Below are 53,761 nucleotides of genomic sequence, written 5' to 3' on the forward strand. Positions count from 1 at the left end.
CGCTCTCGAATTCAAGTCCCCGTTCCCTCTCGCGCCGGGGAGGCCGTAAGGCCTGAGCTCCGGCACGCGCCGGGGCGGCTTGCGCTCTCCGACACCATCGCCATCGTCGATATCGGTTCGAACTCGGTCCGTCTCGTCGTCTACGAGATGCTGGCGCGGGCGCCATCGCAGGTCTTCAACGAGAAGGAGATGGCCGGTCTCGGCCGGCAGGTCGCCACGACCGGCCGGTTGGCGGAGGACGCGATCGAGAAGGCGATCCAGGCCCTCGTGCGCTTCCGGATCCTCTGCGAGGCGATGCATGTCGGCGAGCTCCGCGTCATCGCGACCGCCGCCGCGCGCTATGCCGAGAACGGTCCGGAGTTCATCGCCCGCGCCGAGGAGGCGATCGGTCAGCCGATCGAGCTGATCTCGGGCGGCCGTGAGGCGATTCTCTCGGGCCTCGGCGTGATCTCTGGTTTTGATGCCCCCGATGGGGTCGTGGGCGATCTCGGCGGTGGCAGCCTGGAGCTGATCTCCGTCAAGAAGGGAGCCGTCGGGAAGGGTGCCAGCGTCCCGCTCGGCGGCCTGGCTCTGCTTGATCGCTCGAAGGGCTCGATCCGATCAGCCGAGAAGATCGTGAAGGACGAACTCGACAAGCTGCCGCAGCTCGCCGCCATGAAGGGGCGCGATTTCTTCGCCGTCGGCGGCACCTGGCGCGCTTTGGCGACCTTGCACCAGCGCCGTGTGAACTACCCGCTAAACGTGATGCATGGCTACGCGATCCCGCCCAAGGACGCGGCCGACTTCGTCAAGCTGGTCGAGCGGGCCGATGCCTCGGTGCTCGACGCCATCGATTCGGTCTCCTCGGCGCGCCGGCCGCTGCTCGCCTATGGCGCGCTGGTGCTCGACGAACTGATCAAGCGCGGCAAGCCCCGCAGCATCGTCATTTCGGCGCAGGGCGTGCGCGAGGGGCTGCTGCACGAGCAGCTCTCGCCGCAGGAACAGACCTCCGATCCGCTGCTGCAGGCCGCGCGCGACTACAATCTGCTGCGTGCGCGCGATCCGCGCCACGCAGCAGATCTCATCGCTTGGGTGGGCGGAATTCTCGAAACGGCGGGGCTCGCGCAGGACGAGCCCTCCGGGCGCCTGATCGAGACCGTCTGCCTGCTTTCCGATATCGGCTGGCGCGCCCATCCCGATTATCGCGGCGAGCAGAGCATGAACGTCATTGCCCATGCCTATTTCACCGGCATCGACCATGTCGGCCGGGCCTTCCTGGCGATGGCGATCTTCCATCGCTATGCCGGGCTGAAGGCCAGCTCTCCGGCGGCGGAAGGCCTGAAGACGCTGCTTCAGCCGCCGCTTCTCGCGCGTGCGACGCTGATCGCCGCGATCTTCCGCGTCGCCTATCTCTTGTCGGCGGGGATGGCCGGCATCCTGCCGCGAATTCCGGCGACCTGCGTCGATAACCGCCTGCTTCTGCGCTTCCCGGGCGATCTCGCCTCCTTGTCCAGCGAGCGCGTCGAGGGCCGCCTCAAGCAGCTCGCCAAGCTGCTCGGGCGCGATTTCGAGATCGGCCGGCTCTGAGGCGCCGTCGCGGCGGCTTCAAAACGCATCTTTGTCATTCCGGGGCGCGCCACAGGCGCCAACCCGGAACCCAGGACTGGGTGAGATATAGGTGTTCGGTTGTGAGCCGCGTCCAGGTTCCGGGTTCTTCGCTACGCGAAGCCCCGGAATGACAAGCAGTGCGCCGGTTTACCCAACCGCGCGTAGTCGCGCGAAGCCCGCGTCGAGATCGACCTTCAGGTCGTCGATGTCTTCGAGGCCGATATGGATGCGGATCGTCGGCCCCTTGAAATCGGGCTTGGTCGCGGTCCGATAGTCCTTGCAGTCGAAGGGCAGGACGAGGCTCTCATAGCCGCCCCAGGAGGCGCCGATGCCGAACAGGGTCAGCCCGTCGAGCATCGCACCGACCGCCTTCATCGAGACGGGCTTCAGCTCGATGGTGAAGAGCGATGAGGCGCCGGTGAAGTCGCGCTTCCAGATCTCGTGCCCCGGCGCACCCGGTAGGGCAGGGTGGAGGACGCGGGCGACCTCGGGGCGCTCGCTCAGCCATTCGGCCATGGCGATGCCGGCCGGCATCTGCTCTTTCAGGCGTACGGCCATGGTCCGCATGCCGCGCAGCGTCAGGAACGCGTCTTCCGGCGCGACGATCAGCCCGAGCTGATTCCAGGCTGCGCGCAGCTTCTTGAACAGGTCCGGCGTCCGCGCCGAGACGGTGCCGATCAGCACGTCGGAATGCGCCGCGTAATATTTGGTGCCGGCCTGCACCGAGTAGTCGACACCGAATTTATGGGCATCGAAGAAGAGCGGCGTCGCCCAGGTATTGTCCATCGCGACCAGGATGTCGCGTGCCTGCGCTGCCGCGACGATGGCCGGGATGTCCTGCATCTCGAAGGTCTGGGAGCCCGGCGCCTCGGTCCAGACGGCCTTGGTGTTCGACTTGAAGAGCTTGGCGATGTCGCCGCCGATCAGCGGGTCGTAATAGCTGACCTCGACGCCCATGCGCTTGAGGAACGTGTCGCAGAAGATGCGTGTCGGACGGTAGACGCTGTCCGTGACCAGCACATGGTCTCCGGCAGAGAGCATGGTCAGGAAGGCGAGCGTGCAGGCCATCAGCCCTGAGGGTGTGACGACCACGCCGGACCCGCCCTCGATCGTGTTGGCCGCGGCCATGAACGCGTCGAGCGTCGGGTTGCCGTCCGTGCCGTAGGTGTAGCGCGCCTTGCGGACCAGGAAGTCCTCGGTGTTCGGGTAGACGACCGTCGAGCCTCGTACGATAGGCGGATTGACAAAGCCGTAGCTATCGCCCGGGTCGCGTCCGGCCAGCACGAGGCGTGTCCGCTCGCCAAGGCGCGCAAATTCAGGAGAAGACAGCTTTTTCATGGAAACAGCGGGTCTCGAAGGCAGGAAAATGCAGTCGGGCTTGACCACACCCCCCAAACTCGCATGTGATGTATGCGGCGAACAAGGGGCGCCGGGGGCGGATGGCGGTTGCTTGACGCTCATGGGTCGCTCTGGCAATCGACTCGGCAACGGGGGCGTCGCGCAATCGCAAGATGAATCGAGCAGCGAAAATGCTGCCGGCGGCGAGACCAGGATGGCGTTCGGCGCGAGCCGGAAACGTGGCTTCAATGGGAGATTACCGATGAAAAAGTTTCTAGCAGCCGCCCTCGCGGCAGGAATCGGCTTGGCGATTTCCGCGACCGCGGCTTCGGCCCAGGCGACGCTCGCGCAGGTCAAGCAGCGCGGTATCCTGAATTGCGGCTCGAACACGGGCCTCGCGGGCTTCGGCGTTCCCGATGCGCAGGGCACTTGGAAGGGGCTCGACGTCGATCTCTGCCGCGCCATCGCGGCGACGATCTTCAACGACCCTAACAAGGTGAAGTTCATCCCGCTTTCGGCCAAGGACCGCTTCACCGCTCTCCAGTCGGGCGAGATTGACGTGCTCGTGCGCAACTCGACCTGGACGATGACGCGCGATGCCTCGCTCGGCCTGCTCTTCACCGGCGTCAACTACTATGACGGCCAGGGCTTCATGGTCCGCAAGAAGCTCGGCGTGAACTCGGCTCTGCAGCTCTCGGGCGCTTCGGTCTGCACCCAGCAGGGCACCACCACCGAGCTCAACCTCGCCGACTATTTCCGCGCCAACAACCTGAAATACGAGGTCGTGGCCTTCGCGAGCTCTGACGAGACGGTCAAGGCCTATGACGCTGGCCGCTGCGACGCCTTCACCACCGACGCCTCGGGCCTCTATGCCGAGCGCCTGAAGCTCACCAATCCGGACGACCACATCGTCCTGCCGGAGATCATCTCCAAGGAGCCGCTCGGCCCGTCCGTCCGCAATAACGACCCGCAGTGGTTCAACCTGGTGAAGTGGGTCCACTTCGCCATGCTGAACGCCGAAGAGCTCGGCGTCACCCAGGCGAATGTCGACCAGCAGCTCAAGGCCGACAATCCGGAGATCAAGCGCCTGCTCGGCACCGAGGGCAAGTTCGGCGAGCAGGTCGGCCTGACGCCGGATTGGGTCGTGCGCATCGTCAAGCACGTCGGCAATTACGGCGAATCGTTCGAGCGCAACGTCGGCCAGGGTTCGCTGCTCAAGATCGCCCGCGGTCAGAACGCGCTCTGGACCAAGGGCGGCCTGCAATACGCTCCGCCGGTTCGCTGATGCATTCGCGGGGCGCCGGGTAGACCGGCGCCCCGTTTTGTCTTGCGGCCTGCGAGCGGCCGCCTCCGCGCCGTGAGCCGCTCTCGAAGCGTTTCGCGGCGTTCCTGTCTCGGCCGTGACAGGGGGCGAATCTGCAGTTTGCCAGGCACTGCCTCGCGTTGACGGGATTGTTCGTTGACGAGGCGATGTCGGGCGCGCACAGATTCCAAAACCGCGCGTGACGGAACGAAGCGCGGTTGGTCCGGGATTTGCTGTTCGGGTTTTTGCTTCAGCAGGGCTTGCCGTGTCGGCATTTGCTGCTCAAGATTTATTCAATCGGGGAGAGCGGGACGAACCCGCTCCGAACAGGGGAACGGCATGAAGACAGAAGGCATCACTGTCGCCGCAGCGGCAGCTATCGGCGTCGGCATCGCGTCGGGCGCGTGAAAGACGGCGGGGCTCGCAGGGCGCGCCCTTCCAGCAAGCAGCTCACAGAATAAGCGGCACGGGCAACAAGACGACCTCGGCGCAACCGCATAGCCGCAGGATCGCCGGCCGCCACAAGCGAAGCAAAAGGGGCGTGACAAGTGTCGAGCATTCCCGACCAAACGGTATCACCCGGCAAGGCGTCGTTGTTCTACGACCCCAGGATCCGCGGCTACGTCTATCAGATCGTGCTGGTAGGACTTGTCGGCTTCCTCATCTGGTCCGCCGCATCCAACGCCATCGAGAACCTGCGTGCTCAGAAGATCGCCTCGGGCTTCGGCTTCTGGCACAACGCCGCCGGCTTCGACATCAACCAGAAGCTGATCCCGTTCTCGGCCCAGGGCGGCTCGACCTATGGTCAGGCCTTCCTCGTCGGCCTGCTCAACACGCTGCTCGTTGCCGCCCTCGGCATCGTCTTCGCCACCATCATCGGTTTCGCCGTCGGCGTTGCGCGGCTCTCGAACAATTGGGTCATCGCGAAGCTGGCGATGATCTATGTCGAGGTCATCCGCAACATCCCGCTGCTGCTCCAGCTCTTCTTCTGGTACAATGCGGTGCTGAAGCCCCTGCCGGATGCCCGCAACTCGATCGCGCTGCCGGGCAGCATCTATCTCAACAATCGCGGCATCATCCTGCCCAGCCCGCAATTTGCGCCGGCCTTCGAGGCTGTCGTCATTGCCTTCATTGTCGCCGTCGTCGCGGCCATCGCGTTCTTCATCTGGGCGCGCGGGCAGCAGGCCAAAACCGGCAAGCAGTATCACAACGGCTGGGTCGCGCTGGGCCTGGTCATCGGCGTGCCTCTCCTGGTTTTCTTCGCGGTCGGACGACCGCTGTCGTTCGATCTTCCACAGCAGGGTCGGTTCAACCTCACCGGCGGCATGCAGATCTTCCCGGAATTCGTTGCGCTGCTGATCGGCCTGTCGACCTATACCGGCGGCTTCATCGCCGAGGTCGTACGCGCCGGCATCCTGGCGGTTTCGAAGGGGCAGTCCGAGGCGGCGCACGCGCTGGGCTTGAGGAACGGGCCGACGCTGAAGCTCGTCGTCATCCCGCAGGCGATGCGCGTCATCATCCCGCCGCTGACCTCGCAATACCTCAACCTGACCAAGAACTCGTCGCTGGCCGTGGCGATCGGCTATCCCGATCTCGTGCAGGTCTTCACCGGGACGGTGCTGAACCAGACCGGCCAGGCCGTCGAGGTCGTCGCGATCACCATGGCGGTCTATCTGACGATCTCGCTGGTGACGTCGTTCTTCATGAACCTCTACAACAAGCGCATGGCGCTGGTTGAACGGTGAGGGCGGATCGATGACCGACGCAACGCTCGAGAACGCCCCTTACGCCTTCGTCCGCAAGGAGACGCTGCAGCAGGAGCCCGCGCCCCTCTCCGTGGCCGGCCCCTGGGCCTGGATCAGGACCAACCTGTTTTCCAGCCCGCTCAATACGATCCTGACCCTGATCTGCGTTTATCTCGTGTTTGACGCGGTGCCGGGCCTGATCCGCTTCTACTTCCTCGACGCGGTCTGGACGGGGGAGCATCGTGATGCCTGCCTCGCCGACAAGGTCGGCCGGCCGGTCGGCGCCTGCTGGGCCTATATCGCCGACCGTTTCCAGTACTTCATCTACGGGTCCTATCCGGTGATGGAGCGCTGGCGGGTCAACATCGTCTTCGCGATGTTCGCGCTTGGCGTGGTCTGGCTGCTCTGGACCAAGGCGCCGCTGAAGAAGATCGGCGTCTTCTTCTTCTTCGTCATCCTGCCGGCGAGCGCCTTCATCCTGCTGCTGGGCGGGGACCGGGCAGAGAGCTTCCTGCGCTTTCTGATCCTGCTCAGCTTCGCGTTGGCGGTGCTTTATCTGGTCCTGTCCTTCGTGCCGTCGCTGGCCAAGTTCTGGCTTGGCGAGGCGCGGCTGGCTGTCGAACAGGAGATGCCGGCCTGGCAGCGCTTCTACCGGCCAAAGCGCCTGATCCTGATCGCGCTGGTCGTCTTCGGCCTGCTGGCCGTGCTGGCCGACAAGGTCGGGTTGCCGCGCGTCGATACGGGGCTCTGGGGCGGCATGACGGTGACCTTCCTGATCTCCGCGGTCGGTATCGTCTTCTCCCTGCCGCTCGGCGTGCTGCTGGCGCTGGGGCGCCGCTCGCGCCTGCCAGCCATCCAGCTGCTCTCGGTGATCTTCATCGAGTTCGTCCGTGGCGTTCCGCTCATCACCGTGCTGTTCATGGCCAACACCATGCTGCCGCTCTTCGTGCCGCAGGAATGGTCGCCGGACCGGCTGCTTCGGCCGCTGATCGGTGTCGCGCTCTTCGCCGCCGCCTACATGGCGGAGGTGGTGCGCGGCGGCCTGCAGGCGATCCCCAAGGGCCAGTATGAGGGCGCCATGTCGCTCGGCCTCGGCTACTGGCAGATGATGCGGTTGATCATCCTTCCGCAGGCGCTGCGGATCGTGATCCCTGGCATCGTCAACACCTTCATCGGGCTGTTCAAGGATACGACGCTGGTCACCATCGTCGGCATCTTCGATTTCCTGCGTACGATCGAGGCGACGCTCGTCGACCCGACCTGGGCTACGCCGACCACGCGGACGACCGCTTACGCTTTCGCCGCGCTCTTCTATTTCCTTTGCTGCTGGGGAATGTCGCGCTACTCGGTAGCTGTCGAAAAGCGCCTAGCCGCCGGCCAAAAACGTTGAGAGGGATGACGACCATGGCAATGGCAGAAACCAAGATGACCGACACCCGGCCCGCTGCGCTGAAGCAGACGTCTCTCAACACCGCGACCGCGGTCGAGATGATCGGCGTGAACAAGTGGTACGGCGAGTTCCACGTTCTGCGCGATATCAACCTCAAGGTTCAGCGCGGTGAGAAGCTCGTGATCTGCGGCCCGTCGGGTTCGGGCAAGTCGACGATGATCCGCTGCATCAACCGGCTTGAAGAGCATCAGAAGGGCCAGATCATCGTCGACGGCACGGAGCTCACCAACGACCTCAAGAAGATCGACGAGATTCGCCGTGACGTCGGTATGGTGTTCCAGCACTTCAACCTGTTCCCGCATCTGACGATTCTGGAGAACCTGACGCTGGCGCCGATCTGGGTGCGGAAGATGCCCAAGAAGGACGCCGAGGAGATCGCGATGCACTATCTCAAGCGCGTCAAGATCCCCGAGCAGGCGGCGAAATATCCGGGCCAGCTGTCCGGTGGCCAGCAGCAGCGAGTGGCGATCGCCCGCTCGCTGTGCATGAGCCCGAAGATCATGCTGTTCGACGAGCCGACCTCGGCGCTCGACCCCGAGATGGTCAAGGAGGTGCTCGACACCATGGTCTCGCTGGCGGAGGAGGGCATGACCATGCTCTGCGTCACGCACGAAATGGGCTTCGCCCGCCAGGTCGCCGACCGCGTCATCTTCATGGATGCCGGCCAGATCGTCGAGATGAACACCCCGAACGAGTTCTTCAAGAACCCGCAGCATGAGCGCACCAAGCTCTTCCTCAGCCAGATCCTGCACTGAGGAAGAACAGCTTAGCGAGCGATGGAAGCGCGCCGGCCTTGCCGGCGCGCTTTTTCGTTTGGCAAGCAGTTCCTAGGGTGCGCGAAGCATCTTCGACTGCAGCTGAAGCTTTCTACGGAACGAGTCTCCGTCCGGTGCGTTGATGGCGCAAACGGAGGATACGCGATGAAACGTTTTGTCCCAATCATTGCTGTTGCTCTTCTCGCGAGCAGCGGCGCCTATGCTCAGTCGATCAACATCGGTCCAGGTGGCGTTAGCGTCGACCCCCGTACCCCCCATGAACGGGCAATCGATCGCGAGATGCGTCAGGACCGTTATGATCGCACGCCTGAACGCGAGTGGCGCCGCGCCAACTACTATCGCGGCGACGATTGCCGCACCGTCACGACCGAGCGTGAGACGCCGCGCGGCGTCGTGAGGCGCACGACCCGCATTTGCGATTGACCGATTTGAAGGGGAGCGGGCGAGAAGCCCGCTGAAGGCCAGGCCCCGTGGCGAATTTCGCCGCGGGGCTTGGCTTGTCCGGCTGTCGGCCTCGTCCGACGGGATGGCTTACTTCGCGTCGCGCGCCTTCACGGCCTGATCCGAGAAATCCGAAAACAGGCCATCGATGCCGAGCGCGAAGAATGCCTTGTACTCGGCCGCGGCGTCGCCCTTGAAGTCCGAGGTCAGCCGCTTGGGCTCGCTGCGGAAGGTCCAGGTGTGGACCAGAAGGCCGGCGGCATGGGCGTCCTTGACCACGTTCGTCGGCGCGATCAGCGTGCGGTCCTGCTCGTCGATCTTGCCGTCACCGTTGAGATCCTTCGGCTTGCCGTCCTCGCCAATGGTCTGCTTGCCAGCAAGGATATAGGGCTTCCAGGGGCCGACGCCGTCGGCGTAGGTCGCGATCTCCTTGAGCCCTTCAGCGGAGAGCATGTCCTGGAAAGTCCGCTTGTCGCCGAGCACCGCGAAGTCATAGGGGCGGTCGAACGGCGCCACGAGAGTCACCTTGCCGTCCTTGTCGACATCGTCGCCGTCGACGAGCTGCACGAGGCGCAGCTGCGTCTTCTTGCGCAGGTATTTCAGATTCCCGGTCTCGAAGCTCTGGATGAACACCGGCGAGGTCTTCTCGGTCCAGCCGGCCGCCTTGAGCATGTCGAGCAGTTTGTCCTCGAAGGCGAGGCCCAGCGAGGCGTGATAGGTCGGGTGCTTGGTCTCGGGATAGATGCCGATGGTGCGGCCGGTCCGGGCGCTTTCCGACTTGGCGAGGTCGATCACCTCCTGAAACGCCGGAATCTGGTACTTGCCGTTTTGCGACTGGTCGCGATCGGCGAAGGCCTGCTTGGCACGCAGGGTCTTGATCTCGGCCAGGGTGAAGTCGTTGGCGAACCAGTCGGTGGTGTCGATGCCGTCGACCTTGCGCGTCGTCTTGCGATTGGCGAATTCCGGTCGGTCGGCGACGTCGGTGGTGCCGCTTAGCATCGGCTCGTGCCGCACGACCAGGACGCCGTCCTTAGTTGAAACCAGGTCGGGCTCGATGAAATCCGCGCCCATCTCGATGGCGAGCTTGTAGCCCTCGATCGTGTGCTCGGGCATGTAGCCGCTGGCGCCGCGATGGGCGATGATCAGGGGCTTGCGGCTGTTGGAAGCGGATGCCTCCTGGGCGGGCGCCGCAAGCGGCTGCATGGCCAGTGCGGCGAGGAGCGATGTCGAGAGAAGCAGCGTTTTTTTCATGGTTTGACCCGGCTCGCGGAAATGCGCGCGAAGTTAGGTCGAGTGATGTGACAGCCCCATGAAAAGATTGCTTCGTTTTGCCGTCAGCTCAGGCGCCATGCGGCGGGCGACAAAAAAGCCCGCGCCGGCAATACCGGGCGCGGGCTCGTTCGTATCGATGTCGGATCAGCGGCGGTTCTCGAGGGAGGTCTTCGCATCGAGGCGCTTGGAGGCCGGCGGCGTGAAGTCCTGCTGCGGCTGGGTTGCGCAAGCGGCAAGGCCGAAGGCGACAAGGCTCAGAATGACGATGCGGCTGGCGCTTTTCATGTGCGGATATCCTGATGGCCGCGAGATGCGGTTGCATCGTCTTTCCCCTTGTGAAACGAGCGCGTCAAGTGCATGCCGCATGGGGCACCATGCCTCGGCGTGATATTTGAACCGGTCGAAGCACACTACACTCACCGCCTTGCGGGCGCCGGGCCTGATTTGCCTGCGCCAGGATTGAAGCACCATGACGCCAGCCGCCCGGATCAGCGCCGCCATAGAGGTGCTGCAGGACATCATCGAGCGCCGCCGCCCGGCGGCCGATGCGCTGAAGGATTGGGGGCTGTCGCGTCGCTTCGCCGGTTCGAAGGACCGCGCCGCCATCGCTTCGCTCGTCTACGATGCCCTGCGGCGCAAGGCCTCGTCCAGCTATTCGATGGCGTCCGAAGAGCCCCGCGGGCTGGTGCTCGGCATGCTCGCCGGGCTGCGCGGCCTGCCCCGCGACGAGATAGCAGCGCTGTTCTCGGGCGAGAATCACGCGCCCGCTCCGCTCACGGCTGACGAGACCGCACTCCTGGCCGCCTTCTCGGACGATGGGGCGCCCGCCTGGGTGCGGGCGGACGTGCCCGAATGGCTCTGGCCGTCGTTCGAGGCCGGCTTCGGTGAAGCTGCGACGGCGGAAGGGCAGGCGCTGGCCGCCCGTGCGTCGATCGACCTGCGCGTCAACCGCCTGAAGGCCGGCCGCGACGACGTTCTCCGGGATCTCGCCCACCATCAGCCGGAGACCGGCGCCTGGTCTCCCGATGCGCTGCGCTTCCAGCCGGGCCATGACGGGCGCGGCCCCTCGCTGCATGCGGAACCCGGCTTCTTCGCCGGCGCCTTCGAGGTGCAGGACGAAGGCTCGCAGCTGGTGACGTTGCTCGCGGGCGCGCGACCTGGCCAGACCGTGATCGATCTCTGCGCCGGGGCAGGAGGCAAGACACTGGCGCTCGCTGCGCTGATGGCCAATCGCGGCAGTCTCTACGCCACCGATCTCGATAGCCGCCGGCTCGCGCCGCTGCATGACCGCGTGGCGCGCTCGGGCGCGAGCATCGTCGAGGTGCGCATTCCGCGTTCGCGCGGCCATGAGCCCTTCGCCGACATCGCCGGACAGGCCGATCTCGTGCTGGTCGATGCGCCCTGCACCGGCTCCGGCACCTGGCGGCGCAACCCGGATGCGAAATGGCGCGTGCGCCCCGGCGCGCTGGCCGAACGGATCAAGGATCAGGCCGAGGTGTTGGCGCGCGCGGCCAAGCTGGTGCGCCAGGGTGGGCGCATCGCCTACATCACCTGCTCCATGCTGCCTGAGGAAAATGACGAGGCGATCCGTGCCTTTCTTGGCCGCCATCCCGGCTTCGCACCGGTCGCGCCGATCGACGTGCTCAAGGGGGCGGAGAGCGACTTCTCCCTGCTCGCCCGCTTCGCCACCCAATTCGGCCTACAGCTCTCGCCGCGACGCACCGGCACGGACGGGTTCTATCTGGCTTGCCTCCAGCGCGGGGACTGAGGCTGCTACAGCCGTTGCGCGCGCCCGCACGATCCATTAACGGAACGCGATGACGAGCGCTCAGCCCCATCACGACTCCATTCTCATCATCGATTTCGGCTCGCAGGTGACGCAGCTGATCGCGCGGCGCATCCGTGAGATCGGCGTCTACTGCGAGATCGCCCCGTTCCAGTCCGCTTCCGAGGCCTTTGCCCGCATGAAGCCGAAGGGCGTGATCTTCTCCGGCGGCCCCGCTTCGGTGCCGGACGAGGGGAGCCCGCGAGCTCCCGAAGCGGTCTTCTCGGCCAAAATCCCGCTCATGGGCATCTGCTACGGCCAGCAGACCATGGCGCACCAGCTCGGCGGCAAGGTCGAGGGCGGGCACGCTGCCGAGTTCGGCCGCGCCGATGTCGAGATCGTCACCCCTTCAGCACTGTTCGAAGGCGTCTGGGAAGAGGGCGGTCGCTATCCGGTCTGGATGAGCCATGGCGACCGGGTGACACAACTTCCCGCCGGGTTCACCGTCAAGGCGACCTCCGAGAACGCCCCTTATGCCGTGGCGAGCGACGAGGTCAGGCGCTTCTACACCACGATGTTCCACCCCGAGGTGGTCCACACCCCCGACGGCGGCAAGCTGCTGCGGAATTTCGTCGTCGAGATCTGCGGCTGCAAGCCGGACTGGAGCATGTCGGCCTATCGCGCCGAGATGCAAAAGAAGATCCGCGAGCAGGTCGGCACCGGCCGCGTCATCTGCGGGCTTTCCGGCGGCGTCGACTCGGCGGTGGCGGCGGTGCTGATCCATGAGGCGATCGGCGACCAGCTCACCTGCGTCTTCGTCGATCACGGCCTGATGCGGATGAACGAGGCCGAAGAGGTCGTTCGCCTTTTCAGGGATCACTACAATATTCCGCTCGTCCATGTTGAGGCGGAGGAGCTTTTCCTCTCTGAGCTGGAGAAGGTCGGTCCCGATCCGGAAGCCAAGCGCAAGACCATCGGCCGGCTCTTCATCGACGTCTTCGATGCCGAGGCCGCCAAGATCGGCGGCGCCGATTTCCTAGCGCAGGGCACGCTCTACCCGGACGTGATCGAGAGCGTCTCCTTCTCCGGCGGCCCCTCGGTGACGATCAAGAGCCATCACAATGTCGGCGGCCTGCCCGAGCGCATGAAGATGAAGCTCGTCGAGCCGCTGCGCGAGCTCTTCAAGGATGAGGTTCGCGTTCTCGGCCGCGAGCTCGGCCTGCCCGAGGCCTTCGTCGGCCGCCATCCCTTCCCGGGGCCGGGCCTCGCCATTCGCTGCCCCGGAGAGATCACCAAGGAGAAGCTCGACATCCTGCGCAAGGCGGACGCGATCTATCTCGACGAAATCCGCAAGGCCGGCTTGTACGATGTGATCTGGCAGGCCTTCGCCGTACTCCTGCCGGTCCGCACCGTCGGCGTGATGGGCGATTACCGCACCTATGACCATGTCTGCGCGCTGCGCGCCGTGACCTCGGTCGACGGCATGACGGCGGATTTCTATCCCTTCGACATGAACTTCCTCGGGCGCGCCGCGACCCGCATCATCAACGAGGTCAAGGGCATCAACCGCGTCGTCTACGACGTGACGAGCAAGCCCCCCGGCACGATCGAATGGGAGTGATCTGGGCCTAGCGGGACAAGGGCAGGCCCCGCGGCTCGCCCTTGTTGCTCCTTTGCCGCGGAGTTCGATCCGGATACGCCTCAGGGCGTCTTGTCGAGGAAGGCGCGGATCATCCGGGTCGTGGTTTGCGGGTTCTCCTCCATGATCCAGTGCCCTGAATCCGGCACGATGCCCTCGGTCACGTCGGTCGCCGCGGCGCGCATCACGACGGCCATCGTCGGGCCAAAGGACTTCTCGCCGCCGATCGCCAGAACAGGCATTGTGAGCTTTCCGCCCGCGGCGAGATACTTCCGGTTGTCGATCGCGTCCTGATCGAATGCGGCGAACTGCGCGAAGCCCGCATGCATCGCGCCGGGCAGGGCATAGAGCTTGGCATAATGCTCGCGCGAGGCTTCGGTGAAGCGGCTGGGCGTTGCCGAAAACTCGTTCCAGAAGCGGTCGAGGTAGATGCGCTCGCGCCCGGCCACCAACCGCTCCATATCCGGGCCGCCGAAGCGAAAATGCCAGAGCAGGGGGTTCTTGAGGATCTCGTCCCAGGGGCCGACACCCGGCACCGGCGCGTCGATGATGGCGAAGCGGCGGACACGCTGCGGCTGCTGCGTGGCGAAGGCAAATCCGACCATGTTTCCGATGTCATGCGTCACCAGATCGGCGCGTTCGATCTTGAGGTTGTCGAGGACGCCGGCCACGTCACCGGCCTGCGTCAGCTTGTCGTAGCCTGATTGCGGCTTCGACGAGAGCCCGAGCCCGCGCAGATCGGGCACGACCACGGTGTGGTCGCGGGCGAGGTCAGCCGCCATAGGCGCCCACATGTCACCGGTCTCGCCATAGCCGTGGATCAGAACGACGGCTGGTCCCGTGCCACCGACCCGGACATGGATCGTTGCGCCATTGGTCTGAATCTCCTGCGTCGCGAATGAGGCTGGGAAGGCCGGAACCTGCGCGGTCGCAGGCGCGGCGAAGGCGAGGGCTCCGAGAGCCAGGACGAACTTCAGCATCATATTCTCCCACCGATCGGGAGGGCGGTCCCTGCGACCGTCGCTTTCAGCCCCGTTGGCTCGTTTCAATTAAGGCTGGGACCGCGTCCGGATTAGCCTGCCAAAAGCGGTCCTAATTTCCGTGAAAGCCGAACAATTGTGCTTCGGTTCGCGGCCATGGTGTCAAGGCACGCCATCTTCCCAATAGGGCGGCTCGCCGAATGTGGCGTGCAGATGGGCCGCGACCGCGCGCAGCTTCGCGGAGGGCCGGCGACCTTCTGGGTGCGCGAGATAGATGAATTCCGACACCGGCAGGACGCCGACATCGATGATCTGAAGCCGGCCCTGGCGGATATCCGGCCCGGCGATGAAGAGGGGCAACAACGCAATGCCGAGACCGGCGAGGGCAGCGTCGCGCATCATGTCGCCATTGTTCACCCGGAGCCCGAACGCTGCGCGCACGATCTCGAGTCCTTGCGGCGTTGCGAAGCGCCAGTCCGACGCGCCGCGGTTCGTGTAGAAGATGCCCTTGTGTGCATGGAGCTCCGCCGTGGTCGCAGGGACGCCGCAGCGCGCGAGATACGCGGCCGATGCGACCAGCATCCGGCGGCTCGGCGCCAGACGCCAGATCATCAGGCGGGAATCTGCGATAGCTCCGTGGCGCACCACGCCGTCATAGACGCCCGAGGCGATATCGACTCGCCGGTCGTCAAGGTCGAGCGTCAGCTCGATTCCGGGATTGGCGGCGAGAAAAGGGTAGAGCGCCGGGCCCAGATGCATCCGCCCGAAGGTAACCGGCGCCGCGATCCGCATCGGACCGCTGAGCGCCCCGCGGCGCTCGGCGAGATCCGTCGTCGCATCCGATACTTCGCGCAGAATGCGCCTCGCGCGCTCGAGGAACGCAAGGCCGTCCTCAGTCACCGACATCCTGCGCGTTGTGCGATGCAGCAGAGTTGCTCCGAGGCCGCGTTCCAGCTCCGCGAGCCTCTCGCTGATCACCGATTTCGACAGGCTGAGCCGGCGCGCCGCCTCGCTGATCGAGCCTTCCTCGGCGACCGCCACGAAGCTCGCGATGCCGTCCAGCTTCATTGTTCGAGCTATCCGGAAAATCGGCCAATCCGCGGAGCATAAGCGGGACCTGCCGCCCGCGCCAGATCGCAGGCAGCGAAAGGTCAATGGCGAGGACATGGCACCCGCATCGGGTGGAAAGCGAGGCGCAAATGCTGCCCGCCTATGCCGGTGATGCCGTCGTACCCCACGCGCGGCGTGACGATGAGCTTCGGACCCCGCAGCGCTGTCGGTCCACATGATGTTGCGGGCAGCTGCGCAAATCGCCTTTGCGCGAGCCGCGATGCTAGCCCGTTGCTTTGGGCGCGTCCGGCTCTATCGTCCTGCGCCGAAGCTCTCCCGATTCAACCGGAGCCCCCGATGGCCGATCTCTCCGCTTTCCCGATCACCAAGCGCTGGCCCGCCAGCCACCCCGACCGCATCCAGCTCTATTCGCTGCCGACGCCGAACGGCGTGAAGGTTTCGATCACGCTCGAGGAGCTGGAGCTGCCTTACGAGCCGCATCTCATCGACATCGGCAAGAACGAGACCTGGGGCCCGGAATTCCTCTCGCTCAATCCGAACGGCAAGATTCCCGCGATCATCGATCCGAACGGGCCGGACGGAAAGCCGCTTGGCCTGTGGGAATCGGGCGCGATCCTGCTCTACCTCGCCGAGAAGACCGGCAGGCTCCTGCCCAGGGAGCCGGCGCAGCGCTACGAGACCATCCAGTGGGTGTTCTTCCAGATGGCGGCGATCGGCCCGATGTTCGGCCAGCTCGGCTTCTTCCATAAATTCGCCGGCCGCGAATACGAGGACAAGCGCCCGCGCGACCGCTACGCCAATGAAAGCAAGCGCCTGCTCGGCGTGCTGGAGGACAGGTTCGCAACCCGCACCTGGGTCATGGGCGACGAATATACCATCGCCGACATCTCCATGCTCGGCTGGGTGCGCAATCTCGTCGGCTTCTACGGCGCCGGCGAGCTCGTCGACTACGCCAGCCTGACGCATGTGCCGATCTGGCTGGAGCGTTGCCTGTCGCGGCCAGCCGTGCAGCGCGGCCTCGACAGCCCCAAGCGCCCTTGAGCTGCGCCCAGTCTTCAGGAGCTCTCGCTGGAGGCCGATGCGGGCTGAACTGACGCCAGCCTTTCCAGGGCGTGCACCGAGATGCCGCCCTGGGCCAGCCGCTCGCGGCCGCCCAGCCCTTCGAGCTCGAAGACGAAGAGCGCTTGCGCGCAGCGCGCACCCAGACGGCGCAACAACTGCGCCGTCGCCAGCACGGTCCCGCCCGAAATGAGGCAGTCGTCGATGATGGTGACGTTGCGCCCGTCGAGCCGATGGCCTTTCGACAGGGCGACACCATTGCCGAGTTCATAATTGGCGGCGAGGCTGCGGACGACGTCGGCACGGATCGAGCCGACCTTGCGGATGTCGATGAAGCCGAGGCCGTTGCGCAGCGCCAGCGCGCCCGCAAAACCGAGACCGCCGATGTCGATCCCGGCAAGAAGATCGGTTTCCCCGCCAAGACGGTCTGCGAGCGCGTCGCAGGCTGTCTTCATCCAGCGGCCGTCGCAGGTGAAGGTCGTCGCATCCGGAAAATCGATGCCGGCGACCGGATGGTCCTTCCAGCGGCGATGGGGAAAAGCAGGCGGAGCCGGCGTCTTCTGCGCGCAGGCCGAGACGGTATCCATGCTATCTCCTGCCGGTATCAGACGACGTTGCCCGCCATGTCATGCCTGCTTGCAGCGCCGATGACAAACCGCGATGACTGGCGGGGGGCACATGCAGCGATGTTTCACAGAGTCCGGACGAAGGCATGACGATCACCATCTACGGCATCAAGAACTGCGACACGATGAAGAAGGCGCGCAGCTGGCTGGACGGCCATGGCGCTCCGCACGCCTTCCACGACTACAAGGCGAGCGGGATCGACAAGGCCTCGCTCGAGCGCTGGGTGAAGGAGCATGGCTGGGAGACGGTGCTGAACCGCGCCGGCACGACCTTTCGTGCGTTGCCCGATGCTGAAAAGCAGGGGCTCGATGCGACCAAGGCCGTCGCGCTGATGCTGGCGCAGCCCTCGATGATCAAGCGCCCGGTGCTCGATCTCGGCAAGGGCAAGACGATCGTCGGCTTCAAGCCCGATATCTACGAGGCGGCGCTGGCGAAGGGGTGAGTCTTCCCGGCTGCCGTCATTCTCGGGCGGCGCGGAGCGCCGATCCGAGACCTCTTGCCGAAAAGGGCTCAGGGAGCTCTCGGGTCATGAGATGCTCGGGTCAAGCCCGAGCATGACGGCGAGAGACCGCCGCCCGGCGCGCGTAGCTCTTCCCTAAATCCCCGCGCTGCTCTACCTCGCGGCCCATGACCATTCAGCCCAAGATCATCGACCCGCAGGCGCCGGAACCCGCCGCCACGGAGTTCACCTTCCATGTCGCGGCCCGCGACGGCGCCGCCCGCACCGGCGCGATCAGCATGCCGCGTGGCGTCATTCGCACGCCTGCCTTCATGCCGGTCGGTACCGCCGCCACCGTCAAGGGCATGTATCCCGAGCAGGTCAGGGCGCTCGGCGCCGATGTCGTGCTCGGCAACACCTATCACCTCATGCTCCGCCCGGGCGCCGAGCGTGTCGCGAAGCTCGGCGGCCTGCACAAATTCATGAACTGGCCGCACCCGATCCTGACCGACTCCGGCGGCTTCCAGGTGATGTCGCTGTCGCAGCTCCGGAAATTGACCGAGGAGGGCGTGACCTTCCGGTCGCATATCGACGGCTCGAAGCATGTGCTGACACCGGAGCGCTCGGTCGAGATCCAGAACCTGCTCGGCTCCGACATCGTGATGCAGCTCGACGAATGTGTCGCGCTGCCTTGCGAGGAGAGGGTTGCGGAGAAGGCGATGCGCCTGTCTTTGCGTTGGGCCGAGCGCTGCAAGGTCGCGTTCGGAGATCATCCGGGGCGCGCGTTGTTCGGCATCGTGCAGGGCGGGGACGTGCCGCATCTGCGCGTCGAGAGCGCGCGTTCGCTCGCCGCCATGGACCTCAAGGGCTATGCGGTCGGCGGGTTGGCCGTGGGCGAGCCGCAGGACGTGATGCTGGCGATGATCGAGACGGTCGAGCCGCACCTGCCGCAGGAGAAGCCGCGCTATCTGATGGGCGTGGGGACGCCGGACGACATCGTCCAGTCGGTCGCACGCGGTATCGACATGTTCGACTGCGTGATGCCGACCCGCGCCGGACGCCACGGCCAGATCTTCACGCGCTTCGGCCGGATGAACCTCAAGAACGCCAAGCACGCCGAGGACCCGAGGCCGGTCGACGAGCAATCCTCCTGCCCGGCCGCCAATAGCTGGTCGCGCGCCTATCTGCATCATCTCGTCAAGGCCGAGGAGATGCTCGGCAAGATGCTGCTGACCTGGGTGAACCTCGCCTATTATCAGGATCTGATGGCGGGCCTGCGCGCCGCCATCGCCGCCGGCCGCCTCGACGATTTCGTCGCCGAGACCAAGGAAGGCTGGGAGCGGGGCGAGCCGGCTTGAGCGCAGGCCTCGCTCTTCTGCCGATCAAGATGGCGATCGCCGCTTCGGTGGTGGTCGGATGTTCTCTTCTGGCCGAGCGCACCGGGCCGCTGGTCGCCGCGATGATCGCGACGCTGCCGATCTCGCTCGGGCCGGTGCTCGTTTTCCTCGCGCTCGATCACGATGCGGCTTTCATTGCCGCCAGCGCGCTGGGCACGATGAATGCCAATGTCACCCATGCCGCTTTCATCCTCAGCTATGTGCTCCTGGCTCAGCATCTGACGATGCTGCCCTCGCTCGTGACCGCCGGGGCCGTCTGGGTCCTCGTGCTGGTCGGCGTGCGCAGCCTGGCCCTGCCGGTGCTGCCGCTCGCCGGCCTGACCGTGCTTGCCTTCTGCGTGGTGCATCTGCTGGTGCGGTCCTATCTCTCTGTCCGCACGACCGGGCCCATCGCGCTCTCGCGCTTTGCCATTCCGATCAGGGCCGGCTGCGTTGCGCTGCTGGCGGGAGCCGTCACGGCTGCGAGCGACCGGGTCGGGCCGCTCTGGTCCGGTGTCCTTGCCGGTTTGCCCATCGTCCTGTCGAGCCTGATCGTCATCCTGCATCCCCGCATCGGCGGGAAGGCTACCGCCGCGGTGATCGGCAACGGGGCGCTTGGGCTGCTCGGCACGGGGCTGGGGCTCGCCGTCGTGCACCTGCTGGCGGTGCCGTTCGGCACATGGACGGCGCTTGCGTCGGGACTCGTCTTAACGGTTGGCTGGAACCTGTTCCTGACCGGCCTTGCGCGCCGGCTTGCGCCATGAGGCGACGAACAGGCCGGCGATGATCAGCATGATGCCGACGAGCTGCAGCGAGGAGGGGATCTCGCCCAGCACCGGGATCGCAAGCAGCGTACCTGTGACCGGGATCAGCGGCGGGAAGCGCCCGACGACCGCAGGCCCCAGCACATGCGCCGCCCAGCCCCAGATCCACAGGCCGACGATGACGTTGAGAACGCCCTGGTTGAACCCGTGCAGGGCGAGAACCCACCAGGGCGCCACGTCGAAGCCGCGGAAATAGAACAGGAAATAGATCGGCAGATAGACCAGCGACAGCACCGAGACTATGGCCGTCGCCCTCAGCCCGTCGACCTGCCAGAGCTGGATCAGCAGGGGATAGAAGCCCCAGAGCAGGCCGACGCCGAGGAAACACAGATCGCCGCGCAGCGTCATGGCGTTCGCGCCTGCGCTGCCGGCGATGCCGAGGCAGAGCAGGCCGGCCAGCACGCCGGCGACGCCGATCATGAGGCGGCCGGTGAGGGCGGCGCCGAACAGCGCGACCGAACCGATGATGCCGATCATCGTCACCGTGCCCGGCCCGATCGTCGCGCCATGCGCCGCCGGCGCCATCGTGAGACCCGTCAGCATCAGGTACGTCATCGGGAAGCCGCTGCTCAGCGTCAGCCAGAAGCCGCGCTTCCAGCCCACGCCGCCACAGCGGGTCAGGCCTGGACGCAGGAAGACCGGCAGGAGCAGCAGGCCCGCGATGGCGAAGCGCAGCGCCATCAGATCATGCTGGGTCAGCCCGTTCAGCACGGCATGGCGGCTGATGACGAAATTCGAACCGTAGATCAGCACGGCCAGCAGCATGCCCAGTGCCGCCAAACGCTTCCGACGACGCGTTTTGGCATCCGTCTCGAGCATGGCTGCGGGCGTGATCTGGTCCATTGCCCCTGTCTAGCGCCGGGTGGCTTGGCGGGTTACGGGCCGGCGCGCATGGCGCCCGCGCGTGCGGCGACCGACCGCAATTGCGCCGCCTTTCGGCCCTTCTGGCGCCTAGGCACATCGGCTTCCTTGTCCCGCGCTATCAAGATGGGCCAGCCACCGGAGTGACCGCCGATGCCCGGCAACCGCTATTCCCCGAGGCCAGCCGCCATGGCGAGCCGCCTCGGCCACCACCTCCTGCTGTCACTCGGCATAGCCACGGCGACAGCGGTGCTCGCGACGCTGCCCGGCCTGTTGTCGGGCGCAATCCCGCGCCACGGGGCAACGCATGCCCCGGTCGAACAGGCGCTGTTGCCGAAGCTGGCGTTGCTGCGGGACGGGAAGATCAGCGATCGATTGGACGGCGCGGATGGCGTAGCGGACGAGGGTTTCGCGGCCATGCCGCAGGTCACGCCGGCCGCCCTGGCGATGCCGATGTCGGTGACCTGGCCGGAGCGCAGCGAATGGGCGCCGCCGCAATTTGCAGAGCTCGGCAAACCGCGCTCGGAGGTGCTGGTGAAGGTGAAGCCGTCCCCCCCGGCGCGGCGAACCGCTTCGGCGTCGGACCGCACTGTCGTTGTCGCAACCCCGCTCGTGATCCTGCCTCCGGCTGCGGCGTCCGCAATCGAAACGGCGCAGGCGAGCGAGGGGGCCCGCGATATTTCCTGGAGCCGCTTCGTGGTGGCGCCGGCGACCAAAGTCTCCGACGCTGTATCGGGCGCTGCCGGCAGCGTGCAGGCGGCCGGTGTCTGGGGGCTCTCCCAGGCGGTGAGCCTGCTGCCGCGCTGGTGAGCGCGGCAGCCGAGGCCTCGATCAGGCCAGCGCCTTCAGCGCACTGCGGCCGGCATAGATCGCCTGCGCGCCCAGCTCCTCTTCGATGCGCAGCAACTGGTTGTACTTCGCCGTCCGGTCGGAACGGGCGAGCGAGCCGGTCTTGATCTGCCCGCAATTGGTCGCCACCGCGAGGTCGGCGATGGTCGAATCCTCGGTCTCGCCCGAGCGGTGCGACATCACCGCGGTGTAGCCGGCGCGCTGCGCCATATCGACGGCGGCGAGCGTCTCGGTCAGCGAGCCGATCTGGTTGACCTTGACCAGGATCGAGTTGGCCGTCTTGCCCTTGATGCCCTGCGACAGCCGCTCGACATTGGTGACGAACAGGTCGTCACCCACGAGCTGGCACTTGGAACCGACGAGATCGGTCAGCGCCTTCCAACCCTCCCAGTCGTCCTCGGACATGCCGTCCTCGATCGAGACGATCGGGTAGTTGCCGACGAGCTTGGCGAGATACTTGGCCTGGGCCTTGGGATCGCGCGTCTTGCGTTCGCCCTCATAGACATAGGCGCCGTCCTTGAAGAACTCGGTCGCGGCGCAGTCGAGCGCCAGCGCCACGTCCTCGCCCGGGCGATAGCCAGCGGCTTCGATCGCCTGCATGACGAAATCGAGCGCGGCTTCCGCCGATTTGATGTTCGGCGCGAAGCCGCCTTCGTCGCCGACATTGGTATTGTGGCCGGCGTCGTGCAGCTTCTTCTTCAGCGTGTGGAAGATCTCCGCGCCCATGCGCAGGCCTTCGGCGAAGGATTCTGCGCCGACCGGCATGATCATGAATTCCTGGAAGTCGATCGGGTTGTCGGCATGGGCGCCGCCGTTGACGATGTTCATCATCGGCACGGGCAGGACACGGGCCGAGGTGCCGCCGACATAGCGATAGAGCGGCAGGCCCGAGGCTTCCGCCGCGGCCTTGGCGACGGCGAGCGAGACGCCGAGGATGGCGTTGGCGCCGAGCTTTGCCTTGTTGGGCGTGCCGTCGAGCTCGATCATCGTCTGGTCGATGGCGGTCTGGTCTTCTGCGTCCATCGCGACGATCGCCTCGGCGATGGCGACGTTCACCGACTCCACGGCCTTGAGCACACCCTTGCCGAGATAGCGGCTCTTGTCGCCGTCGCGCAGCTCGACCGCCTCATGCGCGCCGGTCGAGGCGCCGGAAGGAACGGCGGCGCGGCCCATCGAGCCGTCTTCGAGCACGACATCGACCTCGACCGTCGGGTTGCCGCGGGAGTCGAGGATCTGGCGTCCGATGATGTCGATGATCGCGGTCATGGCAGGCTCCGGAGAGGACGAGGAAGGGTGAGGCGCTTCTAGCCAACCGCCTGCCGTCGCGAAAGCCCCGATCCGCATCCGGGTGCTTCAAGCGATCGATGTCCGGTCGTGGCTCGCAAGGCCGCGCATATGAATTCGGCGCTGGCGCGCAGGTTGCGGAGAACCGGACGAATGCCGCCCCGTTTTCCTTTGAGAAGCGAACATGTTCCAGAATCTGACGAGCCGCCGCAGACCGTCCCTGCTCGCTGTCCTGTTCTGGTGCGGCCTGACGATCCTGTGGTGGGCCGGGCTGTGCGCCTTTGCCGGGCGGCCCGTCTGGTTCTGGTAGGCCGGCCGAAAGACCTAGCCTTCGTCGTTGGACATGCCGAGATAGCTGCCCAGCATGAAGCCGCTCTGCAGGGCGAAGAGATAGCCGATCCAGACGAGGACGCTGAACAGGGCTAGCTCTCCACGGAAGAGCCAGAAGGGGAAGATCCCAAAGGTCATGGCCGCGCTCGCGAGCGCGATCGCCGGATATCCGTGCGAAAGACCGATCAAGAAACCGATCAGAAACAATATGCCTGCAATTATCATAGAATTGTATTGATCGGTGCCGAATAGTCGCTCAGGTGTATAGTCTGACTTCTGTCGAAGCAAGGAAGCGTGTGGAAACTCGATAAATATTGATCGAGTAAAAGCAGGCATGGGCTTTGGGCGTCGCCACGCGCTCGTAGCGGCCGACGATGGCGAACGCGTGGCATTCGCGGCTTTCCCCCGCCGCGGAAGATGAGCTACAGGCTCCGGCAAACCTGAGGAGCATCTTCCATGGCCATCGACGCCTCGACCTTGCAGCTCGGCCAGAGCGGCCCGTTGCCGACCTCGCCCGAAGAAGCGCGGCTCGACCGCGTGCCCAATCCCCATGCCGGCACGCGCTATCTCACCCGCTTCACCTGCCCGGAATTCACTTCGATCTGCCCGGTGACGGGCCAGCCTGATTTCGGCATCCTCGTCATCGACTATCTGCCGGGCCAGTGGCTGGTGGAGTCGAAATCGCTGAAGCTCTATCTCGGCGCGTTCCGCAACCACGGCGCCTTCCACGAGGACTGCACCGTCTCGATCGGCAAGACGCTGGTCGATCTGCTCGCGCCGGAATGGTTCCGCATCGGCGGCTACTGGTATCCGCGCGGGGGCATTCCGATCGACGTGTTCTGGCAGACGGGCGAACCGCCGAAGGGCCTCTGGCTGCCGGATCAGGGCGTCGCGCCCTATCGCGGCCGCTGAAGCGGACCGGAAACCTGCGCCCCGCCCCGGGCGCAGGCTCTTCGATCAGCTCCGCGAGCCGAGAGGAGGCAGAAGGCGCGGCGTGACGAGCCCGAGCACACCGATCCCGATACCGAAGACGATGAGCGCCTGCTGGGTTCCGAGGAGATTGAGCAGGGCGCCCATGACCAGCGGCCCCGTGGCGTGCCCCATGAAGAAGAAGCAGGCGAACAGCGCCATCGCCGAGCCGCGCGCCGTCGGCGCGAGCTCCGTCGCCTGTGCCTGGAACGTGCCGTGTAGCAGGAAAAAGCCGAAACCTGTCAGCAGGAATATGCCGATGGCCGTCCACCATGGCGCTGGCGGGGTGAAGGCGAAATAGGCCAGCGCCACCGCGAGGCCGCCATAGCGCATCATCTGGCGCGGCCCGACCCGTTCGACCAGGATGCGCGTCAGCACGCCATAGACGAGCCCGCCGAGCCCCATCGCACCGATGACAAGACCGGCCTGTGAGGAGCTGGTGTTTGACCGCTCGTGCAGGATGGCGGCGATGAAGGGCGACAAGCCGAAGACGAGCGAGCCTTCGAGCAGGACGAGCAGATAGAGCAGTTTGCTGCGCGGATTGGCGAAGACGGCCTTGTAGCTCTTGATCGCCCCCGCGAGGCTGAGCCGGGCACGCGCGGCGTCGGGCCGCGGCTTAAGTGCAAGCCGCACCAGGAGCGCGCCGCCGCCCGCGAGCACGCCCGCGATGACGAGCACGGCGCGCCAGCCGATATAGTCGGCAACGAGGCCGGAGAAGGTGGCGCCGGCCATCTGCCCGATGATCATGATCACCAGGAAGCGGCCGAGCATGATCTGCCGCTCCGCCATCGGCGCGCGGTCCCCGATGGCCGCCATCGCCGCAGGAATGACACCGCCCGCCATCACGCCGCCTGCCGCACGCAGCACAAGCAAGGCCCCGAAACTGGTGGCGAAGGCCGCGAGCATGGAGAGCACGCAAAGCGCGGCAAGGCAGGCCGAGATGCTGCGCAGCTTGCCGACCGAGTCGGCGATGGGCCCGAGGAAAGGCTGGCCCAGGGCATAGCAGCTGGAAAAGGCGGTCGCGATGAAGGCGATCTGGTGGACGCTCTGGCCGAATTCACCCGCCAGCGTCGGGACCAGCGGGTCGATCAGCCGCATGGTGAAGGTCGAGGCGAAGCCGCAGAGACCCAGGACCGGGATCAGGGCGCCCAGATCGGATTTGGACGCCGGCGCGGGTTCAGACATAAGCGACGGCTGGCGCCTGGCGGTTCTTGGCGAGGCGGTCGAAGCCCTGCAACTCGGCGATCAGATCGTGGAATTCGGAGAGAGGGACCATGTTCGGGCCGTCGGACGGCGCGCGATCCGGGTCGGGATGGGTCTCGATGAAGAGCCCTGCGACGCCGACGGCGACGGCTGCACGCGATAGCACCGGCACGAATTCGCGTTGCCCGCCTGTCGATGCGCCCTTGCCGCCCGGCTGCTGCACGGAATGGGTGGCGTCGAAGATGACCGGCGCGCCGATCTCGGCCATGGTCGGCAGGGCGCGCATGTCCGAAACCAGCGTATTGTAGCCGAAAGAGGCGCCGCGCTCGGTCAGCATGACGTTCGGATTGCCGCTCTCGGTCACCTTCGCGGCGACGTTGACCATGTCCCAGGGGGCCAGGAACTGGCCCTTCTTGACGTTGACGACCCGGCCGGTCTGCGCCGCTGCGACGAGCAGGTCGGTCTGGCGGCAGAGAAAGGCGGGAATCTGCAGCACGTCGACGACCTCCGCGACCTCGGCGCATTGGCCGGCATCATGCACGTCGGTCAGGACCGGCATGCCGGTGCGCTCGCGGATCTCGGCGAAGACGGGCAGGGCGGCCTTCATGCCCATGCCGCGGGCGCCCCTGACGCTGGTCCGGTTCGCCTTGTCGAAGGAGGCCTTGAACACCAGTCCGATATTGAGATCGGCCGCGATTTCCTTCAGCGCCAGCGCGCATTCGAGCGCATGGTCACGGCTTTCCATCTGGCAGGGGCCGGCGATCAGCGCGAGCGGCAACGCATTGCCGAAGCGCACGGGCCGGGCGAGTTCCTCGCCGATGGTGACGACGGCGTTGGGTGTCATGGTGGTGTCCTTGTCCAGCGGCCCGCGGGGCTTATGTCCGGCCGGGACCGGGCGGGTCAAGCGGCGCGGGCGGTTGACGGCCATGTCGCGAAGAGTTGCATGGAGCTCGCGGGAACGGACTGGCGAAGCAGGAGAGAGGTCTGTAAATTCGTAGGCGAAGCACTATCTCGGGTGGGAAACACAGGAACGATTTGGGTTGGAATACGATAGGCATGGCGGGGCGCAAATGATGCAATCAGGCCAGGGGACAGCAATGCACGCCGATCCGACCTGGCGCCTGCCGGGGCGCGCGAGCCCGGAAGCCATGGCCGATCGCCCGCGGCGCGCCGGTCCGCCGGCCGACGGAACCAAGGATGGCGCCGGCACCGCCGTGCTGACCCGTACGCGGACCCGCAAGCCCAATCTTTATCGTGTGCTGCTGCTGAACGACGATTACACGCCGATGGAGTTCGTCGTTCACGTTCTGGAGCGGTTCTTCAACAAGGACCGCGCCGAAGCCACGCGGATCATGATGCATGTGCATCAGAACGGCGTCGGCGAATGCGGCGTCTTCACCTACGAAGTCGCCGAGACCAAGGTTACGCTCGTCATGGATCTGGCGCGCAAGCATATGCACCCGCTGCAATGCGTGATGGAGAAGAAGTAGCCTTGGCTCAGAATTCACCTTCCGGAAACAGATAGGAGCGCGCCCCTTGCCGAGTTTCTCGCGCAGTCTCGAACAGGCGCTTCACCGGGCTCTGGCTCTCGCCAATGAGCGCCGCCATGAATACGCCACTCTCGAACATCTCCTGCTCGCCCTGGTGGATGATCAGGATGCTGCGGCCGTCATGCGCGCCTGCAGCGTCGATCTCGACCTGCTCAGGCGCAACCTCGTCGACTACATCGACTCCGAGCTGACGAATCTCGTCACTGACGGGCGCGACGATTCAAAGCCCACCGCCGGCTTTCAGCGCGTGATCCAGCGCGCGGTCATCCATGTCCAGTCGTCCGGCCGCGAGGAGGTGACCGGCGCCAATGTGCTCGTCGCGATGTTCGCCGAGCGCGAGAGCCACGCCGCCTACTTCCTGCAGGAGCAGGACATGACCCGCTACGACGCGGTCAACTACATCAGCCACGGCATCGCCAAGCGCCCCGGCGCCAGCGAGAGCCGCCCGGTCCGCGGTTCCGAGGAAGAGGGCGAGCCGCAGCGAGAGCAGCGCTCCGAGCAGGGCAATACCGAGGACAAGGAAAAGAAGAAAAAGGAAAGCGCGCTAGAGGCTTATTGCGTCAACCTGAATCGGAAGGCGAAGGACGGGCGCATCGATCCGCTGATCGGCCGCGAGGCCGAGGTGCAGCGCACCATCCAGATCCTCTGCCGCCGCCAGAAGAACAATCCGCTCCTGGTAGGCGACCCCGGCGTCGGCAAGACCGCTATCGCCGAGGGCCTCGCCCTGAAGATCACGCGCGGGGAAGTTCCGGAGGTGCTGAAGGACGCGACCGTCTTCTCGCTCGATATGGGCACGCTGCTCGCCGGCACGCGCTATCGCGGCGACTTCGAGGAGCGCCTCAAACAGGTGATGAAGGAGATCGAGCAGCACCCCAAGGCGATCATGTTCATCGACGAGATCCACACGGTGATCGGTGCCGGTGCGACCTCTGGCGGTGCGATGGACGCCTCGAACCTGCTCAAGCCCGCGCTCGCCTCCGGCACGCTGCGCTGCATCGGCTCGACCACCTACAAGGAATACCGCCAGTATTTCGAGAAGGACCGGGCGCTGGTGCGCCGTTTCCAGAAGATCGACGTCAACGAGCCGTCGGTCCCGGACACGATCGAGATCCTGAAGGGCCTCAAGCCCTATTTCGAGGAGTTCCACAAGCTGCGCTACACCCAGGACGCCATCAAGGCGGCGGTGGAGCTCTCGGCACGCTATATCCATGACCGCAAGCTGCCGGACAAGGCGATCGACGTCATCGATGAGACCGGCGCCTCGCAGATGCTGCTGACCGAGAGCAAGCGCAAGAAGACCATCGGCGTGAAGGAGATCGAGGCCGCGGTCGCGGTCATGGCGCGCATCCCGGCCAAGACCGTCTCCAAGGACGATGCCGAGGTTCTGCGCAATCTCGAGAATACGCTGAAGCGCACCGTCTACGGGCAGGAAAAGGCGATCGAGGCACTGTCCTCCGCGATCAAGCTCGCGCGTGCCGGCTTGCGCGACGGCGAGAAGCCGATCGGCTCCTATCTTTTCGCCGGCCCGACCGGCGTCGGCAAGACCGAGGTGGCGCGCCAGCTCGCTTTGTCGCTCGGTGTCGAGCTGATCCGCTTCGACATGTCGGAATATATGGAGCGCCATACCGTCTCGCGGCTGATCGGCGCGCCTCCCGGCTATGTCGGCTTCGATCAGGGCGGCCTGCTGACCGACCAGATCGACCAGCATCCGCACAGCGTGCTGCTCCTGGACGAGATCGAGAAAGCGCATCCCGATCTGTTCAATATCCTTCTGCAGGTGATGGACCACGGCAAGCTGACCGACAACAACGGCAAGCAGGTCGATTTCAGGAACGTCATCCTGATCATGACGACCAATGCCGGCGCCGCCGACCTCGCCAAGAGCGCCTATGGCTTCACCCGCAGCAAGCGCGAGGGAGACGACACGGAGGCGATCAACAAGCTGTTCGCACCTGAGTTCCGCAACCGTCTCGACGCCACCATCTCCTTCAGCCATCTGCCGAAGAGCGTGGTCGCCCGCGTCGTCGACAAGTTCGTGCTGCAGCTCGAGGCGCAGCTCGCCGATCGCAACGTTACCATCGAGCTCTCGGACGAGGCGCGCGAATGGCTGGTCGAGAACGGCTATGACGAGGCGATGGGCGCCCGGCCGATGGCCCGCCTCATCCAGCAGACGATCAAGACGCCGCTTGCCGATGAAGTCCTGTTCGGGCGGCTCAAGAACGGTGGCGCGGTCCGGGTCGTGGTGGTCCAGTCGGAGACCGGCATCAAGGTGCTCGGCCTGGAGTTCCCGGACGGTCCGGCCAAGCCCAAGCCGGAGAAGGACGTCGCCGCCGCGACGGCCAAGCGGGCGACAAAGCCGCGTGCCAAGGCAGCTGGCGGCGACAAGACGACGAAGACGCCGCCGCGCAAGGCCCCCAAGGGGGGCTCCGGACCGGATAATGATCCCGGCAATCCGCCGAAGACATCCGGTCGCACGGTCCGTACTGTTCCGAAAGTACCGCTGACGAAGGCCTGAGAACGTGTTGTTCCGACGCAAGAAAGCAGCCCTCGCCGAAACCGGCGAAGGCATAACGCCCACGGCAGCTCCGGCGCCGCAGCGCCCGGCCAAGGAAAAGCTGGGTTGGTTCGAGAAGCGCGACCGCCGCCGGCGTCGTCGCAAGATCTTCGAGGAGGTGCTGGGCTGGATCCTGGTGCCGGCGTTTATCTATATGATCTATCTCGGCATTCAGGCGGTCGGCGGCATTCCCAAGGAGCTGATCGACTTCGGCAATGAGCTCTTCACCATGGCGATGAAGGGCGGCAAGGGCTGAGCAGCCGCGGCCTTGCAGATGGTGCAGGGCCGTTCCCCTTTCCGGCAGCTTGGCGAGCGCTCCTGCGGTGAGCCATAGGGATTGACGGCCCGTGCGCTCTGCACGGGCTGTTTGCTTTCCCGAGGCTGCCCGCAGCGATGATCCGATGAGCGTATCCGCCGACTGGAGCTGGCAGCGCGTCGCGCTGGCCGGCATGCGCGATGCGCTGCTGCTGCCGGCCTGGATCGTCGGCCTCGGGCTGATCGGTATCGGCTCGCTCGCCCGCGACGTTGGCTACCCGGTCGATGTCGCGGTGCTCTCGACCATCCTCGTCTGGGCGGGCCCGTCACAGGTGCTGTTCTTCGCCTCCATTGCCGCCGGCGCAGCCTGGAGCGCGATCGCGATCGCGATCGCCTTCGCCTCGCTGCGTTTCCTGCCGATGACGATGGCGATCCTGCCGCTGCTGCGCCGGCCCGGCCAGAGCGTCTGGCAGCAGCTCTTTCTGTCGCATTATGTCGCCGTGACCGCCTGGACCGAAGGACTGCGCCGTTTGCCGGGCATCCCTGTGAACCAGCGTGCGGCCTATTTCCTCGGCTTCGCCAACACTTGCATGGCGGTGAGCGCGGTCGGGACTTTCTCTGGCTACTATCTGCTGAACGCCTTGCCGGTGCCATTCGCCGCCGGGCTGCTCTGCCTGACGCCGATCTTCTTTCTGGTCTCGCTGACCGCTGGCCTGCGCCATCGCGGGGACGTCACCGCGTTGGTACTGGGGCTGGCGCTCGCGCCGATCTGCGAACGTTTCATCGGTGGTGGCTTCGATCTGATCGTCGCCGGGCTGATCGCCGGCAGCATCGCCTTCATGATCGGCCGCAAGCGCAAGGCGGCCAGATGACCCAGCCGCTCGCCTTCCTCGACGGGCCGCTCTGGCCCTATCTCGCGCTGATGCTTTTCGCGGTGCTGCCGACCGAGATCTGGCGCTGGCTCGCCGTCGGCTTCGCGCGCGGGATGGACGCGGACTCGCCATTGCTCGAATGGGTGAGGGCGGTCGCGACTGCGTTGCTCGCGGGCATCGTCGCCAAGCTGATGGTCTCCCCGCCGGGCGTGCTGGCGCATGCGCCGCTGTTCGTACGGGTCGCCGCGCTCGCTGCTTCCGTGGCCGTGATGGCCATCAGCCGCCGCCGGATGATGCTGGCCGTGCTGGTCGGTGAGGTTGTGCTCGTCGGCGGGGTCTGGCTGTCCGGGGCAGCTTAATCTCGTCCAGCCTCGAGCCGATCCCTCACGGGACTAAGCTTGTCCGGGTTCCGGATCACGTAGATCGCCTGGACCTGTCCGTGGACGATGTCGAGCACCACCGCCTGCGCAGTGTCGGTTTCCATGCTGATATATCCGGGCATGCCGTTGATCAGCACCGGCTCGTAGCGCGGGACGAAACCCTGCTTTTGTGGTTTGCGGGCAAGCCCGGCGAAGAAGCGGCCGATCTTCTCGCTGCCGAGGATGGGGTTGAGCACCGAGCTCGCCTTGCCGCCGCCATCGCCGTGCAGCACCGCATCCTGCGCGAGCAGGCCCTTCAGGGCGCTAGGGTCGGTGCTATGTGCCGCTTCGAAGAAGGCGACGGCGTAGCGCTGCGCCTCATCGGGAGAGAGCGGATGGCGCGGGCCCGCTTGCTGCGCATGCCGGCGCGCGCGTGAGACGAGCTGCCGGCAGGCCGCCTCGCTGCGCCCGAGGGTCTCGGCGATCTCTGGGAAAGGCAGATCGAACACGTCGTGCAGCAGAAAGGCAGCACGTTCCAGCGGGGACAGCCGCTCCAGCGCGAGCTGGAGGACATAGGGGACGTCGAGGCCCTCGTCACTGCTGGCGGCGCCGCCGATCTCCTCGATCAGCGGCTCGGGCAGCCAGGCGCCGACATAGCTCTCGCGCCGGTGCCGCGCCGACTTCATCAGGTCGAGGCAGAGCCGCGTCACCACGCGCCCGAGCCAGGCGCGCGGGTTCGCCAGCGCTTCCGGCGCGGAGTCGTGCCAGCGCAGCCAGGCGTCCTGCACCACATCCTCCGCGTCGCTGAGCGAGCCGAGCATGCGGTAGGCGAGGCGGGTCAGATAGGACCGATGGGTCTCGAAGCCGGCGGCCGTGACGTCCGTCATGAAATCCTGTGCGCGTGGATTCTATGCGGCCTCGACCTTGGGAGCCCTGTCGTTCGGATGGTGCGAGCGGAAGCCGACCGCGACCCGGTTCCAGACATTGATCGTGCCGATGAGCAGCGTGAGCTTCACCATCTCCTCCGCGCTGAAATGGCGCAAGGTCTCCTCATAATCGGCGTCCGGCGCATGGGTCTGCGGCAGCAGCGTCAGCGCCTCTGTCCAGGCCAGCGCGGCGCGCTCACGCGGGGTGTAGAGTTCGGATTCGTGCCAGGCGTTCAGCAGATAGAGCCGCGCCTCGCTCTCGCCGGCCTTGCGGGCGTCGGCCGAGTGCATATGCAGGCAATAGGCGCAGCCATTGATCTGCGACGCCCGCATCTTCACCAGCTCGATCAGGCTGTGTTCGAGGCCGGAATCTGCGACCGTGGCTTCGAGCGCCATCAGCGGCCTCATCATATCGGGAGCGGTCGTGTAGGGGTTCAGACGTTTGCTCATGGCGGTTCTCGCGAGTTGACGGGATAGCGGCCGGGCGGATGAAGCCGTGCGGCCGCGGGGAGGCATCGGCTCAGGCAGCAGCTTCGGTCTTGCGCTGGCGATCGGCCGGATGCCGCGAGCGGAAGCCCGCGTTGAGCCGGTTCCAGGCGTTGATCGTCGCGATCGACAGCGAGAGATCGACGCATTCCTTCTCGCTGAAATGAGCGCGCAGTTCCGCGAAAGCCTCGTCGCTCGGGCTGGCCTCGGAAAGGCGGGTCAGCGCCTCGGTCCAGCCCAGGGCAGCGCGCTCGCGTGGGGTATAGAGATCGGATTCATGCCAGGCGTCGAGCAGATAGAGCCGGGCCTCGCTCTCCCCGGCCTTGCGGGCGTCCATGGAGTGCATGTGCAGGCAATAGGCGCAGGCATTGATCTGGGAGGCTCGCATCTTCACCAGCTCGAGCAGGCTGTGCTCCAGCCCGCTTTCATTGACGTAATTTTGCGTCTTCAGCAGCGCGTCGATCGCGCCGGGGGCGACCTGGAAGGCGTTGAGGCGTTGGCTCATGGTCTTTCTCCATCGGGGGATGACGATAAGACGAGGCAGCCGAGCCCCTTGTGACATCCCCCTCAGATTTTTTTCAGGGCCTCGCGAATTTTCTCGGCATTGCTGGCGAGCACCTCGTTCTTCTCCATCGCGCCGGTGTGCGGACGCAGCGCCACGCCGTCGAAGCGCGGCATGACATGGACGTGGAGATGGAAGACGACCTGGCCGCCCGCGGCTTCGTTGAACTGCTGGATGGTGACGCCCTCGGCTGCGAAGGCGGTCTTGACGGCGCGCGAGAGCTTCTGCGTCGTCAGCGCGACAGCCTTCAGCACCTCGGCCGGGGCATCGAACACATTGCGGCAGGCCGCCTTCGGGACCACCAGCACATGCCCGTCGGCGCGTGGCATGATGTCCATGATCGCGATCGTCTCGGCGTCTTCGTAGACGGTGTGGGAGGGCAGCTCGCCGCGCAGGATCTTGGCGAAGACGTTGGACGGATCATAGGCGGTCATGGCGGTTCCGATGGCTTGGAAGCAGAGCCTTGAACCTGTGGCCGGCTCGCGAGGGCGTCAAGGCCGCGGAAGCTGATCTTGCCCGCGTCAGTCGCCCAGCGGCAAAGTCTCCTCGACGGCACCGTCTAGAACGAGATCGTCTCCAGCGCTCATGACCTGCAGCGCACTCGCTGTAAGGCGCAGCAGCGGTCGGTCCCACCAGCGCGCGACGATGTCGGCCAGCGCTGACGTCTCGGCGGCATCGAGATCGTCCTTGAGATTGTACAGGCCGACGAGCCAGAGATCGCCGGGCGGGCGCCCGAAGGCGGCCTGCACCGCTTGCAGCATGTTCGCGCCGTTGCGCTTCTCGGGATAGGCGGCAAGATAGAGCCGGCCACGATTGACGTTGCCGGAGAACAATCCGCGCAGCTCGACGGCGAAGGGCTCGATCCGGCCGAGGGCATCGCGCGCAGCCGATGCGAACGTCGGCGGCTCCGCGATTCCGAGTGAGCCGCAGACCGTGGCGTGCAGCTTGTCGCGCCGCTTCGGCAGGATCTCCCAGGCGATCTTGCTGGCGAAAGGGGCGCTCCGGAGCTGTCCTTCCAAAGCGCGGAAGGCGGGCGATGCCTGCAGGGCGGCGTTATGAACAGGCAGCACCAGCGAAAACACACGCGGATGCCGGCCCATCTCATAGAACTTGCCTTCGCGCCGGGGGATCACGGCCGGATGCTCCGGAGCGACCAGCGGCAGATGCGCCAGCCTGTAGCTTTCATCCAGCCGGAGCGGCGCGGAGAAGTCGGTGAGGCTGCGCCGATAGCCGAGCTCGGCATCCAGGCAGAAAATCGGCTGCCCGACCGCCACTGCCGACGTCTCCATCTCAGTCATCATGCATTCCCGTCTTGCGGAACGGCGTTTCCGCTGCCAGCGCGGCCTGCGCGGCGGCGATCTGCTCGCGCTCCTGCGCCAGATAGGCTGCGACCGGACGGCGCAGCCCGGGATCGGCGATATGATGCAGGGAGTGGGTGATGACCGGCCGATAGCCGCGCGCCAGCTTGTGCTCGCCCTGCGCGCCGGCCTCGACGCGGGCGAGCCCATGCGCAATCGCGTAGTCGATGGCCTGATGGTAGCAGACCTCGAAATGCAGGAAGGGATGGTCCTCGATGCAGCCCCAGTTGCGGCCGTAGAGGGTGTTCCCGCCGCGGAAATTGATGGCGCCGGCGATGTAGCGGCCCGCGCGCTTCGCCATCATCAGCACGATGCGCTCGCCCATCGCCGCGCCGACGCGCGAGAAGAAGGCGCGGTTGAGATAGGGCCGGCCCCATTTGCGCGAGCCGGTATCCTGGTAGAAGGCGAAAAAATCGTCCCAGACCGCTTCGGTCAGCTCGCGGCCCGAGAGTGCCATGATCGTGATGCCGGCCGAGAGTGCCTCGCGCCGTTCGCGCTTCAGCGCCTTGCGCTTGCGCGACGCGAGTGTGGCCAGGAAGTCGTCATAGCTGCCGAAGCCTTCGTTCTGCCAATGGAACTGCAGGTCGTCGCGCTCGAGATAGCCGGCCTGCCTCAGCGCGGCGATGTCCGGCTCCTGCGCGAAGGTGACATGGACCGAGGAGGACTGCGTCTGCGCCCGCAGCGCCTCCAGCCCCGCGATCAGCGTCTTCCGCGCTTCATCGGCGCGCGGCCCATCGGCAACAAGAAGGCGCGGCCCCGTTGCCGGGGTGAAGGGCGCCGCGACCTGGATCTTGGGGTAGTAGCGGCCGCCGGCGCGTTCATAGGCGTCTGCCCAGCCATGGTCGAAGACGTATTCGCCCTGGCTATGGCTCTTGAGGAAGCTCGGTGCGGCGGCGAGCAGCTGGCCGGCGCCATCCTCGACAAGGAGATAGGCCGGCGACCAGCCGCTGCGCCCGCCGGTGCAGCCGCTCTCCTCCAGCGCCGTCAGGAATTCATGACTGACGAAGGGGTTGTCCCGGTCGATGCCGCCTTTTGCAGCGGCGGGGCAGGGCGCCAATACAGCGTCCCGCAAGGCGTGGGGATTGGCGCAAGCGTTCCACGCGCCTGCGGGAACGGCCTTGAGGGAGGGCGCGATGCGAACGATCAGATCGTCGCTTTCGCCTTTGCTCAAGGACGAAAGCCCTCGAAGACCATCTGGTCCGCAAAGGCGGCAGCGCGCTGCCGCTCTTCCGGCGTGCGCACGGTCCAGCTCATGAGCGGCATCCCGAGCGCGTTGCGGCACAGATAGGGCGCGGCGCTCTCCAGATCCGCGACCTTCCAGGAGAGGAAGTGCGGCCGGCTCTCGGTGAAATGCAGCAGATTGGCCAGCGCATGTTTCCGTTCCGGGGAGAGCTTGTCGTAGTCCCCGTAATCATAGGCGTTCATCGCCACGATGCCGCGCGGAATCTCCGGCGCAATCTCGCGCAGAGCGGTCACGATCGCGGGATCGAAGGACTTGATCACGATCGGATGATCCCGGTAGCCGGCGACGACCTCGACCGTCCGGCGTGTCAGCGCCAGATCGCCGTCGAAGCGGCTCTTGATCTCGATGACAACGGGCACCCGCCCGCCGATCAGGTCGAGGAAGGCCGACAAGGTCGGGATGCGGTCGCCGCTGCCCTTGAGCGTGATGGCGGAGAGCGCCTCGGCCTTGCGTTCGACGACGGCACCGCTCTCACCCGTCAGCCGGTCGAGCACGAAATCGTGGAACACGACCGCCTCGCCATCGGCGGTGAGCTGGACGTCGCATTCGATGCCGAAGCCGCCGGCGATGGCGGCCTGTGCCGCCGAGGGGCTGTTCTCGATGACGCCAGCAGCAAGATCATGCAGGCCGCGATGCGCGATCGGCCGCGCGACCAGCCAGCCCAGTTCGGGCCGGCCGGTAGTGTTGGAAGTCTGAGCCATCAGCGGATCTCGAACATCGCCTCGACCTCGACGGCGGCATCGGCCGGCAATTCGGCGACCCCCACGGTCGAGCGGGCATGGCGGCCGTTGTCGCCGAGCACTTCCACCATCAGATCGGAGGCGCCGTTCATGATCGCCGGCAGCGCCGCGAAATGCGGGGCGGCGTTGATGAAGCCGCCGAGGCGCACGCAGCGCACGATCCGGCCGAGATCGCCATCGAGCGCCGCCTTGGCCTGGGCGAGAACGTTGATGGCGCAGAGTCGCGCCGCTTCGAGGCCGGCCTCGTTGAAGATCTCGGCGCCGAGCTTGCCCTTATGCTTGTCGGAAAGCTTGCCATCGAGCCCGAAGCAGATCTGCCCGGAGATGATCAGCAGATTGCCGGTGACGACATAGGGGACGTAGTTGGCGACGGGGGCGGCCGGGCTCGGCAGAGTAATTCCGAGTTCGGCGAGGCGCGATTCGACGACGTTCATGGGCACGGCTCCGCGAGCGAGGCAGGGTCTTTGCGACCGGTCTTGCGAGACTGGTCTTTCATGACCGAAGCCCGGACAGCCCGCAAGCATCGCGACATGTCCGGAGGGCAGGGGTGGTGCGGCGTCAGGAAGCGGGCTGTTTGCCATGTTTGCGCCATTGCCGCGTTGCACCTAGATTTCCAATGAGGACGGAACGGAAAAGCGGCGCATGAACCAAACAAGTCTGAGGCTCGCGGCCCATGCGGGCCAGATTGGTATCACAGCTCTGATGCTGGCCGCCGGGCCGGCCTGGGCGCAGGCAAAGGCCGCGCAGCCCGCGCTTGACCGCGTAGTGCTCGCGCCGCATCGCGCGGTCTATGATCTCGTTCTCGACAATGCCAAGGCATCCGGCAACATCGAGACGGCCAAGGGCCGCATCGCCTTCGAGTTCACCGGCGACGCCTGTGAGGGCTATGCCCTGTCCTTCCGGCAGGTCACCCAGCTCGGCACCGAGGCGGGCCCGCGGGTCATCGACGCCCGGACCACCAGCTTCGAGGCGGGCGATGGTGCGAGCTATCGCTTCAAGACCGAAAGCTCCTCCGGCGGCGCCGCGCCCGAGACCGTCGACGGCACTGCGGAAAAGAGCGGCGGCGGCTATGAGGTGAAACTGCGCCAGCCCAACGCCGAAACCCATCGCGACGGCGCCGATGCGCTGTTTCCGAACGCCCAAATGAAGGCCGTCATCCAGGCCGCGCGCACTGGCCAGCACACCCTCAATGTGAGGCTCTACGACGGCGCCAATTCAGGCAAGGAGGTCTACGACACGCTCTCGGTCATCGGGAAGCGGATCGAAAGCGAGCCCTCCGAAAAGCCGCTGCAGCGCCCTGAATTCGAGAAGATGGCGCGCTGGCCGGTGACGATCTCCTATTTCAAGGTTGGTTCGGGCGAGTCGACGCCCTCCTACACGATCTCCTTCGAACTCTACGAGAACGGGGTCACCGGCGCGATCAAGCTCGACTATGGCAGCTTCGCGCTGCGCGGCACGCTCACCCGTCTGGATCTTCTTCCTCAGGAAGCTTGCGCGAAGTAGCCGGCTCGGACGATCGGCGCTGCGGAAGCCTGAGGCCCAGCCCCTTGCCGATCGCCTCATCCCCGAAGCGGGCGCGCAGCTTGTCGAGCGCGCCCTCCATCGCCTTCAGGCGTGGCGTCGCCGTATCGGCAAGGTCGCCATGATCGGCCTCTTCGGGCGGGCTGAAATCGCTCGTGCCGATGCCGATCAGCCGGTAGCGCGGACCGTTGCATTCGCGCTTCAGCAGGTCGCGCCCGGCGGTGAAGAGCCGGGCGGCGAGCTGCGTCGGCTCGGGCAGCCGCGTGGCGCGGGTGATGCTGTGGAAGTCTGCCGTCTTCAGCTTCAGGGTGATGGTCCGGCCGGCGAGTTCCTGTGCCTTCAGCCGCTTCGAGGTCTTCTCGCAGAGCCGCCACAGAATCGGCTCCAGCTCATCGAAGCCTGAGAGATCGACGTCCAGCGTCGTTTCGCTCGAGACGCTCTTGGTTTCGCGCTCGGGCGTGACCTTGCGCGGATCGATGCCGTTAGCGAGATTCTTGAGGCGCGGGCCGTCCTTGCCCGCGATGCGGAAGAGCTTTTCGGCCGCAGCCTCGCGCAGGTCGCCGACAAGCTTGAAGCCGCCTTCCGCGAGCTTCGCGACGCTTGCCGGCCCCATGCCGGGGATAAGGCTGACCGGCTTGTCGGCGAGGAAGGCGACCGCTTCGCCACGGCCGATGATCGAGAAGCCCCGCGGCTTGTCGAGGTCGGACGCGACCTTCGCCAGGAATTTGGCATAGGACAGCCCGACCGAGATGGTGATGCCGAGCTCTGCCTCGATGCGCTTGGCGAAGCGTGCGAGCGTCATGGCCGGGCTGGCGTGATGAAGGCGCTCCGTGCCCGCGAGATCGAGAAAGGCTTCGTCGATCGAGAGCGGCTCGACCAGCGGCGTCAGCTCGCGCATCAACTGCCGGACTTCGCGCCCGACCGAGACGTACTTCGCCATGTTCGGCTTGACGACGACCGCCTCTGGGCAGGCCTTCAGCGCCTTGAACATCGGCATGGCCGAGCGCACCCCATAGGTGCGCGCGATGTAGCAGCATGTCGAGACCACGCCGCGCTTGCCGCCGCCGACGATGACCGGCTTGTCCTGCAGGGTCGGATCGTCGCGCTTCTCGATCGTCGCGTAGAAGGCGTCGCAGTCGATATGGGCGAGGCTCAGGGCATCGCGCTCGGCATGCCTGATCAGGCGCGGCGAACCGCAAGCCGGGCAGCGCCGGAGCGGCCCCGCCGCCTCGTGATCCGCCAGGCAATCGCGGCACAGGCTGCGCAGCGAGAGGGGACTCGTGATCAAGGGAAGTCGTCCGGCTCCGGCCCGGCGAGCAGACGGCGTGCCTCCCCGATAATTTCCGGATTCAGCCTTAAATTTTCGGCAAACTCGAGCAGGAGCGAATCGCTTCCCGCGATATGGTCGAGCACGGCCGCAAGGAAACCCGGTTCGCTCGCCGCGGAACGCAGATTGGCCGGGCCGAGACCGGTCGTGCTGAGGAAAGGCTCGATCCGTTCCGGTTCTGCGGCCAGGAAGCCGAGGGCGCGCAATGCCAGCGTCTCTGCATCCTCGGTGGTCAGTCTTGGTGCCATGGCCTGGGAGTCGCGTATCCGGTTTGCGTTTCGTCAACTGCTCGCGTGTTAGAGACTATCATCGAACGACGCCGCCATTTTGGAAAGACCGCTGGCTGCTGGCGGACATCCCTGGCGCGATTGAAGGGCGGCCTGATGAAGACGGTTCTCATCGTCGAAGACAACGAGCTCAACATGAAGCTCTTCAACGATCTTCTCGAAGCGCATGGCTATGCGACCTTGAAGACGTCGGATGGCATCGAAGCTATCGAGCTGGCGCGGACTCACCATCCGGCGCTGATCCTGATGGACATCCAGCTTCCGGAGGTCTCCGGGCTCGAGGTCACCAAATGGATCAAGGAGGACGACGACCTCAAGGCGATCCCCGTGGTGGCCGTCACGGCCTTCGCGATGAAGGGCGACGAGGAGCGGATCCGCGAGGGCGGCTGCGAGGCCTATCTCTCCAAGCCCATCTCGGTTGCGAAGTTCCTGGAGACCGTCCGCGCTTATGCCGGCGCCGCCTAAGAGCGATCCATGACTGCCCGCGTCCTCGTCGTCGATGACATCGCCGCCAATGTGAAACTGCTCGAGGCCAAGCTTTCGGCCGAGTATTTCGGCGTGGTGACGGCGTTGAACGGCGCGGATGCGATTGCGACCTGCGAGCGCGGCGAGGCGGACATCGTCCTGCTCGACGTCATGATGCCGGGCATGAACGGTTTCGAGGTCTGCCGCTATCTGAAGGGCACGCCGGCGACCGCGCATATTCCGGTCGTCATGGTCACCGCGCTGGACCAGCCGCGCGACCGCCTGGAGGGGCTTGATGCCGGCGCCGACGACTTCCTGACCAAGCCGCTCGACGATGCCGCGCTTTTCGCCCGGGTGCGGAGCCTGGCACGGTTGAAGGAGATGACGGACGAGCTGCGCGGCCGTGCCGTTGCTTCGGTCCGGCTCGGCATGGCCGATCCGCTGGCCGCCGCGGCCGCCGAAACCGGGCTCAATGGCCGCATCCTGCTGGTCGAGGACCGGCCCAGCGTGGTCGAGCGGCTTCAGAGCGCGCTCTCGGCCTTCCATGTCGTCGAGGTCGAGAAAGATGCCCAGCAGGCGGCGCAGCGGGCTGCCGATGGCGACTTCGACAGCGTCATCATCAGCCTCGACCTGCAAGATCAGGACGGCTTGCGCCTGTGCAGTCAGCTGCGCTCGCTGGAGCGTACGCGCAATATCTCCGTGCTGCTGATGGGGGAGGCCGAGGACCGTGCCCGCATCCTGCGCGGCCTCGATATCGGCGCGCATGACTTCCTGCTCCGCCCGATCGACCGCAACGAACTGCTCGCCCGGGTTCGCACCCAGGTGCGCCGGAAGCGCTTCACCGAGCGGCTGCGCGACAGCGTGCAGTCGTCGATGGAGATGGCGGTGATGGATCAGCTCACGGGCCTGCACAATCGCCGCTTCATGACCAGCCGGCTCGCCATGATGTTCGACGAGTCGGCGCTGCGCGCGCGCGCGCTGTCGATCCTTCTGCTCGATGTCGATCACTTCAAGGCTGTCAACGACAGCTGGGGGCATGACGCCGGCGATGAGGTGCTGCGCGAGTTCGCGAACCGTGTCCGCGCATGCACCCGTGGTATCGATCTCGTTGCTCGGATGGGCGGCGAAGAGGTTGTCGTCGTCCTGCCAGATACCGGGCGCGATGCCGCCTGCCAGGTCGCGGAGCGTATTCGCGAGCGGGTCGAGAGTGAGCCTTTCGCGATCCAGAACGACACGCGCGATATCAGGGTCACGGTTTCGGTGGGCGTCGCGAACCGCCGCGCCGGGGACGCCTCTTCGGCCGACATCATGAAGCGCGCCGATGATGCCCTCTATCGGGCCAAGGCCGGTGGCCGCAATCGCGTCATCGCCGCGAGCGCCGCGTAACCGATCGATCTTTGCTCAAGCCAGGTTGATAGGCGTCGGGCCTCGCCTGGCAGGCCGTGGCCGGCTGCCGCTGGACAGCGGCAATCTGCGGTATCAGCGGACTTCCGGCCGATTGCTAAGGCAGTGCGTGAACAACAATCGGCAACGATCTGAAGTTGTTTTTGGAATTGCCGTAGAGTCAGCTTCGCCCGGCGGAAATTTAAGATTAGCCGGTAGGGTTAACGATCGATGAACGCAGGGGAATCGGTTGGATTTGATTGATTCGGATACGTTGCATTGTAAGGGTTGTTGCAACGCAGCGGTCCCGGTGATCGCTCCGGAACGCCCCTCGGGAGCTCGGGTCCGCCGCATCTCCTGGGTAACCGAAGGGCTCGGCCGGTCGGTGACGGAATTCTGGCCTCCTCAGAACCGCCGCCGGCCGGCCACCTTGTTTCTGGGCCGCCGCTTCAGCGTTGGAGATAGTCCGAGATCGCCGCCGGCAACCAGTACCCCGCAGCGCCGAAGGCCGCGAGCAAAGCCAGCACGCTTAGCGCTGCGCCGATGCGTGTCGTGAGGAAGCGCGAGGAATCAATCTCGACCAGCAGCTTCAGCAACTGTCGCACCATGCCGTTCGGTCCTCGCTATCCTGCAATCCCGGCTTCGATCCGGGCGACGGCGGAAGCGCAACAGGTGGGGGCTTTCCCGAAAGAGTCAATGACCCGGCAGCTGTGCCGCGATTGAGGGCGCTGAGATGCGCGCCGGCGGTTGCGCCGCAGCCGCGGGCCGCTGTGTTCAGCGGGGCTTCGGCGGAGTGTCTTGCCTGGCTGGTTCGGTCAGGCCGTGCCGGAGGGCGAGGGCCATGATTTCCCTGGCCGCTGCTTCCGGCATGACGGCATCCAGGACGATGTGGACAGCCTCCGGCGAATAGCGCTTCGCCGAAAACTCGAAGCTCGACCGAGCGCTCCGCCGTGCCCGGGGATTCCACCCACGGGAGATCAGGAGCGAATCCAATCGCTTGCCGAATTCGCTGAGCTCAAGATCCAGCCCGGCTTCAGAGAGTTCATCCATGTCGGGCTGCCTCCACTGGCGTCATGCAGCCTTCATGAGCGCGATTCTACCGAATAAATTCATTTACAAAACGTTAAAATTCTAGCTATTGCCCTACGGGAAACGGGGGCGGTGTAGCGTTATGGTCCAGGCCGTATTGGTGGCCGTGCTGATGATCAGCACGGGCTTGTTGTCGTGGTTGATCGCTGACCGCACGCATCTGCCGCTTGAGCTTTAGCGGCGCGCTTCGCCGGCCGAACAGTCAGAATGGCGACAAAAGTCGCTCAGCCAACAGAGATGTAGCCAAAAGTGCAGGCAACAAAAAACCGCCCGGAAGGGCGGTTTTGCGTTGGTCCAGACCAGTAGGGGCAAGCCTTACTTGATCTTGGTTTCCTTGAACTCGACGTGCTTGCGCGCGACCGGGTCGTACTTCTTCTTTGACATCTTCTCAGTCATCGTGCGCGAATTTTTCTTCGTCACGTAAAAGAAGCCGGTGTCGGCGGTCGAAAGCAGCTTGATCTTGATCGTCACGGCCTTGGCCATGGGTCTATCCTCGAACCATGCGGGCCGCAAAGCCCTCGGAAAAGAAAATGGCCGGGCGAACCCGGCAAACTGTCGGCGTGGGAGATGCCGCAAAGGGCTGGGGAAGTCAAGAAAGAATAACGATCCGATGACGATCCTGTCCGTAAGGCGGGATTTCCGCCGGTTCAGAGCTCCTCGCGCACGAAGCTGCCGCGCTTCTCCCAGTAGAACGGCACCGGCAGGTAGGGCGCGAAGCCGGCGGCGATGCGCGATTCGACCTCCTGCAGGATGACAGTGGTGATCGTCGGCAGGTCGAGCGCCTTCGCCTCCTCGAAATCGACCCAGACGAGATCGGTCAGTTCCGAATCCGGTCCGACGATGCCTTCGACCTTGCCGGCGACCGCTGCGGCGTCGACGGTGAAGAAGCGGGTGTCGAAGCGCTTCGGCCGGCGCGGCGGCGTGATCGCGCGGGCGACGAAGGTGATGGCGGAGAGATCGGGAAACACGCCCTGAGCGGCGAAGTCGGTCCAGCTTCCGGCCGGCGGATTCTCCGGCGCTCCGAATTCGTCAGAGCCGAAGAGCAGACCGGTTTCCTCGAAGGTCTCGCGGATTGCTGCGAGCGCCAGCGCCCGCGCCTTGCCGGCGCTTGGGCGCAGGCAGCGCTTGCCGAGCCGGTCCTCGCAGATCTGCGGCACCGCGCCGGTCGCGACCATACGTCGGTCGCCGTCCTCGATGCGTCCGCCGGGAAAGACGTATTTGCCCGGCATGAACTTGTGGCCGGCGTGGCGCTTGCCCATCAGGACCTTCGGGCGCGCGCCGCTGCGGTCCAGGATCAGCATGGTCGCGGCGTCCTTCGGACGCAGATTGACCGTGGTGCGGACGCGCTCGGCCTGGGTCAGGGTGACGGTGTGGTCGGTCATGGGCGCGATCCGGATGGGGGCAGGGGCTGGCGTTCGGGCCGGTCGGGCTCGCCGCCGAAGCCGTGTAGGCGCACGGCCCATTGCAGGCCGACGACGCCGCCCTTCACAGGCTGCATCAGGGCCATGGACAGGATCAGCGTCAATGCCGGCCAGAGCGCCATGTGCCACCACATCGGCCAGTCGCCGTACTTCTCGGCGAGCAGAATGCCGCCGACCACGATATGGCCGACGATGGTGATGACGATATAGGGCGGCAGGTCGTCGGCGCGCTGATGATGCAGCTCCTCACCGCAGGATTCGCAGGCATCGACCGGCTTCAGGAAGGCGCGGAACAGCCCTCCGCGGCCGCAATGTGGGCATCGGCCCTTCAGCCCACGCGCCACGGCTTCCCGCCAGTCGCGGGTTTCGACATGCGTTTCCGCGCTGTGGATCTGGACGCTCATCACCGCCTCTTGCCAGGCTTGGCCCGGCCCGGCTTGGCCCTCTTGCCGAAGCTCGTCGGCCGGCTTTCCCCATATGGCGCGCCGCCGCGGCGCTTGCCAGCGCGGCCCGTCGCCACAGTCCTGCCGGCCGAAAGCAGCTCGAAGCGCAATGCGCCAGCGACGGGCGCGGCCTCGACCAGCTTGACATGCACCTTGTCGCCGAGGCGCCAGCTTTCGCCGGTGCGCTCGCCGATCAGGGCATGGGCAGCCTCGTCATAGCGGTAATAGTCGCCTCCGAGCGTGGAGGCGGGGATGAAGCCGTCCGCTCCGGTATCGTTGAGCTTCACGAAGAGCCCCGCGCGATTCACCCCGCCGACCCGCCCGTCGAAGCTCGCGCCGATCTGATCGGCGAGGAAGTGCGCGATCAGTCGGTCGGTCGTCTCGCGCTCGGCTGCCATGGCGCGGCGCTCGGCGGCGGAGATGCGGGTCGCGATCTCGCGCAGTTCGGCGAGCGTCGTATTCTTCGGCAGGCCGTCATCGCCGAGCTTGAGCGCGGTGACGAGCGCGCGGTGGACGATCAGATCGGCATAGCGGCGGATCGGCGAGGTGAAATGCGCGTAGCGGCGCAGATTAAGGCCGAAATGCCCGTAATTCTCGGCGACATATTCTGCCTGGGCCTGCGTGCGCAGCACCACCTCGTTGATCAGCGTCTCGTTCTCCGAGCCCTTGATCATCGCCAGGATGCGGTTGAACAGCACGGGCCTGAGCGCCCCGTCCTTCGGCAGCTTGATGCCGATCGAGGCCAGCACCTCGCCTAGCGCGCGCATCTTCTCGAGCGACGGCTCGTCATGGCAGCGATAGACCAGCAGGCTCCCGGCCTTCTCCAGCGTCTCGGCCGCCGCGACATTGGCGAGGATCATGAATTCCTCGATCAGCTTATGGGCGGCCAGCCGCTCCGGCACGATCACGCGCTCGACCGCGCCGTCGGGCTTCAGGATCAGCTTGCGCTCAGGCAAATCGAGATCGAGCGGCTGGCGCTGGTCGCGGGCGCGAGCCGCCACGCCATAGGCCGCCCAGAGCGGCATCAGCACGCTCTCGCGGATCGGCCCGGTCTTCTCGTCCGGGTTGCCGTCGATCGCGCTTTGAGCCTGCTGGTAGGAGAGCTTGGCGGCTGAGCGCATCAGCACGCGGTGGAAGGAGTGGCTCTTCTTCGATCCGTCGGATTTGAGCACGAGCCGCACCGCCATGGCCGGCCGGTCCTCGTTCTCGCGAAGCGAACACAGATCGTTCGAGATCCGTTCCGGCAACATCGGCACGACGCGATCGGGGAAATAAACCGAATTGCCGCGCTCCAGCGCCTCGCGATCGAGGGCCGAACCCGGCCGGACATAGGCCGCGACGTCGGCGATGGCGACGGTGACGACGAAGCCGCCGGCATTGGCCGGGTCCTCGTCGGGCGCCGCATGGACAGCGTCGTCATGGTCCTTGGCGTCGGCGGGGTCGATCGTGATGAGCGGTAGCTCGCGCCAGTCCTCGCGCCCCTTCAGCGTCGCGGTCGGTGCGTCCGCCGCTTCCTGGAGAGCGGCCGGCGGGAATTCATGCGGGATGCCGTGGGCGTGGATCGCGATCAGGCTGACGGCGCGTTCGGACTTGATCGAGCCCAGCCGCTCGCGCACCTGCGCCTCGGGCGGGCCGAAGCGGCTCTCGCGGCGCAGAGAGACCGAGACGAGGTCGCCATCTTCAGCCTCGGCCGTGCGGCCCTTGGGGATGATCGCCTCGCGCCCCTGTGCCTTCTTGTCGATCGGCACCAGCCGGCCCGAGCCGTCGGGCAGGGCGCGGAAGATGCCGAGCACGGCGGCTTTGGCCTTGCCCATGATCTTGAGCACTCGGCCGGAATAGGCGAAGTCCGCGACGCCCCTCAGGCGGGTCAGCTTGAGGATGACCTGATCGCCGACGCCCGGGGCGGGGGCCGCCGCGTGCGGCTTCCGTCGTCCCTCGCGGACGCGCTCGACCAGGATTTGCGGCGGTGCGCCGCTTTCCGCCTCGTCCCATTCGAGCGGCTGGGCTATGAGGTCGCCCTCGCGGTCGCGGCGCTTGATCTCGGACAGCAGCACAGGCGGCAGCGCGCCGCGCGGATGCACCGGGCGCTCCTTGCCGTCCCCGCCGATCTCGCCTTCCTGGGCAAGTTCCTTCAGCAGGCGCTTCAGCCAGATCTTGCCGCCCTGGTCCAGCCCGAAGGCCTTGGCGATCTCGCGGCGGCCGACCTCGCGGCCGGCGGCGCGCTCCTCCTCGATGAAGTCGAGGATCGCCTCGCGGCTCGGTTCAGGAACGGACAATGCTGGTACTCGACGGGTAAAGGCTGGGAAAGTAGGTCACCCCGCCTGTCTGCCACGCCTTGTGGGCTCGCGCCAGCATTCGCGAGATCAAAAGAAGAAGGGCCGCCCTTTCGGACAGCCCTTCCATTGTCGAACCGCGATCCAGCGAGCCGGATCAAAGGTGCGAAAACTCACGCGGAACACGAACCCCGGGAAGAAGAGGTCCAGGTCCACCCGCTTTGCACCAGCGGCTGATGACAATGAGACACTGGATCACCTCCTTTCAGTTGTTACCGACGAAGATGAGGCTAAGTCGATTCTCCTGTGCTCGTAAATGCCAAAAAAAACGCTGTACTCCGTTACTTAAAACCCGTGCCCGTCGATGAAATTTCAGGCATATGCTGCGGTGCACAAACATGCGCCACGTGATTTGATGACGGAATGGGCAGATTTCTCCCGTTGAGTTCGATGATTGCGTTGAGTGGTCGCGCTTTCGCAGGAAATGCTGCCAAAGCCTCGTTACGGACAGAGATTTGCGCCTCGTCGCAAAGGCCGTCGGCGCTTGGCACGGCCCTTGCGAAAGCTGCCTCCGGGCCAGGGAGGCCTGCCGGCGTCGAGGGGCGCCGCCAACAAACATCCTTCGGGAGATGTCCGTGAACAGCAATCGTCGCGAATTCCTCGGCACGGCTTTGGCCGGCGCCGCTTTCCTCGGGTCCTCCTATCTGCCGGCGGCGGCGCAGCAGGAGACCATCAAGGTCGGCATCCTTCATTCGCTCTCGGGCACGATGGCCATCTCCGAGACGACGTTGAAGGACGTCATGCTGATGCTCATCGAGGAGCAGAACAAGAAGGGCGGTCTGCTGGGCAAGAAGCTCGAGGCCGTCGTCGTCGATCCCGCCTCGAACTGGCCGCTCTTCGCCGAGAAGGCGCGCGAGCTGATCACCAAGGACAAGGTCGCGGCCACCTTCGGCTGCTGGACCTCGGTCTCGCGCAAGTCGGTGCTGCCGGTCTTCAAGGAGCTCAACAACATCCTGTTCTACCCCGTCCAGTACGAGGGCGAGGAGAGCGAGCGCAACGTATTCTATACGGGCGCCGCGCCGAACCAGCAGGCGATCCCCGCCGTCGACTATCTCGCCAAGGAGGAGAAGGTCGAGCGCTGGGTTCTCGCCGGCACCGACTATGTCTACCCGCGCACAACCAACAAGATCCTCGAGGCGTATCTGAAGTCCAAGGGCGTGAAGCCCGAGGATATCATGATCAACTACACGCCCTTTGGCCACTCCGACTGGCAGACCATCGTCTCCGACATCAAGAAGTTCGGCTCGGCCGGCAAGAAGACGGCGGTGGTCTCGACCATCAATGGCGACGCCAACGTGCCGTTCTACAAGGAGCTCGGCAACCAGGGCATCAAGGCGACCGACATCCCGGTCGTCGCCTTCTCGGTCGGCGAGGAGGAGCTTGCCGGCATCGATACGAAGCCGCTGCTCGGCCATCTCGCAGCCTGGAACTATTTCCAGTCGATCAAGACGCCCGAGAACGACGCTTTCATCAAGCAGTGGCAGGCCTTCACCAAGAACCCGAAGCGCGTCACCAACGACCCGATGGAAGCGCATTACATCGGCTTCAACATGTGGGTGAAGGCGGTGGAGAAGGCCAAGAGCACCGATCCGGACAAGGTCATCGACGCGCTGCCCGGCATCGAGGCGCCGAACCTGACCGGTGGCATCTCGAAGATGCTCCCGAACCACCACATCACCAAGCCGGTCTTCATCGGCGAGATCAAGGAAGACGGCCAGTTCGACGTGGTCTGGAAGACCAGCGGTCTCGTGCCGGGCGACGCCTGGTCGAAGGAACTCGACGGCTCGAAGGACCTCGTCGGCGACTGGGTCGAGAAGAAATGCGGCAACTTCAACGTCAAGACCGGCAAATGCGGCGGCGTCTGAGATCATGAGGGGGAAGGGCGGCACGGGAAAAAATCCCGGCCGCCCTTCATTCACCCGCTCACAGGCGACCCGTTTCAGATCGAGCCCTCATCCTGAGGAGCGAGCAAGGCTCGCGTCTCGAAGGATGGTCCAGAGCGCGCTGGAGCCATCGTTCGAGACGCCTCTGCGTAGCTCCTCAGGATGAGGACTGAGATTGAACCAAGCGTGAGACGAACCGGCCCGATGCTCATCTTCCATCGCCTGAAGCACGCGATCATCATCCTCGTGGCGCTCCTCGCCGCTTCGGTCGCTTCCTTCGCGCAGACGGCCGACGAAGCCTTCACGCGGCTCGCAGCCGACAGCTATTCGGATACCTCCCGCGCGATCGAAATCCTCGTTTCGACGGCTCATCCGAATGCGTCGCTGATCATCGAGGCGCTCGGCGACGGGCGGCTGCTCGTCGGGGCGGGCGGTGTCGTGGTGAAGACAGCTGCGGGCGGCTTGGTCGACGCCCGGACCGGGCACGCGCTCACCGCGGCGCCCGCAGGACTGAAGACGGTGCGCCTCAACAACAGCGTGCGCCGTGCCGTGCAGGCCGCGCTCGGTGGCTTGAGCCTGCTCAATCCCGATCCGGGCAAGCGCATCTCCGCGGCGGAGGCCGTCTTCAAGTCGCGCGATGCGGGCCTGCTGCCGATCGTCGAGGCCGCGATCGGCAAGGAGACCGATCCGCGCGCGCTCGCCGCCTTGCGACAGGCCCAGGCCGCGATCCTGATCGCCAAGCCAGATGCCCAGCCGCTCGATCGGGTCGCGGCTGTCGAGGTGCTGCGCGAACGCGGCGATCAGGATGCGCTGGCGGCGCTGCGCGGTCTCTCCGGCGAGATCACGCCGACGCTCCGTGATGCGCAGAGCAGGGCGGTCGCCGCCATCGAGGGCCGGCTGAAGCTATGGGCCGTCGTACAGAACCTCTGGTACGGCCTCTCGCTCGGCTCGGTGCTGCTGCTTGCGGCCATCGGTCTCGCCATCACCTTCGGCGTGATGGGTGTCATCAACATGGCCCATGGCGAGATGGTCATGCTCGGTGCCTACACCACCTTCGTGGTGCAGGAACTGATCCGCACGAACGCGCCCTGGCTCTTCGATTGGTCGCTGGCGATCGCGCTGCCTGCTGCCTTCATCGTCGCCGGGGCGGTCGGCATCGCCATCGAGCGCGGCGTCATCCGCTTCCTCTATGGCCGGCCACTGGAGACGCTGCTGGCGACCTGGGGCATCAGCCTGATGCTGCAGCAGGCGGTCCGCACCGCCTTCGGCCCGACCAATCGCGAGGTCGGCGCGCCCGCCTTCATGTCGGGCGCCTTCGAACTCGGTGGTCTGGCGATCACCTACAACCGGCTCTGGATCATTGTCTTCGCGGCGCTGGTCTTCGCGGCACTCCTCGCCATCCTCAAGCTGACGCCGATGGGCCTGCAGATGCGCGCCGTCACCCAGAACCGGCGCATGGCCTCGGCGATGGGCATCCGCACCGGCCGCATCGACGCGCTGACCTTCGGGCTGGGCTCGGGCGTCGCTGGCCTTGCGGGCGTTGCGCTCTCGCAGATCGACAATGTCAGTCCGAACCTCGGCCAGAGCTACATTATCGACAGCTTCATGGTCGTGGTCTTCGGCGGCGTCGGCAATCTTTGGGGCACGCTGGTCGGCGCGATGACACTCGGCGTCGCCAACAAGCTGCTCGAACCCTATGCCGGCGCCGTGCTCGGCAAGATCGCGCTGCTGGTCTGCATCATTCTCTTCATCCAGAAGCGACCGCGCGGCCTGTTCGCGCTGAAGGGCCGGGCGGTGGAAGCATGATCACCCGCTTCCTCCTCCAGAACATGGACAAGCGTGCCGGAATCTTCCTGGCGATCCTGCTCGGTCTCGGCGTGCTGGTGCCGCTGGCGAACCTGCTGCTGCCGGCAAGCTCGCCCTTCCACGTTCCGACCTCGACCATGTCGCTCTGGGGCAAATATCTCTGCTACGCGCTGCTGGCGGTCTCGCTCGATCTCGTCTGGGGCTATTGCGGCATCCTCAGCCTCGGCCACGGCGCCTTCTTCGCGCTCGGCGGCTACGCCATGGGCATGTATCTGATGCGCCAGATCGGCACCCGCGGCGTCTATGGCAATCCGATCCTGCCCGACTTCATGGTCTTCCTGAACTGGCAGGAGCTGCCCTGGTACTGGTGGGGCTTCTCCTCCTTCCCCTTCGCCATGCTGATGGTGCTGCTGGTTCCCGGCCTGCTCGCCTTCGTCTTCGGCTGGTTTGCCTTCCGCTCGCGCGTCACCGGCGTCTATCTCTCGATCATCACCCAGGCGCTGACCTATGCCTTGCTGCTCGCCTTCTTCCGCAACGATATGGGCTTCGGCGGCAATAACGGCCTGACCGACTTCAAGGACATCCTCGGCTTCAACGTCCAGGCGCAAGGGACCAGAGCCGCTCTGTTTTCAATGACCTGCGTGATGCTGGCGGTGGGCTTCCTGATCGCCCGCGGCATCGTCGTCTCGAAGCTCGGCAAGGTGGTGATCGCGATCCGAGACGCGGAATCCCGCACGCGCTTCCTCGGCTACCGGGTGGATCGCTTCAAGCTCTTCGTCTTCACCGTCTCGGCCTGCATGGCGGGCGTGGCCGGTGCGCTCTACGTGCCGCAGGTCGGCATCATCAACCCCAGTGAATTCGCCCCAGCCAACTCGATCGAGACCGTGATCTGGGTCGCGGTCGGCGGGCGTGGCACGCTGGTCGGCGCGGCGCTCGGTGCCGTGGTCGTAAACTGGGCCAAGACGGTCTTCACCTCCGGCTTTATGGCGCCGTACTGGCTCTTCGCGCTCGGCGGGCTCTTCGTCGTCGTCACGCTCTTCCTGCCCAAGGGCATTCTGGGCACGGCCGAGGCCCTGTGGGCGCGTCGCCGGAAGCCCGAAGCGACGCCGGCCGCCGAGCCGGCACCGGCGGAGTGAAGGCGATGAACGCTCCCGTGCCCGGCGCCCTGACCTCCTCGCTGCTCTATCTCGACGGCGTCAGCGTCTCGTTCGACGGCTTCAAGGCCATCCGCAATCTCTCGCTGACGATCGAGCCCGGCGAGATGCGCGCCATCATCGGCCCCAACGGCGCCGGCAAGACCACGATGATGGACATTATCACCGGCAAGACAAAGCCGGATGTCGGCACGGTGATGTTCGCCGGCACCGTCGATCTCACCCGTCTCGACGAGGCCGCGATCGCCAATCTCGGCATCGGCCGCAAGTTCCAGAAGCCGACGGTTTTCGACTTCCACACCATCGAGGACAATATCCTGCTCGCGCTGAAATCGAAGCGCACGGTCGGCAAGACGCTGTTCTGGAAAACCGGGGAACCTCAGCAGAAGCGGATCGATGACATCCTCGGCATCGTGAAGCTCGCCGACAAGCGTGACCGGTTGGCCGGCTCGCTCTCGCACGGCCAGAAGCAGTGGCTCGAGATCGGCATGCTGCTGGCGCAGGACCCCAAGCTCCTGCTCGTCGACGAGCCCGCCGCCGGCATGACCGATGGCGAGACGGCGCAAACGGCCGTGCTGCTCAAGGAGATCGCCAGGGATCATTCGGTGATCGTCGTCGAGCACGACATGGGCTTCATCCGCGAGCTCGGCGTGAAGGTCACGGTGCTGCACGAGGGCTCGGTGCTGGCAGAGGGCCCCCTCGATCAGGTCAGCGCCAATGAGCGCGTCGTCGAAGTCTATCTGGGGCGATGATGCGATGCTGACCGTCGACGCCATCAATCTGCATTACGGCGCCGCGCAGGCCCTGCGCCATGTTTCGATCGCTGCGGAGCCCGGCAAGGTCACCTGCGTGATGGGGCGCAACGGCGTCGGCAAGACCTCGCTGATGCGCGCCATCGTCGGCCATCAGCCGATCTCGGCAGGCCATATTCGCTTCGACGGAGAGGAGATTTCCGGGCTGCGCAGCGAGGAGCGCGCGCGCGCCGGCATCGCCTATGTGCCGCAGGGGCGGGAGATCTTCCCGCTGCTGACGGTGAAGGAAAATCTGGAGACGGGCTTTGCGCCGCTGAAGCGCAGGGATCGCTACGTCCCGGATGAACTCTTCGACCTATTCCCCGTGCTGAAGTCGATGCTCGGCCGGCGCGGCGGAGACCTCTCGGGTGGCCAACAGCAGCAGCTCGCTATCGCGCGAGCGTTGGTCACCCGGCCCAAATTGCTGGTTCTGGACGAGCCGACCGAGGGCATCCAGCCTTCGATCATCAAGGATATCGGCCGCGCCATCGACTATCTCCGCCAGAAGGGCGGCATGGCGATCGTGCTGGTCGAGCAGTATTTCGACTTCGCCCGCGATCTCGCCGACACCATGTTCGTGATGGACCGCGGCGAGGTCGTGCTGTCGGGGCCGATGAACGAACTCGACGGCAATCAGGTGCAGCGGTTGATTCAGGTGTGAGGGCAGAACGCGCTGACCGGGAGCCAGCGGGGCCTACTGAGCCCTGGCTCAGGCCGCGAGGTCGCGCGCCGCAAACACCTCCTTGGCCGCGAACAGCCCGTTCAGCGCGGCTGGAAATCCGGCATAGACCGCCATCTGCATCAGGACCTCCGTGATCTCCGGGCGCGAGAGCCCGACATTGAGCCCCGCCTCGATATGCACCTTGAGCTGCGGCGCGGCATTGCCCATCGCCGCAAGCGCGGCGATCGTCGCGATCTCGCGGGCGCGCAGGTCGAGACCGGGCCGCGAATAGATGTCGCCGAATGGAAACTCCAAGACATAGTCGGCGAAATCAGGTGCGACATCGGCGAGCGCCGCGATCACCTTGTGGCCGGCTTCGCCGTCGATCTCAGCGAGGGCGCGCTTGCCGCGTTCGAGACGAGTGTTGGCGGCGTTGGAAAAGCTCTGCGTCATAATCGTCGATCCTCTTCTCGGCGTCGCCATAGCCGGCGATTTTGGTGTCGAGGACGAGAAGGCAGGCGTTGAGCTCCGCAACGCGGGCGCGGACCTGCTCGCGGTGACGCTCCAGCTGAGTGCGGCGCTCGGATTCCGTGCCAGAACCCTGTTCTCGCAAAGCCGCGTAGCGCAGCATCTCGCGGATCGGCATGCCCGTGGTCTTGAGCTTGCCGAGGAACTCGATCCAGACGAGGATCGAAGCGTCGTAGTCGCGCTGGCTCGACCGGTCCCTGTCGGCATAGGGCAACAGCCCGATCCGCTCGTAATAGCGGATCGTATGGGCCGATAATCCCGAACGCCTGGCCAGTTCACCGATTTTCATGGGCGCCTTCTTCTCATCACGACGCCTTGGAAGCTACGGGTTCGAGCGCGCTCTAAGTCAAGCGTCTGTCGGCGAGAAAATGAGAGCGCCGCGAGGGTGCCCGGCGCTGGCATGCGAGCTTGAATCGAAATCTCAGCCGTGAAGCTTCAACCCCTTGACGATCTTATCGATTTCCTTCCGTTCGGCATGCAGCCCGAGGCCGACAAGGTCGAGATCGGCCGTCGTGACCGCCGCCACCGCCGCACGGTTGTCGACGTCGTTGCCGGTCGTGAACAGCTCATTCGTAT

General features: G+C 65.6%; 58 protein-coding genes (3 of these 58 only partly in view). 29 read left to right on the top strand and 29 right to left on the bottom strand.

Annotation, left to right across the window (positions count from 1 at the left end; genetic code table 11):
- Window positions 1–56 carry the 3' portion of an RNA degradosome polyphosphate kinase gene (locus AB4Z16_RS10770; RefSeq protein WP_441511340.1) on the top strand. Its footprint begins 2,140 nt before the window's first position, so 56 of the gene's 2,196 nt are visible here — the last part of the coding sequence; the start codon falls outside the window, past its left edge; the stop codon is at window positions 54–56.
- Window positions 1–1,566 carry the 3' portion of an exopolyphosphatase gene (gene ppx / locus AB4Z16_RS10775; RefSeq protein WP_441511341.1) on the top strand. It extends 9 nt beyond the left edge of the window, so only the last 1,566 of its 1,575 coding nucleotides appear in the window; its start codon lies beyond the left edge, outside the window; it ends in the stop codon at window positions 1,564–1,566. Before AB4Z16_RS10770 ends, ppx begins: the two co-directional genes overlap by 65 nt.
- A 168-nt stretch (window positions 1,567–1,734) precedes the next feature.
- Here the strand turns inward: ppx and metC are convergent, their stop codons facing one another.
- The gene (gene metC / locus AB4Z16_RS10780; RefSeq protein ID WP_441511342.1) at window positions 1,735–2,925 is read right to left on the bottom strand and encodes a cystathionine beta-lyase; all 1,191 of its coding nucleotides are present in this window, start codon (window positions 2,923–2,925) and stop codon (window positions 1,735–1,737) included.
- 262 nt (window positions 2,926–3,187) lie between these two features.
- Here metC and AB4Z16_RS10785 point away from each other — a divergent pair, with 262 nt between their 5' ends.
- The 5 genes from AB4Z16_RS10785 to AB4Z16_RS10805 all read left to right on the top strand — a co-directional run bounded on the left by AB4Z16_RS10785 (window position 3,188) and on the right by AB4Z16_RS10805 (window position 8,622).
- Window positions 3,188–4,210: an amino acid ABC transporter substrate-binding protein gene (locus tag AB4Z16_RS10785; protein ID WP_441511343.1), complete on the top strand. Its 1,023-nt coding sequence runs from the start codon at window positions 3,188–3,190 to the stop codon at window positions 4,208–4,210.
- A 566-nt stretch (window positions 4,211–4,776) separates the two neighbouring features.
- Complete coding sequence (locus AB4Z16_RS10790) at window positions 4,777–5,973, top strand: amino acid ABC transporter permease (RefSeq protein WP_441511344.1); 1,197 nt, start codon at window positions 4,777–4,779, stop codon at window positions 5,971–5,973.
- A 10-nt stretch (window positions 5,974–5,983) separates the two neighbouring features.
- Window positions 5,984–7,363, top strand: a complete 1,380-nt coding sequence (locus AB4Z16_RS10795) for an amino acid ABC transporter permease (protein WP_441511345.1) — start codon at window positions 5,984–5,986, stop codon at window positions 7,361–7,363.
- Between the two features lie 35 nt (window positions 7,364–7,398).
- Complete coding sequence (locus AB4Z16_RS10800) at window positions 7,399–8,178, top strand: amino acid ABC transporter ATP-binding protein (protein WP_441511535.1); 780 nt, start codon at window positions 7,399–7,401, stop codon at window positions 8,176–8,178.
- A 165-nt stretch (window positions 8,179–8,343) separates the two neighbouring features.
- On the top strand, window positions 8,344–8,622 hold the full coding sequence (locus tag AB4Z16_RS10805; RefSeq protein ID WP_441511346.1) for a hypothetical protein: 279 nt from the start codon (window positions 8,344–8,346) through the stop codon (window positions 8,620–8,622).
- Window positions 8,623–8,730: 108 nt separating this feature from the next.
- On the opposite strand, the gene AB4Z16_RS10810 is transcribed toward AB4Z16_RS10805, so the two are convergent.
- Complete coding sequence (locus tag AB4Z16_RS10810; protein ID WP_441511347.1) at window positions 8,731–9,891, bottom strand: glycerophosphodiester phosphodiesterase; 1,161 nt, start codon at window positions 9,889–9,891, stop codon at window positions 8,731–8,733.
- A 165-nt stretch (window positions 9,892–10,056) separates the two neighbouring features.
- Entirely contained in the window at window positions 10,057–10,197 is a 141-nt protein-coding gene (locus AB4Z16_RS10815; RefSeq protein WP_441511348.1) for a hypothetical protein, read from the bottom strand.
- A gap of 184 nt (window positions 10,198–10,381) precedes the next feature.
- Here AB4Z16_RS10815 and AB4Z16_RS10820 point away from each other — a divergent pair, with 184 nt between their 5' ends.
- Together AB4Z16_RS10820 and guaA are read left to right on the top strand one after the other, a co-directional pair.
- Window positions 10,382–11,680: an RsmB/NOP family class I SAM-dependent RNA methyltransferase gene (locus tag AB4Z16_RS10820; protein WP_441511349.1), complete on the top strand. Its 1,299-nt coding sequence runs from the start codon at window positions 10,382–10,384 to the stop codon at window positions 11,678–11,680.
- A gap of 49 nt (window positions 11,681–11,729) precedes the next feature.
- The gene (gene guaA / locus AB4Z16_RS10825; RefSeq protein ID WP_441511350.1) at window positions 11,730–13,298 is read left to right on the top strand and encodes a glutamine-hydrolyzing GMP synthase; all 1,569 of its coding nucleotides are present in this window, start codon (window positions 11,730–11,732) and stop codon (window positions 13,296–13,298) included.
- Between the two features lie 80 nt (window positions 13,299–13,378).
- On the opposite strand, the gene AB4Z16_RS10830 is transcribed toward guaA, so the two are convergent.
- Entirely contained in the window at window positions 13,379–14,296 is a 918-nt protein-coding gene (locus AB4Z16_RS10830) for an alpha/beta fold hydrolase (RefSeq protein ID WP_441511351.1), read from the bottom strand.
- A 162-nt stretch (window positions 14,297–14,458) separates the two neighbouring features.
- On the bottom strand, window positions 14,459–15,364 hold the full coding sequence (locus AB4Z16_RS10835) for a LysR family transcriptional regulator (protein ID WP_441511352.1): 906 nt from the start codon (window positions 15,362–15,364) through the stop codon (window positions 14,459–14,461).
- Window positions 15,365–15,703: 339 nt separating this feature from the next.
- Between AB4Z16_RS10835 and AB4Z16_RS10840 the strand changes: the two genes are divergently transcribed.
- Window positions 15,704–16,408: a glutathione S-transferase N-terminal domain-containing protein gene (locus AB4Z16_RS10840; RefSeq protein WP_441511353.1), complete on the top strand. Its 705-nt coding sequence runs from the start codon at window positions 15,704–15,706 to the stop codon at window positions 16,406–16,408.
- 14 nt (window positions 16,409–16,422) lie between these two features.
- Here the strand turns inward: AB4Z16_RS10840 and AB4Z16_RS10845 are convergent, their stop codons facing one another.
- Window positions 16,423–17,013, bottom strand: a complete 591-nt coding sequence (locus tag AB4Z16_RS10845; protein WP_441511354.1) for a phosphoribosyltransferase family protein — start codon at window positions 17,011–17,013, stop codon at window positions 16,423–16,425.
- Between the two features lie 125 nt (window positions 17,014–17,138).
- Here AB4Z16_RS10845 and AB4Z16_RS10850 point away from each other — a divergent pair, with 125 nt between their 5' ends.
- The 3 genes from AB4Z16_RS10850 (at window position 17,139) to AB4Z16_RS10860 (ending at window position 19,632) form a co-directional block, all read left to right on the top strand.
- On the top strand, window positions 17,139–17,495 hold the full coding sequence (locus tag AB4Z16_RS10850; RefSeq protein WP_441511355.1) for an ArsC family reductase: 357 nt from the start codon (window positions 17,139–17,141) through the stop codon (window positions 17,493–17,495).
- 185 nt (window positions 17,496–17,680) lie between these two features.
- Window positions 17,681–18,850, top strand: coding sequence for a tRNA guanosine(34) transglycosylase Tgt (gene tgt / locus AB4Z16_RS10855; protein ID WP_441511356.1), 1,170 nt, complete (start codon window positions 17,681–17,683; stop codon window positions 18,848–18,850).
- Window positions 18,847–19,632: a hypothetical protein gene (locus tag AB4Z16_RS10860; protein ID WP_441511357.1), complete on the top strand. Its 786-nt coding sequence runs from the start codon at window positions 18,847–18,849 to the stop codon at window positions 19,630–19,632. Before tgt ends, AB4Z16_RS10860 begins: the two co-directional genes overlap by 4 nt.
- Here the strand turns inward: AB4Z16_RS10860 and AB4Z16_RS10865 are convergent.
- Complete coding sequence (locus tag AB4Z16_RS10865; protein WP_441511358.1) at window positions 19,576–20,535, bottom strand: DMT family transporter; 960 nt, start codon at window positions 20,533–20,535, stop codon at window positions 19,576–19,578. The two genes, AB4Z16_RS10860 and AB4Z16_RS10865, sit on opposite strands and share 57 nt — an antisense overlap.
- Window positions 20,536–20,742: 207 nt before the next feature.
- Here AB4Z16_RS10865 and AB4Z16_RS10870 point away from each other — a divergent pair, with 207 nt between their 5' ends.
- Window positions 20,743–21,363 carry a hypothetical protein gene (locus AB4Z16_RS10870; protein ID WP_441511359.1) on the top strand — a complete coding sequence of 207 codons (621 nt, stop codon included), beginning with the start codon at window positions 20,743–20,745 and terminating at the stop codon, window positions 21,361–21,363.
- A 21-nt stretch (window positions 21,364–21,384) separates the two neighbouring features.
- Here AB4Z16_RS10870 and eno read toward each other — a convergent pair whose 3' ends face one another.
- Window positions 21,385–22,668 carry a phosphopyruvate hydratase gene (gene eno / locus AB4Z16_RS10875; protein WP_441511360.1) on the bottom strand — a complete coding sequence of 428 codons (1,284 nt, stop codon included), beginning with the start codon at window positions 22,666–22,668 and terminating at the stop codon, window positions 21,385–21,387.
- A 202-nt stretch (window positions 22,669–22,870) separates the two neighbouring features.
- Between eno and AB4Z16_RS10880 the strand changes: the two genes are divergently transcribed.
- Complete coding sequence (locus AB4Z16_RS10880) at window positions 22,871–22,996, top strand: hypothetical protein (RefSeq protein ID WP_441511361.1); 126 nt, start codon at window positions 22,871–22,873, stop codon at window positions 22,994–22,996.
- A gap of 14 nt (window positions 22,997–23,010) precedes the next feature.
- Here the strand turns inward: AB4Z16_RS10880 and AB4Z16_RS10885 are convergent, their stop codons facing one another.
- Window positions 23,011–23,154 (bottom strand): hypothetical protein, encoded by a 144-nt coding sequence (locus AB4Z16_RS10885; RefSeq protein WP_441511362.1) that lies wholly within the window; start codon window positions 23,152–23,154, stop codon window positions 23,011–23,013.
- A 318-nt stretch (window positions 23,155–23,472) separates the two neighbouring features.
- Here AB4Z16_RS10885 and queF point away from each other — a divergent pair, with 318 nt between their 5' ends.
- On the top strand, window positions 23,473–23,928 hold the full coding sequence (queF, locus tag AB4Z16_RS10890; protein ID WP_441511363.1) for a preQ(1) synthase: 456 nt from the start codon (window positions 23,473–23,475) through the stop codon (window positions 23,926–23,928).
- A gap of 45 nt (window positions 23,929–23,973) precedes the next feature.
- Here queF and AB4Z16_RS10895 read toward each other — a convergent pair whose 3' ends face one another.
- Together AB4Z16_RS10895 and kdsA are read right to left on the bottom strand one after the other, a co-directional pair.
- The gene (locus AB4Z16_RS10895) at window positions 23,974–25,170 is read right to left on the bottom strand and encodes an MFS transporter (RefSeq protein ID WP_441511364.1); all 1,197 of its coding nucleotides are present in this window, start codon (window positions 25,168–25,170) and stop codon (window positions 23,974–23,976) included.
- Window positions 25,163–26,032 carry a 3-deoxy-8-phosphooctulonate synthase gene (gene kdsA / locus AB4Z16_RS10900; RefSeq protein ID WP_441511365.1) on the bottom strand — a complete coding sequence of 290 codons (870 nt, stop codon included), beginning with the start codon at window positions 26,030–26,032 and terminating at the stop codon, window positions 25,163–25,165. The genes AB4Z16_RS10895 and kdsA overlap by 8 nt, the downstream gene beginning before the upstream one ends.
- A 253-nt stretch (window positions 26,033–26,285) precedes the next feature.
- Here kdsA and clpS point away from each other — a divergent pair, with 253 nt between their 5' ends.
- The 5 genes from clpS (at window position 26,286) to AB4Z16_RS10925 (ending at window position 30,778) form a co-directional block, all read left to right on the top strand.
- Window positions 26,286–26,678, top strand: a complete 393-nt coding sequence (gene clpS, locus AB4Z16_RS10905; protein WP_441511366.1) for an ATP-dependent Clp protease adapter ClpS — start codon at window positions 26,286–26,288, stop codon at window positions 26,676–26,678.
- Between the two features lie 46 nt (window positions 26,679–26,724).
- A complete protein-coding gene (clpA, locus tag AB4Z16_RS10910; RefSeq protein WP_441511367.1) occupies window positions 26,725–29,253 on the top strand; it encodes an ATP-dependent Clp protease ATP-binding subunit ClpA in 2,529 nt (842 codons plus the stop codon).
- A 7-nt stretch (window positions 29,254–29,260) separates the two neighbouring features.
- Window positions 29,261–29,548, top strand: a complete 288-nt coding sequence (locus tag AB4Z16_RS10915) for a hypothetical protein (protein ID WP_441511368.1) — start codon at window positions 29,261–29,263, stop codon at window positions 29,546–29,548.
- Between the two features lie 145 nt (window positions 29,549–29,693).
- Window positions 29,694–30,419 carry an AzlC family ABC transporter permease gene (locus tag AB4Z16_RS10920; RefSeq protein WP_441511369.1) on the top strand — a complete coding sequence of 242 codons (726 nt, stop codon included), beginning with the start codon at window positions 29,694–29,696 and terminating at the stop codon, window positions 30,417–30,419.
- A complete protein-coding gene (locus AB4Z16_RS10925) occupies window positions 30,416–30,778 on the top strand; it encodes an AzlD domain-containing protein (protein WP_441511370.1) in 363 nt (120 codons plus the stop codon). Before AB4Z16_RS10920 ends, AB4Z16_RS10925 begins: the two co-directional genes overlap by 4 nt.
- On the opposite strand, the gene AB4Z16_RS10930 is transcribed toward AB4Z16_RS10925, so the two are convergent.
- The 8 genes from AB4Z16_RS10930 to AB4Z16_RS10965 all read right to left on the bottom strand — a co-directional run bounded on the left by AB4Z16_RS10930 (window position 30,775) and on the right by AB4Z16_RS10965 (window position 36,527).
- On the bottom strand, window positions 30,775–31,665 hold the full coding sequence (locus AB4Z16_RS10930; protein WP_441511371.1) for a sigma-70 family RNA polymerase sigma factor: 891 nt from the start codon (window positions 31,663–31,665) through the stop codon (window positions 30,775–30,777). The two genes, AB4Z16_RS10925 and AB4Z16_RS10930, sit on opposite strands and share 4 nt — an antisense overlap.
- 21 nt (window positions 31,666–31,686) lie before the next feature.
- The gene (locus AB4Z16_RS10935; RefSeq protein ID WP_441511372.1) at window positions 31,687–32,154 is read right to left on the bottom strand and encodes a carboxymuconolactone decarboxylase family protein; all 468 of its coding nucleotides are present in this window, start codon (window positions 32,152–32,154) and stop codon (window positions 31,687–31,689) included.
- Window positions 32,155–32,224: 70 nt separating this feature from the next.
- Entirely contained in the window at window positions 32,225–32,695 is a 471-nt protein-coding gene (locus AB4Z16_RS10940) for a carboxymuconolactone decarboxylase family protein (protein ID WP_441511373.1), read from the bottom strand.
- A gap of 62 nt (window positions 32,696–32,757) precedes the next feature.
- Complete coding sequence (locus AB4Z16_RS10945; protein WP_441511374.1) at window positions 32,758–33,186, bottom strand: HIT family protein; 429 nt, start codon at window positions 33,184–33,186, stop codon at window positions 32,758–32,760.
- 87 nt (window positions 33,187–33,273) lie between these two features.
- Window positions 33,274–34,041 carry a hypothetical protein gene (locus AB4Z16_RS10950; RefSeq protein WP_441511375.1) on the bottom strand — a complete coding sequence of 256 codons (768 nt, stop codon included), beginning with the start codon at window positions 34,039–34,041 and terminating at the stop codon, window positions 33,274–33,276.
- 1 nt (window position 34,042) lies between these two features.
- Entirely contained in the window at window positions 34,043–35,281 is a 1,239-nt protein-coding gene (locus AB4Z16_RS10955; RefSeq protein ID WP_441511376.1) for a GNAT family N-acetyltransferase, read from the bottom strand.
- Window positions 35,278–36,054 (bottom strand): glycerophosphodiester phosphodiesterase family protein, encoded by a 777-nt coding sequence (locus tag AB4Z16_RS10960; protein ID WP_441511377.1) that lies wholly within the window; start codon window positions 36,052–36,054, stop codon window positions 35,278–35,280. The genes AB4Z16_RS10955 and AB4Z16_RS10960 overlap by 4 nt, the downstream gene beginning before the upstream one ends.
- Window positions 36,054–36,527, bottom strand: coding sequence for a RidA family protein (locus AB4Z16_RS10965; protein WP_441511378.1), 474 nt, complete (start codon window positions 36,525–36,527; stop codon window positions 36,054–36,056). Before AB4Z16_RS10965 ends, AB4Z16_RS10960 begins: the two co-directional genes overlap by 1 nt.
- Before the next feature lie 208 nt (window positions 36,528–36,735).
- On the opposite strand from AB4Z16_RS10965, the gene AB4Z16_RS10970 reads away from it, so the two are divergent.
- Complete coding sequence (locus tag AB4Z16_RS10970; protein ID WP_441511379.1) at window positions 36,736–37,596, top strand: cell envelope integrity EipB family protein; 861 nt, start codon at window positions 36,736–36,738, stop codon at window positions 37,594–37,596.
- On the opposite strand, the gene AB4Z16_RS10975 is transcribed toward AB4Z16_RS10970, so the two are convergent.
- Both AB4Z16_RS10975 and AB4Z16_RS10980 read right to left on the bottom strand, forming a co-directional pair.
- Entirely contained in the window at window positions 37,553–38,902 is a 1,350-nt protein-coding gene (locus AB4Z16_RS10975) for a DNA polymerase IV (RefSeq protein ID WP_441511380.1), read from the bottom strand. The genes AB4Z16_RS10970 and AB4Z16_RS10975 overlap by 44 nt on opposite strands.
- Entirely contained in the window at window positions 38,899–39,189 is a 291-nt protein-coding gene (locus tag AB4Z16_RS10980; protein ID WP_441511381.1) for a DUF3572 domain-containing protein, read from the bottom strand. The genes AB4Z16_RS10975 and AB4Z16_RS10980 overlap by 4 nt, the downstream gene beginning before the upstream one ends.
- Window positions 39,190–39,321: 132 nt before the next feature.
- On the opposite strand from AB4Z16_RS10980, the gene AB4Z16_RS10985 reads away from it, so the two are divergent.
- Together AB4Z16_RS10985 and AB4Z16_RS10990 are read left to right on the top strand one after the other, a co-directional pair.
- The gene (locus AB4Z16_RS10985; RefSeq protein ID WP_149133714.1) at window positions 39,322–39,693 is read left to right on the top strand and encodes a response regulator; all 372 of its coding nucleotides are present in this window, start codon (window positions 39,322–39,324) and stop codon (window positions 39,691–39,693) included.
- Between the two features lie 9 nt (window positions 39,694–39,702).
- On the top strand, window positions 39,703–41,079 hold the full coding sequence (locus tag AB4Z16_RS10990; RefSeq protein WP_441511382.1) for a PleD family two-component system response regulator: 1,377 nt from the start codon (window positions 39,703–39,705) through the stop codon (window positions 41,077–41,079).
- A 446-nt stretch (window positions 41,080–41,525) separates the two neighbouring features.
- On the opposite strand, the gene AB4Z16_RS10995 is transcribed toward AB4Z16_RS10990, so the two are convergent.
- From AB4Z16_RS10995 to rnr, 5 genes are all read right to left on the bottom strand, one after another.
- On the bottom strand, window positions 41,526–41,684 hold the full coding sequence (locus AB4Z16_RS10995; RefSeq protein WP_441511383.1) for a hypothetical protein: 159 nt from the start codon (window positions 41,682–41,684) through the stop codon (window positions 41,526–41,528).
- Between the two features lie 796 nt (window positions 41,685–42,480).
- Complete coding sequence (rpmG, locus tag AB4Z16_RS11000) at window positions 42,481–42,648, bottom strand: 50S ribosomal protein L33 (RefSeq protein WP_038367996.1); 168 nt, start codon at window positions 42,646–42,648, stop codon at window positions 42,481–42,483.
- Window positions 42,649–42,812: 164 nt separating this feature from the next.
- Window positions 42,813–43,547, bottom strand: coding sequence for an NUDIX hydrolase (locus tag AB4Z16_RS11005; RefSeq protein WP_441511384.1), 735 nt, complete (start codon window positions 43,545–43,547; stop codon window positions 42,813–42,815).
- Window positions 43,544–43,990 (bottom strand): DUF983 domain-containing protein, encoded by a 447-nt coding sequence (locus AB4Z16_RS11010; RefSeq protein WP_441511385.1) that lies wholly within the window; start codon window positions 43,988–43,990, stop codon window positions 43,544–43,546. Before AB4Z16_RS11010 ends, AB4Z16_RS11005 begins: the two co-directional genes overlap by 4 nt.
- The gene (rnr, locus tag AB4Z16_RS11015) at window positions 43,990–46,305 is read right to left on the bottom strand and encodes a ribonuclease R (protein ID WP_441511386.1); all 2,316 of its coding nucleotides are present in this window, start codon (window positions 46,303–46,305) and stop codon (window positions 43,990–43,992) included. Before rnr ends, AB4Z16_RS11010 begins: the two co-directional genes overlap by 1 nt.
- Before the next feature lie 632 nt (window positions 46,306–46,937).
- Here rnr and urtA point away from each other — a divergent pair.
- From urtA to urtE, 5 genes are all read left to right on the top strand, one after another.
- Window positions 46,938–48,227, top strand: coding sequence for an urea ABC transporter substrate-binding protein (gene urtA, locus AB4Z16_RS11020; protein WP_441511387.1), 1,290 nt, complete (start codon window positions 46,938–46,940; stop codon window positions 48,225–48,227).
- Window positions 48,228–48,449: 222 nt separating this feature from the next.
- Complete coding sequence (urtB, locus tag AB4Z16_RS11025; protein ID WP_441511388.1) at window positions 48,450–50,051, top strand: urea ABC transporter permease subunit UrtB; 1,602 nt, start codon at window positions 48,450–48,452, stop codon at window positions 50,049–50,051.
- Window positions 50,048–51,187, top strand: coding sequence for an urea ABC transporter permease subunit UrtC (gene urtC, locus AB4Z16_RS11030; protein ID WP_441511389.1), 1,140 nt, complete (start codon window positions 50,048–50,050; stop codon window positions 51,185–51,187). Before urtB ends, urtC begins: the two co-directional genes overlap by 4 nt.
- Window positions 51,188–51,192: 5 nt before the next feature.
- Complete coding sequence (gene urtD / locus AB4Z16_RS11035; RefSeq protein ID WP_441511390.1) at window positions 51,193–51,957, top strand: urea ABC transporter ATP-binding protein UrtD; 765 nt, start codon at window positions 51,193–51,195, stop codon at window positions 51,955–51,957.
- Between the two features lie 4 nt (window positions 51,958–51,961).
- On the top strand, window positions 51,962–52,657 hold the full coding sequence (gene urtE / locus AB4Z16_RS11040; protein ID WP_441511391.1) for an urea ABC transporter ATP-binding subunit UrtE: 696 nt from the start codon (window positions 51,962–51,964) through the stop codon (window positions 52,655–52,657).
- A gap of 48 nt (window positions 52,658–52,705) precedes the next feature.
- On the opposite strand, the gene AB4Z16_RS11045 is transcribed toward urtE, so the two are convergent.
- From AB4Z16_RS11045 to AB4Z16_RS11055, 3 genes are all read right to left on the bottom strand, one after another.
- Complete coding sequence (locus AB4Z16_RS11045; RefSeq protein WP_441511392.1) at window positions 52,706–53,110, bottom strand: carboxymuconolactone decarboxylase family protein; 405 nt, start codon at window positions 53,108–53,110, stop codon at window positions 52,706–52,708.
- Entirely contained in the window at window positions 53,046–53,474 is a 429-nt protein-coding gene (locus AB4Z16_RS11050; RefSeq protein ID WP_441511393.1) for a MerR family transcriptional regulator, read from the bottom strand. The genes AB4Z16_RS11045 and AB4Z16_RS11050 overlap by 65 nt, the downstream gene beginning before the upstream one ends.
- A 132-nt stretch (window positions 53,475–53,606) precedes the next feature.
- Window positions 53,607–53,761: the 3' portion of a DUF2000 family protein gene (locus tag AB4Z16_RS11055; protein ID WP_441511394.1), read on the bottom strand. It continues 256 nt past the right edge of the window; 155 of the gene's 411 nt are visible here — the last part of the coding sequence; its start codon lies beyond the right edge, outside the window; its stop codon occupies window positions 53,607–53,609.

This window comes from Allobosea sp. TAF32, from assembly GCF_052113585.1.
GTDB lineage: Bacteria > Pseudomonadota > Alphaproteobacteria > Rhizobiales > Beijerinckiaceae > Allobosea.

What these genes read in the sequence shown, in the direction of transcription:
- AB4Z16_RS10840 (WP_441511353.1), top strand. Translation starts at nt 15,704, where the DNA reads ATGGCCGATCTCTCCGCTTTCCCGATCACCAAGCGCTGGCCCGCCAGC.
- AB4Z16_RS10800 (WP_441511535.1), top strand. Translation starts at nt 7,399, where the DNA reads ATGACCGACACCCGGCCCGCTGCGCTGAAGCAGACGTCTCTCAACACC.
- rpmG (WP_038367996.1), bottom strand. Translation starts at nt 42,648, where the DNA reads ATGGCCAAGGCCGTGACGATCAAGATCAAGCTGCTTTCGACCGCCGAC.
- urtC (WP_441511389.1), top strand. Translation starts at nt 50,048, where the DNA reads ATGATCACCCGCTTCCTCCTCCAGAACATGGACAAGCGTGCCGGAATC.
- eno (WP_441511360.1), bottom strand. Translation starts at nt 22,668, where the DNA reads ATGACCGCGATCATCGACATCATCGGACGCCAGATCCTCGACTCCCGC.
- AB4Z16_RS10920 (WP_441511369.1), top strand. Translation starts at nt 29,694, where the DNA reads ATGAGCGTATCCGCCGACTGGAGCTGGCAGCGCGTCGCGCTGGCCGGC.
- AB4Z16_RS10865 (WP_441511358.1), bottom strand. Translation starts at nt 20,535, where the DNA reads ATGGACCAGATCACGCCCGCAGCCATGCTCGAGACGGATGCCAAAACG.
- clpS (WP_441511366.1), top strand. Translation starts at nt 26,286, where the DNA reads ATGCACGCCGATCCGACCTGGCGCCTGCCGGGGCGCGCGAGCCCGGAA.
- AB4Z16_RS10810 (WP_441511347.1), bottom strand. Translation starts at nt 9,891, where the DNA reads ATGAAAAAAACGCTGCTTCTCTCGACATCGCTCCTCGCCGCACTGGCC.
- AB4Z16_RS10990 (WP_441511382.1), top strand. Translation starts at nt 39,703, where the DNA reads ATGACTGCCCGCGTCCTCGTCGTCGATGACATCGCCGCCAATGTGAAA.
- AB4Z16_RS10895 (WP_441511364.1), bottom strand. Translation starts at nt 25,170, where the DNA reads ATGTCTGAACCCGCGCCGGCGTCCAAATCCGATCTGGGCGCCCTGATC.
- AB4Z16_RS11010 (WP_441511385.1), bottom strand. Translation starts at nt 43,990, where the DNA reads ATGAGCGTCCAGATCCACAGCGCGGAAACGCATGTCGAAACCCGCGAC.
- AB4Z16_RS10870 (WP_441511359.1), top strand. Translation starts at nt 20,743, where the DNA reads ATGGCGAGCCGCCTCGGCCACCACCTCCTGCTGTCACTCGGCATAGCC.
- AB4Z16_RS11050 (WP_441511393.1), bottom strand. Translation starts at nt 53,474, where the DNA reads ATGAAAATCGGTGAACTGGCCAGGCGTTCGGGATTATCGGCCCATACG.
- AB4Z16_RS10945 (WP_441511374.1), bottom strand. Translation starts at nt 33,186, where the DNA reads ATGACCGCCTATGATCCGTCCAACGTCTTCGCCAAGATCCTGCGCGGC.
- urtE (WP_441511391.1), top strand. Translation starts at nt 51,962, where the DNA reads ATGCTGACCGTCGACGCCATCAATCTGCATTACGGCGCCGCGCAGGCC.
- AB4Z16_RS10980 (WP_441511381.1), bottom strand. Translation starts at nt 39,189, where the DNA reads ATGGCACCAAGACTGACCACCGAGGATGCAGAGACGCTGGCATTGCGC.
- AB4Z16_RS11045 (WP_441511392.1), bottom strand. Translation starts at nt 53,110, where the DNA reads ATGACGCAGAGCTTTTCCAACGCCGCCAACACTCGTCTCGAACGCGGC.
- AB4Z16_RS10970 (WP_441511379.1), top strand. Translation starts at nt 36,736, where the DNA reads ATGAACCAAACAAGTCTGAGGCTCGCGGCCCATGCGGGCCAGATTGGT.
- AB4Z16_RS10965 (WP_441511378.1), bottom strand. Translation starts at nt 36,527, where the DNA reads ATGAACGTCGTCGAATCGCGCCTCGCCGAACTCGGAATTACTCTGCCG.
- metC (WP_441511342.1), bottom strand. Translation starts at nt 2,925, where the DNA reads ATGAAAAAGCTGTCTTCTCCTGAATTTGCGCGCCTTGGCGAGCGGACA.
- AB4Z16_RS10850 (WP_441511355.1), top strand. Translation starts at nt 17,139, where the DNA reads ATGACGATCACCATCTACGGCATCAAGAACTGCGACACGATGAAGAAG.
- AB4Z16_RS10785 (WP_441511343.1), top strand. Translation starts at nt 3,188, where the DNA reads ATGAAAAAGTTTCTAGCAGCCGCCCTCGCGGCAGGAATCGGCTTGGCG.
- urtB (WP_441511388.1), top strand. Translation starts at nt 48,450, where the DNA reads ATGCTCATCTTCCATCGCCTGAAGCACGCGATCATCATCCTCGTGGCG.
- AB4Z16_RS10795 (WP_441511345.1), top strand. Translation starts at nt 5,984, where the DNA reads ATGACCGACGCAACGCTCGAGAACGCCCCTTACGCCTTCGTCCGCAAG.
- AB4Z16_RS10845 (WP_441511354.1), bottom strand. Translation starts at nt 17,013, where the DNA reads ATGGATACCGTCTCGGCCTGCGCGCAGAAGACGCCGGCTCCGCCTGCT.
- AB4Z16_RS10820 (WP_441511349.1), top strand. Translation starts at nt 10,382, where the DNA reads ATGACGCCAGCCGCCCGGATCAGCGCCGCCATAGAGGTGCTGCAGGAC.
- AB4Z16_RS10805 (WP_441511346.1), top strand. Translation starts at nt 8,344, where the DNA reads ATGAAACGTTTTGTCCCAATCATTGCTGTTGCTCTTCTCGCGAGCAGC.
- AB4Z16_RS10960 (WP_441511377.1), bottom strand. Translation starts at nt 36,054, where the DNA reads ATGGCTCAGACTTCCAACACTACCGGCCGGCCCGAACTGGGCTGGCTG.
- AB4Z16_RS10940 (WP_441511373.1), bottom strand. Translation starts at nt 32,695, where the DNA reads ATGAGCCAACGCCTCAACGCCTTCCAGGTCGCCCCCGGCGCGATCGAC.
- AB4Z16_RS10835 (WP_441511352.1), bottom strand. Translation starts at nt 15,364, where the DNA reads ATGAAGCTGGACGGCATCGCGAGCTTCGTGGCGGTCGCCGAGGAAGGC.
- AB4Z16_RS10935 (WP_441511372.1), bottom strand. Translation starts at nt 32,154, where the DNA reads ATGAGCAAACGTCTGAACCCCTACACGACCGCTCCCGATATGATGAGG.
- guaA (WP_441511350.1), top strand. Translation starts at nt 11,730, where the DNA reads ATGACGAGCGCTCAGCCCCATCACGACTCCATTCTCATCATCGATTTC.
- AB4Z16_RS10815 (WP_441511348.1), bottom strand. Translation starts at nt 10,197, where the DNA reads ATGAAAAGCGCCAGCCGCATCGTCATTCTGAGCCTTGTCGCCTTCGGC.
- AB4Z16_RS10925 (WP_441511370.1), top strand. Translation starts at nt 30,416, where the DNA reads ATGACCCAGCCGCTCGCCTTCCTCGACGGGCCGCTCTGGCCCTATCTC.
- AB4Z16_RS10950 (WP_441511375.1), bottom strand. Translation starts at nt 34,041, where the DNA reads ATGGAGACGTCGGCAGTGGCGGTCGGGCAGCCGATTTTCTGCCTGGAT.
- tgt (WP_441511356.1), top strand. Translation starts at nt 17,681, where the DNA reads ATGACCATTCAGCCCAAGATCATCGACCCGCAGGCGCCGGAACCCGCC.
- AB4Z16_RS10880 (WP_441511361.1), top strand. Translation starts at nt 22,871, where the DNA reads ATGTTCCAGAATCTGACGAGCCGCCGCAGACCGTCCCTGCTCGCTGTC.
- queF (WP_441511363.1), top strand. Translation starts at nt 23,473, where the DNA reads ATGGCCATCGACGCCTCGACCTTGCAGCTCGGCCAGAGCGGCCCGTTG.
- urtD (WP_441511390.1), top strand. Translation starts at nt 51,193, where the DNA reads ATGAACGCTCCCGTGCCCGGCGCCCTGACCTCCTCGCTGCTCTATCTC.
- AB4Z16_RS10930 (WP_441511371.1), bottom strand. Translation starts at nt 31,665, where the DNA reads ATGACGGACGTCACGGCCGCCGGCTTCGAGACCCATCGGTCCTATCTG.
- AB4Z16_RS10995 (WP_441511383.1), bottom strand. Translation starts at nt 41,684, where the DNA reads ATGGTGCGACAGTTGCTGAAGCTGCTGGTCGAGATTGATTCCTCGCGC.
- AB4Z16_RS10830 (WP_441511351.1), bottom strand. Translation starts at nt 14,296, where the DNA reads ATGCTGAAGTTCGTCCTGGCTCTCGGAGCCCTCGCCTTCGCCGCGCCT.
- kdsA (WP_441511365.1), bottom strand. Translation starts at nt 26,032, where the DNA reads ATGACACCCAACGCCGTCGTCACCATCGGCGAGGAACTCGCCCGGCCC.
- AB4Z16_RS10885 (WP_441511362.1), bottom strand. Translation starts at nt 23,154, where the DNA reads ATGACCTTTGGGATCTTCCCCTTCTGGCTCTTCCGTGGAGAGCTAGCC.
- AB4Z16_RS11005 (WP_441511384.1), bottom strand. Translation starts at nt 43,547, where the DNA reads ATGACCGACCACACCGTCACCCTGACCCAGGCCGAGCGCGTCCGCACC.